The organism is Thermoplasmata archaeon (genome assembly GCA_035532555.1).
Classification (GTDB): domain Archaea; phylum Thermoplasmatota; class Thermoplasmata; order Lutacidiplasmatales; family UBA184; genus Lutacidiplasma.
Window position 1 is genome coordinate 166,860 of record DATKQS010000009.1, and the last position, 41,452, is coordinate 208,311.

At 67.1% G+C, this 41,452-nt stretch carries 45 protein-coding genes and 1 tRNA gene (1 of these 46 running past the window's edge); 17 read left to right on the forward strand and 29 right to left on the reverse strand.

From position 1 onward, the window contains the following. Positions 1 to 322, reverse strand: partial view of a CPBP family intramembrane glutamic endopeptidase gene (locus VMV28_02725; protein HUZ79518.1) — the start only. 740 nt of this gene lie to the left of the window's left edge; only the first 322 of its 1,062 coding nucleotides appear in the window; the start codon lies at positions 320 to 322; the stop codon falls past the left edge of the window. Between the two features lie 94 nt (positions 323 to 416). Here VMV28_02725 and VMV28_02730 point away from each other — a divergent pair, with 94 nt between their 5' ends. Further along, entirely contained in the window at positions 417 to 2,216 is a 1,800-nt protein-coding gene (locus tag VMV28_02730; protein ID HUZ79519.1) for an FAD-binding protein, read from the forward strand. Here the strand turns inward: VMV28_02730 and VMV28_02735 are convergent. Genes VMV28_02735 through VMV28_02760 form a run of 6 tightly spaced genes read right to left on the reverse strand, consistent with a single transcriptional unit; the run spans position 2,213 to position 5,910 of the window. After that, complete coding sequence (locus VMV28_02735; GenBank protein ID HUZ79520.1) at positions 2,213 to 2,437, reverse strand: KEOPS complex subunit Pcc1; 225 nt, start codon at positions 2,435 to 2,437, stop codon at positions 2,213 to 2,215. The genes VMV28_02730 and VMV28_02735 overlap by 4 nt on opposite strands. Further along, positions 2,434 to 3,429: a DUF1028 domain-containing protein gene (locus VMV28_02740; protein ID HUZ79521.1), complete on the reverse strand. Its 996-nt coding sequence runs from the start codon at positions 3,427 to 3,429 to the stop codon at positions 2,434 to 2,436. The genes VMV28_02735 and VMV28_02740 overlap by 4 nt, the downstream gene beginning before the upstream one ends. 31 nt (positions 3,430 to 3,460) lie before the next feature. Next, positions 3,461 to 3,826: a hypothetical protein gene (locus VMV28_02745; protein ID HUZ79522.1), complete on the reverse strand. Its 366-nt coding sequence runs from the start codon at positions 3,824 to 3,826 to the stop codon at positions 3,461 to 3,463. Positions 3,827 to 3,841: 15 nt separating this feature from the next. Beyond that, positions 3,842 to 4,480, reverse strand: a complete 639-nt coding sequence (locus VMV28_02750) for a hypothetical protein (protein ID HUZ79523.1) — start codon at positions 4,478 to 4,480, stop codon at positions 3,842 to 3,844. Positions 4,481 to 4,502: 22 nt separating this feature from the next. Beyond that, positions 4,503 to 5,681 (reverse strand): NAD(P)/FAD-dependent oxidoreductase, encoded by a 1,179-nt coding sequence (locus tag VMV28_02755; GenBank protein ID HUZ79524.1) that lies wholly within the window; start codon positions 5,679 to 5,681, stop codon positions 4,503 to 4,505. Between the two features lie 37 nt (positions 5,682 to 5,718). Then, positions 5,719 to 5,910, reverse strand: coding sequence for a 4Fe-4S binding protein (locus tag VMV28_02760; GenBank protein HUZ79525.1), 192 nt, complete (start codon positions 5,908 to 5,910; stop codon positions 5,719 to 5,721). 186 nt (positions 5,911 to 6,096) lie between these two features. Between VMV28_02760 and VMV28_02765 the strand changes: the two genes are divergently transcribed. Further along, positions 6,097 to 7,128, forward strand: a complete 1,032-nt coding sequence (locus VMV28_02765) for a hypothetical protein (protein ID HUZ79526.1) — start codon at positions 6,097 to 6,099, stop codon at positions 7,126 to 7,128. Positions 7,129 to 7,210: 82 nt separating this feature from the next. Further along, positions 7,211 to 8,425, forward strand: a complete 1,215-nt coding sequence (locus tag VMV28_02770) for a hypothetical protein (GenBank protein ID HUZ79527.1) — start codon at positions 7,211 to 7,213, stop codon at positions 8,423 to 8,425. Here VMV28_02770 and VMV28_02775 read toward each other — a convergent pair. Both VMV28_02775 and VMV28_02780 read right to left on the reverse strand, forming a co-directional pair. After that, positions 8,340 to 9,113 (reverse strand): glycosyltransferase, encoded by a 774-nt coding sequence (locus tag VMV28_02775; protein HUZ79528.1) that lies wholly within the window; start codon positions 9,111 to 9,113, stop codon positions 8,340 to 8,342. The genes VMV28_02770 and VMV28_02775 overlap by 86 nt on opposite strands. Continuing rightward, the gene (locus VMV28_02780) at positions 9,110 to 10,060 is read right to left on the reverse strand and encodes a GDP-mannose 4,6-dehydratase (GenBank protein ID HUZ79529.1); all 951 of its coding nucleotides are present in this window, start codon (positions 10,058 to 10,060) and stop codon (positions 9,110 to 9,112) included. The genes VMV28_02775 and VMV28_02780 overlap by 4 nt, the downstream gene beginning before the upstream one ends. Before the next feature lie 164 nt (positions 10,061 to 10,224). On the opposite strand from VMV28_02780, the gene VMV28_02785 reads away from it, so the two are divergent. Beyond that, the gene (locus VMV28_02785; GenBank protein ID HUZ79530.1) at positions 10,225 to 10,749 is read left to right on the forward strand and encodes a GtrA family protein; all 525 of its coding nucleotides are present in this window, start codon (positions 10,225 to 10,227) and stop codon (positions 10,747 to 10,749) included. Here VMV28_02785 and trxB read toward each other — a convergent pair. The 6 genes from trxB to VMV28_02815 form a co-directional block, all read right to left on the reverse strand. Further along, complete coding sequence (gene trxB, locus VMV28_02790; GenBank protein HUZ79531.1) at positions 10,746 to 11,690, reverse strand: thioredoxin-disulfide reductase; 945 nt, start codon at positions 11,688 to 11,690, stop codon at positions 10,746 to 10,748. The two genes, VMV28_02785 and trxB, sit on opposite strands and share 4 nt — an antisense overlap. 50 nt (positions 11,691 to 11,740) lie before the next feature. After that, complete coding sequence (locus VMV28_02795) at positions 11,741 to 12,229, reverse strand: flavin reductase family protein (protein HUZ79532.1); 489 nt, start codon at positions 12,227 to 12,229, stop codon at positions 11,741 to 11,743. Beyond that, on the reverse strand, positions 12,226 to 13,344 hold the full coding sequence (locus VMV28_02800) for an ABC transporter permease (GenBank protein HUZ79533.1): 1,119 nt from the start codon (positions 13,342 to 13,344) through the stop codon (positions 12,226 to 12,228). Before VMV28_02800 ends, VMV28_02795 begins: the two co-directional genes overlap by 4 nt. After that, complete coding sequence (locus VMV28_02805) at positions 13,341 to 14,288, reverse strand: ABC transporter ATP-binding protein (protein ID HUZ79534.1); 948 nt, start codon at positions 14,286 to 14,288, stop codon at positions 13,341 to 13,343. Before VMV28_02805 ends, VMV28_02800 begins: the two co-directional genes overlap by 4 nt. A 120-nt stretch (positions 14,289 to 14,408) precedes the next feature. Beyond that, positions 14,409 to 14,543 (reverse strand): hypothetical protein, encoded by a 135-nt coding sequence (locus VMV28_02810; GenBank protein ID HUZ79535.1) that lies wholly within the window; start codon positions 14,541 to 14,543, stop codon positions 14,409 to 14,411. Between the two features lie 50 nt (positions 14,544 to 14,593). Then, entirely contained in the window at positions 14,594 to 15,418 is an 825-nt protein-coding gene (locus VMV28_02815) for a DUF6293 family protein (protein ID HUZ79536.1), read from the reverse strand. Between the two features lie 153 nt (positions 15,419 to 15,571). On the opposite strand from VMV28_02815, the gene VMV28_02820 reads away from it, so the two are divergent. Beyond that, the gene (locus tag VMV28_02820) at positions 15,572 to 16,534 is read left to right on the forward strand and encodes a hypothetical protein (GenBank protein HUZ79537.1); all 963 of its coding nucleotides are present in this window, start codon (positions 15,572 to 15,574) and stop codon (positions 16,532 to 16,534) included. On the opposite strand, the gene VMV28_02825 is transcribed toward VMV28_02820, so the two are convergent. Further along, the gene (locus tag VMV28_02825; GenBank protein ID HUZ79538.1) at positions 16,531 to 17,181 is read right to left on the reverse strand and encodes an ACT domain-containing protein; all 651 of its coding nucleotides are present in this window, start codon (positions 17,179 to 17,181) and stop codon (positions 16,531 to 16,533) included. The genes VMV28_02820 and VMV28_02825 overlap by 4 nt on opposite strands. Before the next feature lie 81 nt (positions 17,182 to 17,262). On the opposite strand from VMV28_02825, the gene VMV28_02830 reads away from it, so the two are divergent. From VMV28_02830 to VMV28_02865, 8 genes are read left to right on the forward strand one after another with little or no spacing between them, the layout of a single operon-like run. After that, positions 17,263 to 18,519 carry an argininosuccinate synthase gene (locus VMV28_02830; protein HUZ79539.1) on the forward strand — a complete coding sequence of 419 codons (1,257 nt, stop codon included), beginning with the start codon at positions 17,263 to 17,265 and terminating at the stop codon, positions 18,517 to 18,519. Between the two features lie 17 nt (positions 18,520 to 18,536). Then, the gene (gene argH, locus VMV28_02835) at positions 18,537 to 19,961 is read left to right on the forward strand and encodes an argininosuccinate lyase (protein ID HUZ79540.1); all 1,425 of its coding nucleotides are present in this window, start codon (positions 18,537 to 18,539) and stop codon (positions 19,959 to 19,961) included. Next, on the forward strand, positions 19,958 to 20,119 hold the full coding sequence (locus tag VMV28_02840) for a lysine biosynthesis protein LysW (GenBank protein ID HUZ79541.1): 162 nt from the start codon (positions 19,958 to 19,960) through the stop codon (positions 20,117 to 20,119). The genes argH and VMV28_02840 overlap by 4 nt, the downstream gene beginning before the upstream one ends. After that, positions 20,112 to 20,963: a lysine biosynthesis protein LysX gene (lysX, locus tag VMV28_02845; GenBank protein ID HUZ79542.1), complete on the forward strand. Its 852-nt coding sequence runs from the start codon at positions 20,112 to 20,114 to the stop codon at positions 20,961 to 20,963. The genes VMV28_02840 and lysX overlap by 8 nt, the downstream gene beginning before the upstream one ends. Further along, on the forward strand, positions 20,960 to 21,988 hold the full coding sequence (gene argC, locus VMV28_02850) for an N-acetyl-gamma-glutamyl-phosphate reductase (GenBank protein HUZ79543.1): 1,029 nt from the start codon (positions 20,960 to 20,962) through the stop codon (positions 21,986 to 21,988). Before lysX ends, argC begins: the two co-directional genes overlap by 4 nt. A gap of 4 nt (positions 21,989 to 21,992) precedes the next feature. After that, positions 21,993 to 22,787, forward strand: coding sequence for a [LysW]-aminoadipate kinase (locus VMV28_02855; GenBank protein ID HUZ79544.1), 795 nt, complete (start codon positions 21,993 to 21,995; stop codon positions 22,785 to 22,787). After that, positions 22,784 to 23,941, forward strand: a complete 1,158-nt coding sequence (locus VMV28_02860) for an aspartate aminotransferase family protein (GenBank protein HUZ79545.1) — start codon at positions 22,784 to 22,786, stop codon at positions 23,939 to 23,941. Before VMV28_02855 ends, VMV28_02860 begins: the two co-directional genes overlap by 4 nt. Next, positions 23,934 to 25,001, forward strand: coding sequence for a M20/M25/M40 family metallo-hydrolase (locus VMV28_02865; GenBank protein ID HUZ79546.1), 1,068 nt, complete (start codon positions 23,934 to 23,936; stop codon positions 24,999 to 25,001). Before VMV28_02860 ends, VMV28_02865 begins: the two co-directional genes overlap by 8 nt. Here the strand turns inward: VMV28_02865 and VMV28_02870 are convergent. Continuing rightward, on the reverse strand, positions 24,970 to 25,779 hold the full coding sequence (locus VMV28_02870) for a pirin family protein (protein HUZ79547.1): 810 nt from the start codon (positions 25,777 to 25,779) through the stop codon (positions 24,970 to 24,972). The genes VMV28_02865 and VMV28_02870 overlap by 32 nt on opposite strands. Positions 25,780 to 26,096: 317 nt before the next feature. Between VMV28_02870 and VMV28_02875 the strand changes: the two genes are divergently transcribed. The 4 genes from VMV28_02875 (at position 26,097) to VMV28_02890 (ending at position 28,169) form a co-directional block, all read left to right on the forward strand. Beyond that, on the forward strand, positions 26,097 to 26,645 hold the full coding sequence (locus VMV28_02875) for a PadR family transcriptional regulator (GenBank protein ID HUZ79548.1): 549 nt from the start codon (positions 26,097 to 26,099) through the stop codon (positions 26,643 to 26,645). Between the two features lie 76 nt (positions 26,646 to 26,721). Continuing rightward, positions 26,722 to 26,795, forward strand: a tRNA-Lys gene (locus VMV28_02880). 132 nt (positions 26,796 to 26,927) lie between these two features. Next, positions 26,928 to 27,611, forward strand: a complete 684-nt coding sequence (gene ribA / locus VMV28_02885; protein HUZ79549.1) for a GTP cyclohydrolase II — start codon at positions 26,928 to 26,930, stop codon at positions 27,609 to 27,611. A 45-nt stretch (positions 27,612 to 27,656) separates the two neighbouring features. Next, positions 27,657 to 28,169, forward strand: a complete 513-nt coding sequence (locus VMV28_02890) for a GNAT family N-acetyltransferase (protein HUZ79550.1) — start codon at positions 27,657 to 27,659, stop codon at positions 28,167 to 28,169. A gap of 9 nt (positions 28,170 to 28,178) precedes the next feature. Here VMV28_02890 and VMV28_02895 read toward each other — a convergent pair whose 3' ends face one another. The 12 genes from VMV28_02895 to thsB all read right to left on the reverse strand — a co-directional run bounded on the left by VMV28_02895 (position 28,179) and on the right by thsB (position 41,258). Continuing rightward, positions 28,179 to 29,165 (reverse strand): aldo/keto reductase, encoded by a 987-nt coding sequence (locus tag VMV28_02895; protein ID HUZ79551.1) that lies wholly within the window; start codon positions 29,163 to 29,165, stop codon positions 28,179 to 28,181. Then, the gene (locus tag VMV28_02900) at positions 29,162 to 30,283 is read right to left on the reverse strand and encodes a methyltransferase domain-containing protein (protein ID HUZ79552.1); all 1,122 of its coding nucleotides are present in this window, start codon (positions 30,281 to 30,283) and stop codon (positions 29,162 to 29,164) included. The genes VMV28_02895 and VMV28_02900 overlap by 4 nt, the downstream gene beginning before the upstream one ends. Before the next feature lie 86 nt (positions 30,284 to 30,369). Beyond that, complete coding sequence (locus tag VMV28_02905) at positions 30,370 to 30,537, reverse strand: C2H2-type zinc finger protein (protein ID HUZ79553.1); 168 nt, start codon at positions 30,535 to 30,537, stop codon at positions 30,370 to 30,372. Between the two features lie 67 nt (positions 30,538 to 30,604). Next, positions 30,605 to 31,549, reverse strand: a complete 945-nt coding sequence (locus VMV28_02910; GenBank protein HUZ79554.1) for a deoxyhypusine synthase — start codon at positions 31,547 to 31,549, stop codon at positions 30,605 to 30,607. 25 nt (positions 31,550 to 31,574) lie between these two features. Further along, positions 31,575 to 32,543 carry a presenilin family intramembrane aspartyl protease PSH gene (locus VMV28_02915; GenBank protein ID HUZ79555.1) on the reverse strand — a complete coding sequence of 323 codons (969 nt, stop codon included), beginning with the start codon at positions 32,541 to 32,543 and terminating at the stop codon, positions 31,575 to 31,577. Between the two features lie 7 nt (positions 32,544 to 32,550). After that, complete coding sequence (locus VMV28_02920) at positions 32,551 to 33,168, reverse strand: translation initiation factor IF-2 subunit beta (protein ID HUZ79556.1); 618 nt, start codon at positions 33,166 to 33,168, stop codon at positions 32,551 to 32,553. A 61-nt stretch (positions 33,169 to 33,229) separates the two neighbouring features. Next, positions 33,230 to 33,889, reverse strand: coding sequence for an HAD-IB family phosphatase (locus tag VMV28_02925; protein HUZ79557.1), 660 nt, complete (start codon positions 33,887 to 33,889; stop codon positions 33,230 to 33,232). Then, a complete protein-coding gene (locus VMV28_02930; GenBank protein HUZ79558.1) occupies positions 33,882 to 34,862 on the reverse strand; it encodes an aldo/keto reductase in 981 nt (326 codons plus the stop codon). The genes VMV28_02925 and VMV28_02930 overlap by 8 nt, the downstream gene beginning before the upstream one ends. After that, positions 34,859 to 37,546 (reverse strand): valine--tRNA ligase, encoded by a 2,688-nt coding sequence (locus VMV28_02935; protein HUZ79559.1) that lies wholly within the window; start codon positions 37,544 to 37,546, stop codon positions 34,859 to 34,861. The genes VMV28_02930 and VMV28_02935 overlap by 4 nt, the downstream gene beginning before the upstream one ends. 93 nt (positions 37,547 to 37,639) lie before the next feature. Beyond that, positions 37,640 to 39,115 carry a lysine--tRNA ligase gene (gene lysS / locus VMV28_02940; GenBank protein ID HUZ79560.1) on the reverse strand — a complete coding sequence of 492 codons (1,476 nt, stop codon included), beginning with the start codon at positions 39,113 to 39,115 and terminating at the stop codon, positions 37,640 to 37,642. 46 nt (positions 39,116 to 39,161) lie between these two features. Then, positions 39,162 to 39,563 carry a hypothetical protein gene (locus tag VMV28_02945; protein ID HUZ79561.1) on the reverse strand — a complete coding sequence of 134 codons (402 nt, stop codon included), beginning with the start codon at positions 39,561 to 39,563 and terminating at the stop codon, positions 39,162 to 39,164. A 72-nt stretch (positions 39,564 to 39,635) separates the two neighbouring features. Continuing rightward, positions 39,636 to 41,258 carry a thermosome subunit beta gene (gene thsB / locus VMV28_02950; protein HUZ79562.1) on the reverse strand — a complete coding sequence of 541 codons (1,623 nt, stop codon included), beginning with the start codon at positions 41,256 to 41,258 and terminating at the stop codon, positions 39,636 to 39,638. Positions 41,259 to 41,452 lie beyond the last annotated feature (194 nt).

Sequence of the window (41,452 nt, forward strand, 5' to 3'; positions counted from 1 at the left end):
CCAGCGCCACGGCGGCCATCGACCCGTACCAGCGGAATCCCTCCCAGACCGCCGAATGGATCCGGTCGGTCGCATGGCGCAGGGGTCCCGTGCCCACCAGGACCAGGAAGGCGACGATCGGAATCCCATAGACTACGGAGAGGTCGCCCGGCAGGTTGTCGTAGATCGCTTGCAAGGCAGGAACTAGCTGCGGGACGAAATACTGGCTCGCGATGGCAACGACGGTGATCGCGACCGCCACGGCGTAGCGAGCGACCTCCCGTGACACGCCGCCCGGGGGGGAGACCGATAGCGCGGACGTCGCGAGTTCCGCCCGATCCACGTACGCGCCATCGGGGCACGCTACATATCCGTTCGGCGGACCCGCGGTTCCGGGTTAAGTCCCGCGGTGGTTGCTAGAGGAGGGTCGCACGACCATGGACCTCACCGTACTCGTCAAGGCGACGCCCGATCGCGACGCGTTGCGGTTCGATCCGCAGGAGCGAACGGTCGTCCGGGTAGGTGCAACGGCATTCTTCAACCCGTTCGATCAGCGCGCGTTGCGCGTGGCGCTCGATCTTCGGCGACCCGGCGAGAGAGTCCATCTCGTCTCAATGGGACCGCCCGAGATCGCACCCCTTCTTGTGGAGGCGTACGCGATCGGGGTCGATCGGGTCATCCTGATCTCCGACGACGCGCTGATCGGCTCGGACGCGCTCGTGACCGCGCGGGTGCTCGCACGTGCGGTGCAGCGGCTCGGCCGCTCGCTCGTATTGATGGGGGATCGCTCGACGGACGGGGAGAGCGGGATCCTCCCTGGAGCCCTCGCGCCGCTGCTGTGGGCGGCGCCGATCGTGCGGGCCCGATCGATCGCCCGTTCCGAGTCCGGCTTCGAGTTCGATGTCACGGCCGATACCGAGGACGGCTGGGCTCGCTACCGGGTGACCGCGCCCTGCCTCATCGCGGTCGGAGAGAAGATCGCAAAGCCGAGAAAGGGGACGCCCGCGGAGCTCGCCGCAGCGGCGACCCGCCCGATCGAGCGGTGGACGATCTCCGATCTTGGGTTTCGACCGCGGGAGGTCGGTCGGGCGGGTTCGCAAACGACGCTCGTCGAGGTCGCATTGGACGCTCCCCTACGGATCCCACGGACCTATTCGGGTCCAACGCTCGCGGAGGGGATCCGAGAGGGTCGGAAGTGGATCGACGCGCTCGCTGGCCCTACGACGCCCGAAGGCGAGCCGTTCCCAACCCTCGCGACCGATGGATCGTACGATCGCGAAGTACTCGTCCTCGCGAGCGGGCCCGATGGGAGCTCGGATCCGCTCGCCCTCCAGGTCCTTTCGGAGATACGGCGGCGCATCCCGGATCACTGGCCATCCGCCGTCTGGGTCGGCCCTCATCCGAGTTCGGAGGATGCCGAACGGCTGCTGCGCGCGGGCGCGGTCCGAGGGTACGGATTGCACGGGCCGAGCGACCGCATCCTTTCGGTGGTCGCCACGCTCGGGCTGGAGCGGGCGATGGATCGTCGTCCGCACGCGGCCGCCGTGCTCATTCCAAGCACGCTCACCGGGCGCGAGATCGCCGGGCGCCTCGCCGGGCGACGCGCTCTGGGGATCGTGACCGACGTGGAGGACTGTCACTCGGGCCCCGCCGGTCAGCTCGTGTGGACCAAACCATCGTTCGGTGGCGCGCACCGCGCGAGCGTCGTGACCCGGAGCCGACCCAGCATCGTTACCTTCCGCCCCCGGAGGAGCGCGCATATCGGCCCCCTCGCCGGCGTCTCCCTCGACTGGATCGACATCCCGTTCGAGCCGCCCGCCACTCCCATCCAGAAGCTCGACGACGGGATCGAGCGACTTCCCGAGTTCGGTCGACCGGACCTCGCCCGAGTGGTGGTCGGCCTGGGAATGGGGATCGAAGGGCTGAAACAGGTCCGTGCTCTATTGCCGACGCTCGCCGCCCGCGGGATGGCCCTCGTGGCCTCGCGTCGCGTGGTGGATGCCGGATGGGTTCCCCCGCACCTTCAGGTCGGCCTCACGGGTCGGTCGGTCGCTCCACCGCTCGGGATCCTGATCGGGACCTCGGGCAGCGCGAACTTCATGGTCGGCTGGCGTCGCGCGCATCGCCTGATCGCGATCAATCGTGACCCGGGCGCGGCCGTCTTCCGCAGTGTCGACCTCGGGCTCGCCGGACCGTGGGAGGAGATCCTCCCGGCCCTCCTCGGCCCGGGCCCCTAGCGCTTCGTCATCGCGACGGTCTCTTCGGCGGCGTGCAGGCAGGCCAGGAGGTCATCGACGCTCGCTCGCGCGCTCGCGGCGGAGCTCGATCGCACCCGCACGATCAGCTCCGCCCCCTGCGCGAGAACCTCGACGTACTCCGGATTGTCTACGGCGACGGCCTGGGCGATGCGCGTCGCGATGTTGGCCGACGGCCAGGTGCGCCGGATCTCCACGGTCACTTCGACGCGTGGTGCTTCTCGTGCGTCGATGGGCTCCCCCCAGACGCCTTCGCTCCCGGCCCTTGGGAGAGCGCACCCGAGACGATCGGGGCCGTCTTCGTGCGACGCCGGACCTCGCTCTGCGACAGTTCGCGCAGGTGGACGATGATCGAGGGCCAGACCTTCCCATCGTCCCGCAGTTTGTTCTCGAAATTGTTCTCGTTGATGAACTTCGCGAACGCCGCTCGGCTCGTGTCGTCCCAGACCCCATGGGACCGACCGCTGTAATATCCGAGCACGCCGAGGTCGTGTTGGAGAGCCTTCGCGAGGTCCGCGTCGATCGTCTGGAGGGTTGCCGGGTCCTCCCGACTGAGCATCGTGAGATCGTAGAGCTTGAAGATCCGCTTGAGCTCCTCGATCGGCGACGGGTGATCGTCCACCCGGATATCGACCCAGCGATCGGATCCCGCGTCGTACCCGCCGCCTTTGCGAACGATGAGCATCGCCGCCGACTGCATTCCGCGGCGATCGCCCCCCTCCCGCTGCGCGGAGCTCAGGGTCGCGAGCAAGCGCTCCGGGAGGTCTCCCGGGGTCGATTCGAAGGTGCGCGCCATGGCGCGGACGACGCCCGGGCCGAAGAGGATGTTCCCCTGACAGGCAAACCCATCGCCGACCTCGTGGCCGGCCCAGTCCATGCACTTCGCTCCGGTGTAGGCCGCTGCTTCGCCCTTCGAGTCCACCACGCCAAGCTGGCGATGGTCCCTTCCCTCGTCGGCCGAAGTCAGCTTACGAACCACCTCCGAGGCCCGGAGCCCCGACTTCATGAGAGCCAGTCCTTCGGGGCCGTATCGCACGTTCGAGTAGGCTTGCGTCGCGACGGCGCCGACCTCGGCCTCCGCCCATGGAACGACCGAACCGACACTGATGAATCTCGACTGGACCGCCACTCCCCAGAGCTGCCGATCCCGATCGTAGGCGACGATCGAGAAGGTGCCGAACCGCGCGGGTGCCATCGTCGACTCCGAGAGCCGGCCGGTTCAAAACCTAGCGGTCCGCTTCGGAAGCCGGGAACTCCGTGACGGCCCGTTCACCCAGGTCGCCGATCAGATTGTCGACGAGGCGCGAAGCCTGCGGCCGGTCTCCGTCTCGATAGACGCGATCGGCGCTGCGAAGGCGTTCGACGTACGGGGCGACATCGATCCCCCGCGCTCGAAGGACGGCGATGAGGCGAGAAACGAGATGCAGTCGCTGCGCGGTGCGATCCTCGTCCTCGGATGGCACTCCCTCGTCCACCGGCCCGCGGGTGACGTACTCGACGAGGCCCCGCGGCCACTGCGAGACCTCTCCCTCGCCTCGCCGGACCGGTCGGCGACCGGTATCGAGAGAGGACCCGTCCTCGTCCGCGGCCATGTTCCGGGGCGGGGTCTACGCCTCTTTAGGGGGCGTCGGCGCGGCGACGGGGGGTGAGCCCCGTGTGCCCGGGGGTTTCGGCATCGGGACGCGCGCGCGAATCGCCTCCCAGATCGGATCGATCGATTCGTAGAAGGCCGGGTCGACGCCCGGACCGGCGAGCGCAGCCGCGGCTCGCTCGATCGGGGCGGCGAGATCCGCCGTCTCCAGGCTCTTCGCCCGGGCGAACTCGATGGACGAGCGCGCGAGGGCGAGCTGGAGCTCTGCCGTCTTCCGATCGTGCATGGCCTCCCGGTCGGCGGGCGTCATCTGGAGTTCGGGGTTCCATTGGGGAGGTTGCGGGAACGGGATCGCGACGCGCAGCGAGCGGAACGGCTCCGAGATCGTGGGCCACCGGGGTTCGTGCAGGCGCACGGCCAGGGCGTCCAATTGGCTTGTGGCCTCCCGCCAATCGCCCGCGGTGTAGGCGGCTTCCGCGCGCTCGAGCGGGGAGACGAGGTCGGAGCTCGGTGCCCCGCGCCAGATGTCCAGCGATAGGGTCACGCGCGAAGGAGCGAGTCGGCGCAGGACCTTCTTCTCCGGCGGTACCGCTACGGCGGGGACCGGGGGCGGAGGGGGCGTGTTCCCTGGAGGACGGTTGGGGGCGCCGGGCATGGAAGCGATCGTCGCGCGTTCCTTACAGGAACTCTGCGAACTCCTGGGTGATCTCGGGATGCTTGTCGCGCACGGCCTTGAGGATGTTGTGGACGCTGAGCTTCTGCAAGTGGACGGTGGACAGCGCGTCGACGAGCTTGTTGAAGATTTCGTCGGAGAGCGTGCAGAGCTTCTCCTTGGCGAGCCAGTTGCGGTAGAGCTTCTCCTCGAGGCGGGCGCGCCAGCCTCGGTCGTACTTATCGAGAAACGCTTTGGAGAAGTCGCCGGCGTGGACCGACTCGGCGGCGACGGTTCCGCAGATCTTGCCCGCGATGCATCCGTTCGCGATGCCTCCGCCGGTGAGCGGGTCGATCATCCGAGCGGCGTCCCCGACGATCATGATCCCGTCAGCAGCGCTCTGCTTCACGGGCGGGGAGATCGAGACGCCTCCACCGACCATGTCGATCTTCTTTCCCTTCGCGTAGGCCGGGTGCTTCGCGATCCAGTCGTCGAGGTACTTGCGGGCCTCGGCCATCCCCGTGATCTTGCTGAGCTGCACGCCGATCCCGACGTTCGCGAGTCCCTCGTCCTTGGGGAAGATCCAGACGTAGCCCCCCGGGGCGACCTTCCCGAGGTAGAAGTCGCAGTAGCGGGTGTCGCAGTCGACGTTGGTCATCCGGTACTGGAGGCAGGAGTCCATGTCCCGGGTGGAAATGTTGGTCGATAGGCCCGCCCAGCGGCCCACTTGACTCTCGAAACCATCGGCGGCGATCGTCACCTTCGCGCGGATCTCGAACGGCTCCCCAAACTGCTTGATCCGCGCACCTACGACCCGTCCGCCGTCCTTCAGGACCCCGACGGCGGCCGTCTTGAGGAGGAACTCCGCTCCGGCGTTCGCGGCGTCGATGGCGAGCGCTTTATCGAACCCGTCCCGCTCGACGACGTAGCCGACCTCGTTACCGGCGTTCTTCTCGTTGATCTCGAACACCGTCTCGTTGGGAGCGAAGATCCGGGCGCCTTCGACCTCGAGGTTGATCCACTTCCCGGGCTTGATGCCGACCTCGGGAAGCCAGTCCTTGCTCATCCCCTCGCCGCAGCGCACGGGACTGCCGATTTCCTGACGCTTCTCAATCACGAGCACACGGGCGCCCTGCTTGGCCGCCCACTTGGCCGTCATCGAGCCGGCGGGCCCGGCACCGATCACGAGGACATCGGTCTTCAGATCCTGGACCATGATCTTGCTCCCGAGAATCCACGCCTCAGTCGATCTCGATCGCTCCGACGGGGCACGCCTTCACGCAAATCTCGCAGCGAGTGCAGATCTTCTCATCGAACGTGATGCGGGTCTCATCGAGGTAAATGCAGTTGAGCGGGCAGACCCCGACGCAGGCGCCGCAGTAGATGCATAGCTGCCCGCTTGACTCGATATGGAGCGTCTTCTTGCTCGGCACGTCGCTCTCGAAAAATCGAATCGACCCCCTCTATTAAAGGCTCCGTCGGACCCCTCGGTGCGCGCGAGCGCCGGCCGGCGGGTTGAAACCAGTTCCCGAGCCCGGCTCCCGAGTGCAGGGCGGTTCGTGCCGCCTTCATGGGTGCGTTGCGCACGCTATAACTGCTCCCCGTTCCGTCGGGAGGCGATGCGCGAGTGGGAGCGCTACCTGCCCGAAATCACCGTGACGGTGACGATCGGGCTCGCAACGGTCGCCTCGCTTGCGGTGTACGCATCCTACGGGATCCTCACCTGGGCGTTCTCGGTCATCTGGGGCCTCTCGGTCCTGAGCTCGGTCAGCCTGTTCTTCGCGGTCCGTCGCTCGGGCGAGGATTGGCACAAGGAGCTGCGGAACCTCTTCCTCATCGGGCTCGTCGTCGGGATCGTCAGCGTCTTCACCGGCCTCGGCAACAACGGCACCGACGAACCCTATGGGATGATCGGGTACCTCTCCGAGATCCTCCACGGGCAGGACCCGTTCTGGACCCACTTGGTCCTGAACTACACGGTCCATGTCCTCAACGTCTGGTCGTCGCCCGTCAACTCCTCGAGCTACTACTCCTACCTCCCGCTCCTCATCTTCATCCAGATCCCCGGGGCGGGGGTCATCGGATACGAGTTGATGTGCCTCGGCTTCTGGGCCGGGCTCGTCTACCTCGTCCGCAACGACGAGTTCGCCGCGCTCTCGCTCGCCTCTCCCGTCGTCGCGTTGACCGCGGCCAATGGGTTCACGGATCTTCCCGTGATCTTCCTGATGACCCTGTCGTTACGTGGGTGGACCGGTCCCAAGGCGAAGCTCGTCGAGTACGCCACCTACGGGATGAAACAGTTCGCGAATGTGTTCTGGGTCGTCTACTACATCCTCAAGCGGGACATCATCCAGTGCGTCCTCGTCGTCGTCATCACGCTCGCCTTCGCGATCCCGTTCCTCCTGTGGCACCCGCTCGGTATCTGGTGCCAGGCGCTCGCGTTCAGCATCGGGTCGTCGTGCACGGGCCAGCCGAACTCCGCCCGTCAGCTCTCCGACCTCTACTCGCACTGGAACTACTATCTATGGATACTCTGGGTCTACGTGCTCTTCCGCGGTTACATCCACCAAACGGGGAGACGTGTGATGGCGCGCATGCGGGGTTCGCGCGCCTCTTCGGAGGCCGCTCTCGCGCCGGTCGAGGCACCGTGAGGCGACGGGCAAGATCCACCGGGCGAACCCGCCGCGCAAGAACCACGTGCCCCTTGGGGCAGGAAGGGGGTCGCGGAGCGTGATGGCGGAGCCGGATGCGATCGACTCGCCCGAGGCGAGGCGCCGACGCCGCCTCCAGTACGCGGGGCTATGGACGCTCGGGCTCGCGATCCCGGCGGTCGTGCTCGGACTCGGGGGCGTCTATAACCCCGGCCAGCAGGTCTCGGATTCGACACCCACCATCCTGGGACTCTGGGCGCTCGTCTACCCCCTCTTCGTCTACCGAATGCACCTGATCCGGCTGTCGTCGTTCGCCATGATCCTGGTGTTCGCGAGCGTCACGGTCGCGTTCGTCTCGATCGTGACGGGCTGGGGCAACGGCATGACGGACGAACCGTACGCGATGCCGGCGTTCATTCACCCGCTCCTCCAGGGCCAGAACCCGTACACGACCCCGATCTACGTGACGTACAACCAGTACGGCACCATCTTCTATCTCGGGCCGACGAAATACGTCTACCTGCCGCTCCTGATCTTCCTACAGCCGTTCATCGGCGCCGGTACCGTTTACGCCGGCACGGTCTACAAGATCTACGTGGTCCTCGCTTGGGCCGCGACGCTCTACCTCGTCCGGAAGAACGCGTTCGCCGTGGTGGCGATTGGCCAGCCGTACATGGCCCTGCTCGCGGCCAGCGGCTTCAACGACTTCGTCGTCCTCCTGCTGCTCACCCTCGCGTTCGTCGGAGTCAACGGACGGCGTCAGAAGTGGGCCGAGATCCTCGCCCTCGGTTGTAAGCAATTCGCGAACGCGTTCATCGTCGTCTACTGGGCGATCAAGCGCGATTGGACCAACCTGACGATCGCCCTCGCCGTGAGCATCGCCTGGGTCCTGCCGTTCCTGATATGGGACCCGTCCGCCTTCATCTGCGATGCCGTCCTCCTCTCTCCCTCCGGCTGCGGAGGTGCGAGCACCGGCGGGGTGCTCCTCCATCTGAACTATTGGGCCTGGCCCGTATGGATCCTCGGAGTGTTCTTCGCCCCACTTCGGTCGTACTACTACCGCATCCGAAACCGGATGAAACCGAGAGCCCGCGCTCCCGTACCAAGGCCATTGGAGCCGAACGCGATCCGTTCCGCGGAACCGGGGCCTCCCCGCTCGCGTCCGGGATCGGTCGGATCGGGGGCCCCCGGCTCGCCCGCGGAGACCTCGGTTATTTCGGGGTGGAACCGGGTCGTCGGCGGGCCGTCGCACCGGCCTGCCGATACCGGGCCAACTCCCGCAGAAAGCTCGGGATGAAACCGAACCCTCGGATCAGCTTGGACTCGCCGGCGAGCCGCATGCCCATCTCGTACGGGACCTCGCGGATCTCCGATCGCGGATGGATCGCGAGGACGTAGAGCAGGAGCTTGTAGCCGGGTGGTGCGGGCGGGAGCTCGGAGACCCAATTCCGACGCGCGAGGAAGAATCCGGACAACGGGTCGCGCAAGCGGCGCGCCCCGGGTAGCACGAGCCGAGAGAGCGAGCGTGCTCCGCCGCTGATCACCCCTCGACGTCGCTCCTCCCATTGGACCGTTCCCCCCGAGACGTACCGGGAAGCGACGACGAGATCCACCGACGGCTCCCAGGCCGCTACCAGTCGATCGATGGTCTCCGCCGGATGCTGTCCGTCCGCGTCCATCGTCACCACGAGCTCGGTCGAGGAGCGCTGGAATCCGGCGATCTGGGCCGAGACCGTTCCGGCCTTTTGCGCGCGCTGGACGAGCTGCACTCGAGGCGTCGTCCAGGTCCGCTCCGCCTCGCGGACGCGCTCGACGGTACCGTCGGTGCTCCCGTCGTCGACGAAGATGAGATCGGTGAGGCGTGCCGAGCGGAAGGTGCCGGACGCGGCCCGGACCCGCTCCAGGAATGGGCCGATCGTGCCGCCTTCCTGGTAGGTGGGGCAGACGACGGTCACGTCTCGGGTCGCCTGTGCCGGGGCGCTCATGGCGCGCGACGGAAGGCTTCCATGACATCGTGCAGGGTCCGAGCGAGGTCGAACTCCGGCGCCCAGTTCGTGGCCTCTTTCAAGCGTCGAGCGTCCCCCACGATGTACGCTTCGTCGGTGGGGCGTAACCGAGCGCGGTCCAGCTTCCAGGTCGCCTTCTTCCGGGAGAGGCCGATGAGCTGCTGGAGGATCTGCCGTATGGAGTACTCGCGCCCGCTCGCCATATTGTAGACCTCGCCCGGTCGGCCGCGTTCGGTGATCGCGGCGATCGCCCGGACCATGTCCCGGACGTCCGTGAAGTCGCGGATCGGCCGCATGTTGCCGATCTGGACGACGGCCGGGCGTGCCCCGCGCTCGATGGCGACCAGCTGCCGGGCGATGTCGCTCGTGACCTCCCCGGTCTTACCGGGCCCGATCGTGTTGAAGATGCGTCCCCGGATCGTCTTCACGCCGTAGTTGACAAAGTACTGGTAGGAGAGCAGGTCCTGCGCGACCTTGCTGACGCCGTAGGCGTGCAGGGGCAGGAGGGGAGCGGTCTCGGCCGTCGGCGTTGCCGGCCGATGCCCGTGGCCGTACTCCGCGCTCGAGCACGCGATGAAGACCCGGGGGTCGGTGCCGAGCCGGCGTGCAGATTCGAGGACGTTCAGGGTGCCGCGGATGTTGACCTCGAGCGTCTTCCAGGGTTCTTTCCAGGAGATCGTGGGCAGACTGATCGCCGCCAGGTGGTAGATGTAGTCCGGTCGAGCGCGACGGAGCACGGTGTCGACGCGTCGCGCATCGGTGACGTCACAATTCCGCGCGTAGTGGGCCCCGGGCACGCGTTGCGCCACGGGGATCGGTCCGAGGCTCGCCGCCGTGGTCGAGATCCCTCGGCCCTCGAGGTGGGAGAGGAGGTAGCCGCCGATGAACCCCTCGGCACCGAAGATCACTGCGGACTTCTCTGCCATCGTCGCCGACCCTCCCGGGGCTCCGTTCGGGTCCGGCCTGTGGGAGGGATCGTTCGGTATAAGGCCGAGCCGTGAGCGCCCTCACCGGGCCTCCTCGGCCCCCGGTGCGGCCCATGGAGGCTAGGTTTCAAAGGCCCGCGGACCTCCGAGCCCGGGACGATCGGATGCCGGAACCTGGTGCGGCCTTCCCCCCGCGCGAAGACACCCCACTCGGTCGGTCGCGGTTCGTCGTGAAGTACGGCAAGTTCCTCGTCGTCGGGCTGACCGGATTCGTCGTCAACCTGGTCGTCTTCACTCTGGTGCTCGATGCGATCGCCCCGGGCCCATCGTCCGGGTTCTTCGAGAGCATCACGCACTTCCTGACCCAGACCTCATCCAATCCGGTCGACAGCCTGATCGCGAGCGCGGTCGCGTTCGCCGTCGCCACTCTATGGAACTTCACCCTGAACAATGCATGGACGTTCCGCACGCGCCTGCGCCGCCGGCACTCCCTCGGCTACCGGCTCGCGCTCTACTTCGGGGTCTCCTTGGGATCGCTCGTGATCAACGAGATCGTGCTCGTGCTCTCGAGCACGACGCTCCCGCCGCTCTACGGCCAGGGCGTCGGGATCATCGCGGGAAGCCTTGTCGGGTTCCTGGGCAACGCCCGCATTACGTTCGCCGAGGCCGAAGCGGTCGAGCCGAACTAGCGCGGCGCCGACGACTCTTCCAAGAAACGCTCCGCATCGAGCGCGGCCATGCACCCGAGTCCCGCGGCCGTGACGGCCTGCCGGTACCGGTGGTCGTACACGTCGCCCGCCGCAAACACGCCCTCGACGCTCGTGCGGGTGATGTCGTGCGTGCGGATGTATCCCCGCTCGTCCAGGTCGAGCGCCTTGCGGAACACCTCGGTCGCGGGATCGTGACCGATCGCGACGAACATCCCGTCGGCCCTCAGCTCCCGCGTCTCGCCGGTCCGCACGTTGCGCGTGAGCACACCCCGGACCGTGTCATCACCCCGGAGGTCGACCACCTCGTGCTCGAGCAGGAAGCCGATCTTGGGGTGGCTCTCGGCGCGGGCCTTCATGATCCGGCTCGCCCGGAGCGCAGGGCGCCGATGGACGATCGTGACGTGGGACGCGAATTTCGTTAGGAACAGGGCTTCCTCCATGGCGGAGTCTCCGCCACCGACCACGACGAGCTCTTTGCCTCGGAAGAAGAATCCGTCGCACGTGGCGCAGGCCGAGACCCCGTGACCGCGCAGGCGCTGCTCCGCGGGGAGGCCCAGCCATCGGGCGTTCGCTCCCGTCGCGACGATCACGGCCCGGGCGCGCACGTCGCCGCGCGAGCCCGTCCGGAGCAGGAAGGGCCTCACACCGAAATCGACGGACGCGACGTGGTCGTCGATGAACTTCGTCCCGAACCGCGCCGCCTGAGCGCGGAACTTCTCGATGAGCTCGGGGCCCTGGATTCCCTCGGGGAAGCCCGGGTAGTTTTCCACGTCGGAAGTGATCATGAGCTGGCCACCGGCCGGTACTCCCGCAATGACCAGAGGTTCAAGGTTGGCCCGCGCGGCGTACAGCGCGGCGGTCAGGCCGGCCGGTCCGCTCCCGATAATGGCGATGCGGACCTCGACCGGTGGGGCAGACATGGGGATTGGTTCTAGGGAAGCGGAGGATTAAAGGGCCGCCTCTCGAGCGCTCAGAGCTCCGTGTAGCGCGACCGGTGGAACACGAGGGGGGCGGCTTCGACACCGAGCTCCTGGGCAACGACCTCCCCCGCGAACAGGCGGTGGTCCGACACGTGGAACTCGGAGACCACCCGGCATTCGAGCGCCCCCAGGGATCCATCGAGGATCGCGGCGCCGGTGACCCCGCGATGGAGGGGAAGGTCCCGAAACTTCTCCTCCGACGCGAGGGAGAGCGCGAACCGCTCGCTGATCGATCGCTGCTGCGCGCTGAGGAAATTGGCGACGAAGACGCGGCTCTTCGCGACCACCGGGCAGGTGTCGGCGTCGTCCCCGAGACTGACGAGGAGCGACGGGGGATGGAGCGAGACCGAGAGCAGGCCGTTGACCGTGAGTCCGTAATCCGTTGTGCCGTCCCGCGTGGTGACGATCGCGACCCCCGTGGGCCAGCGACCCATCAGACGCCGGAAGACGTTCGGGTCGGTGCTCGGCAATCCACTCATTCGTCTCTCCACTTGAAGAAGTAGATCGCGAGGGCGAAAACGATAACGGCCCCGATCAGGACGACCGCGAGATCCCCGATCGCCCGTGGGATGTTGTTGAACAGGAGCACTTGGTTCATTCCGTCGATCACGTAGTACAGCGGGAGGACCTTCGCCACCAGCTGGAGCCCGGGCGAGAACGAGGATACCGGGAAGAACGTCCCGGCCAGGAACATCATGGGGAACGTGATGACGTTCCCGATTACGGCCGCGGTCTCGGGCGTCTTCGACACGGTCCCGGCGAGCATACCGAGCGAAACGAAGAACAGCGGGCCCACGATCAGGAAGGGCACCAACCAGATGCTGAAGGTGACGTGGGCGCCGAAGATCTCCGATCCGATAGCGAGCATGAGCGCGGCCGAGGCGAACGTGAGCATCGTGTACCAAATGAACCGCGATGCGAGCCACTCTCCCCGCGTGAGCGGCGTGAGCGACAGCTGCCGGAACAGGCCGTCCTTGCGATAGCTGGCGGTGACATCGACCATCGAGAACATGGGGCTGGTCAGGATCGAGAATCCGATCAGCCCCGGGACGAGGTAATCGATGTACGTGTAGACCTGGCTACCCACGTTCAGGCTGCTGGCACCGATGACCGGCGTGCAGTTCCCACTCGAGTTGCCCGCGCAGGCCGCCTGGAGGTTGAACGCGCTGATGACGCCCTGGAGCGCTCCGGCGGCCGTCCCAGCCGACGAGGCGTCCTGGGGATTGGTGTAGAGGATGACCTTGACGGGGCGATGCGCGGTGAAGTTCTGGCCGAATCCTTGAGGGATCACGAGGCCGGCGGAATCTCCGTTCTGGCCGAGATACGTTGAGAGGTTGCCGACCGAGGCTCCGACGACCTGGACCTGAACCAAGTGGGTCTCGTTGAGCGCCCGGAGGAACGCCACGCTCGTAGAGCTGTGGTCGAAGTCCTGGGCGTACAACGTCACGGTCGTCGCCCCCGTACTGGCGAAGATCAACCCGAAGAGCAGGATCAGGATGATCGGGAAGATCAACGAGAAGAACAGGGCGATCGGGTTCCGTACGTAACCATGGGCGACGATGGAGAGGTCCCCACCGATCCGCCGCGGGTTCACGGAGCGCCCCCGGCGGTCGGAGCCGCGGACTTGAGGACTCCTTCATCCATCTGGCCAACGAGGTGCACGAAGACGTCCTCGAGCGTGTCCCGTTCCGTGGCAAACCCGTTCCACGGGAACCCGCTCGCATCGATGACCGACAATATTCGCAGGGCGTCCCCCTTCTCTCGGAGAGCGATTTCGAGCCGGCCGGACTCGTAGCGGACCGCGATCCCCAACTTCTGGCGCACGTATTCCGCGAGCTCGGGAGATCCCTGGACCCGCAGGCGCTCCGGGCCGCCGTAGGTCTCGATGATCTCCCGTGGGGTTCCGCGGGCCACGATCCGCCCGTGGTTGATGATCGCGACCTGGTCGGCGAGGAGCTCGGCCTCCTCCAGGTAGTGCGTCGTGAGGAAGACCGTTCGACCGTCGCGCTTCAGGTCCCGGACGACCTTCCAGATCGCACGTCGCGCATGGGGATCGAGTCCGGTGGTCGGTTCGTCCAAGAAGCACACACGAGGCTCGTCGACCAGGGAGAGCGCGAGGCCGAGCTTCTGCTTCTGACCGCCGGACAGGGTGTCGAAGCGCGAATTCGCCTTGTCCGTGAGCTGCACCTGATCCAGGAGCGCCGCGGGATCGGGCTGCTTGCCGAAGAGCCGACCGTAGTACACGATCGCTTCCTTCGGGGTGACCTTCTCGAAGAAGCGGAACTCCTGGGGGATCACCCCGATCTGGTGATGCAGCTCCCGCCCGTCGGTCCACGGATCGAGGCCCAGCACGCGGATTTCTCCGGAGGTACGGCGTCGGAGTCCTTCGAGCATCTCCGTCGTCGTGGTCTTGCCGGCCCCGTTGGGACCGAGGAAGGCGAACACAGAGCCCTCCGGAACATCGAAGTCGATGCCATCGACGGCCGCGAGGGAGTCGTAGCGTTTGACGAGCTCACGCACCTCGATCGCATTCGACATCCTCCTCGCCGTGCGACGCTCGGTTATGTAACCTGCGGACGATCCCCGAGGGAACAATCGTCAGCACGAGCGCCGGGGCTCCAGCGGCCCGGAAGGGCCGCCGGAGTGGGCAGGGCATCGTCAGCGGAGGCGGAAGACGCAGGGACAGAGCGCGGAGGGCTTCGGCCATGGCCCGAGGGCCACCTGGTGCACCTGCCTCACCGCGCCAGTCGCGGAGGCCGCGAGGGTCTCGCTCCATCCGTCCCTGGTCGTCACAAAAAAAGGAACGCATCCGGAGTAGTTAACTATTGTAACGTTAAACTCGCTTAATGAGTTAAATCAGCCCCTGTCCCTCGAGAGCCGAACAGGACGAGGGCGACCTTTCCTTGCTCGGTCAGCCGGACCCGTCCCCGCGGCCCGGTACCCTCGATTCGGACGAACCCCCATCGCTGCTCGAGCGGTTCGAGCCGGCGGCGAAGACGCCCATGCTGAGCCTGGGGGGTGAGCCCGCCGCCCTCGAGACCCGTTGCGTCGAGGCCGAGCTCCCGGAGGAGCTCGCGCTTGCGAAGTGCCCCCCCTCGCCGGTCGAGGGCGTCGAGCACCTCGACGAGTTCGGATCCCGGCGCGCGCAGCTCGTAGACCCCCACGGGATCGATGCCGCTGACGACGTCGTTGACGGGTCGCACGCGGGGGGTGCGATTGGAGTACCACGAGCGGGAGACCCGAACGTAGTACGGCTCTCCCTTCCATAACATGCATGAGAGGGTTCCCGCGATCGACGTGATCTTGGTCCCGGTCGAGACGTTCACCCGGATCGGAACGACCGACGCGTCGTGGCGGTCGAGTCGCCGCTCCGACTCAAAGATTTGCCGGAACGCCCCGAGCGCTCCGAACACGTCCCATATCTCCGTCGGCGTCACCTGGACGTCCACGGGCCACGGGGCGGCACGCAGGCGCCGCACCACGGCATCGACGAACGGTTGCGCGGCGTCGCGCTCGGAGCGCGTCAACAAGTAGACGCGATCAGCGCGATCGGAGAGGATCGGTTCGGTGATGCGCTCAACCTCGAAGCCCACGGGGGCGACGTGGATCCGTGCGCGCGGGTCACCGATGGGAGTCCGCGGGATCGAGCGCGTCGAGCGTCTCGGCACGGCGGACGGAACACGATGAGTCGGATGAACTTGCGGGGTCCGACGGGCCGGGTTGCCTTGCACGAGGGGTCCTTGCACGCGTTGCAACACGGCAGCTGGGACGAAAGGTGATATCGCCCCGGACCCCGCCCTGCCTCCCCGAGTCAGATCCCGATGGCCGTACCGCTCGCCGCCGCACTTCGCTCGACCCCGCTCTTCTTCGAGCCCGTCCCGCCCGGTGCCCGCATGAGCGCCGAGCGTGCGGCGAAGCAGCTCGCCGCGGTCGTGGACGTCATCCGAGCCGTCCCGCGCATCGATGCGGTGGACGTGCCCGAACTCGTGGACGAGAACCACGAAGGACGTCCGTACTACCGGACGGGGGATCCCCGCGAGTACGCGCGACGGATCCACGAGAACACGGGGCGCGAGGTCATCGTCAACAAGGTCGTGGCCCACCTCGCGACCCCGGAGGCCGTGGCCGAGTGGGCCCAGGAAACGGTCGCCCGGGGAATCCGACACGTGGTTCTGGTCGGCGGCACGAGTCGGTACATCCCCTACCCCGGACCGACCGTCATCGAAGCGAACCGACTTTGTTTGCCAATCTTCCAGGACGTGCGGGGGAGCCTGGGCAACATCACGATCCCTCAGAGGGTCGGCGAAGCGCATCGGATGCTTGCGAAGACGCGCGCCGGCGCTTCCTTCTTCACGACCCAGATCCTCTTCGACGCCACGGCCGCGAGCGGGATGATCGAGGAGTATGACCGTTTGTGCCGGGAGGCGAAGCTCGCTCCCGCTGCGGTCCTCCTCAGCGTCGCCCCCCTCGGGGACGATAGCGACGTGGAATTCGCCCGTTGGTTGGGCGCCGAAGTATCCGAGGCGGCCGAACAGGAGATCCTCTCGGGCCCCGAGTCGGAGGCCGGATCTCGCAGCGTGACCCAGGCGCTACGTCTCTGGTCGACGGTCGATCAGGTACGTCGAAAGCACGGTCTCTCGGTCCCGCTGGGCGTGAACGTCGAACAGATCACGACCCGGCACCTTCCGCACGCGGAGGAGATGCTTCGAGCGTTCGCCGACGTCCTCCCTCGGGAGGAATCCCCTTCGGGCGCATCGAGGACCCCGGACCCACTTCGCTCCTAGCCGAGCGCGTGCGAGAGGGCGTCGATCGCCTCGCTCATGTCGTCCCGTTCGAGCACGAAGATCGTGTCCGTGTAGCACGACATCGCCTGGACGATGTTGATTGAACGCGTGGAGAGAACGCTCGTGAGCCGGGCAAGGAGCCCTGGGGTCTCCTCGATGCTCTCCGGGCTCGTGACCGCGAGCTCGACCAGTCCTCTTCGAACGGAGATGATCTGCGACTCGCGCAGCTTCCGTGTGAAGCGCGGGACCGAGTCCTCGTCGATCACAATCACCGTCCCTCGCGAGACTTGGATCAACCGGCAGATGGAATTCTCATCGAGGATCTCTTCGACGACGTCCCCGAGACGTCGGAGCACGTCGACTCCCTGGTCGACGGTGATGGTGGCCACCTTACTCCGGGTCTCGATGCGGCTCTTGCTGAGGACGCGGCGGACCGTCTTCTCCCGAGACTCGTGGTTGGGTCCGAGCGGGAAACGGCGGCATGCCGCCACGATCGCCTCCAGGTGCTCGGTGCCGATCTCCTCCCCGATCTTTCGCGCGATCGCGGAGTGATTGGCGATCCCGAGACGGAGCGCCTCGGTCACCGCGGGCCGGGCATCGATCCATTCCCGGACCGCACGAGCGGTCGTTCGGTCGCTATTCGACATAGTGTCTGAAATCCGACATATAAGTCCGGCTTGTCCAATCACGGTCAAATGGTACTTATAGGCGTCCCTTGCTTCATCGTCTTGTCGAAGCCCCACGAAATGGAAACCCGCAAGATTATTCTCGCTTACTCCGGCGGTCTCGACACCTCTGTCGCGATCCCGTGGCTTCGAGAGAAGGGATACGAGGTGATTGCGCTGACGATGAACCTGGGTCAGCCCATCGATCTCGAAGCGGTTCGCGCGAAGGCGCTCGCCGCCGGCGCCGCGCGCGCCTATGTGGTCGACGCTCGAGAACAGTTCGCCAAGGAGTTTATCGCGCCTGCCCTCGCGGCGAACGCCCTCTACGAGGGTCAGTACCCGCTCAGCACCGCCCTCGCCCGGCCGCTGATCGGCTGGCACCTCGTGGATGTTGCGCGTCGCGAAGGGGCATCGCACGTGGCCCACGGCTGCACCGGCAAGGGGAACGACCAGGTCCGCTTCGATCTGTGCACGGCCGGACTCGCGCCAGATCTCGAGGTCATCGCTCCGGCCCGGGTCTGGAAGATGACGCGCGAAGAAGAGGTCGAGTATGCTCACGCCCACCACGTAGCCGTTCCCACCGCCAAGCGCTCCCCGTATAGCACCGATGAGAACCTCTGGGGACGCTCGGTGGAGTGTGGGGTCCTGGAGGATCCCGCGATCGAGCCGCCAGAGGAGGTGTACGCCTGGACGCGATCCCCGCTCGAAGCACCGGATCGCCCCACGTACGTGAAGATCGGATTCGAAGGGGGCCGTCCCCGGACCTTGGGCAGCGAAGCACTCTCCCTGCGTGAACTTGTCGAGCGACTGAACCGGATTGGTGGCGAGAACGGCGTCGGCCGGATCGACCACGTCGAATCGCGTCTGGTCGGAATCAAGTCGCGCGAGGTCTACGAGTGTCCGGCAGCGACGATCCTCCTCGGGGCCCACGCGGCCCTCGAGGCGCTCGTACTTCCACGCGATCTGCTCGAGGCGAAGCGCTCGCTCGAGCAGCGGTACTCCCTGCTGATCTACGACGGTCTGTGGTTCACTCCGCTGCGGGAGGCGCTCGATGCCTTCGTGACCTCCACTCAGGAGCGAGTCTCTGGCGAAGTCACGGTCAAGCTCTACAAGGGCTCCGCGCGGATCGCCGGTCGCACCTCCCCGTACTCGATGTATCGACAGGATCTCGCGACGTACTCCGGCGGCGACCGATATCGCGCCGAAATGGCGGAGGGGTTCATTTACGTCTGGGGGCTGCCCACACGGACCTGGTCGGCGATCGGATCGAAGGCAACGGCGAAGCCGCCGCTCGCCGTGGGAACAGGGACCCCGCACTGATCGCCTGGGAGCTCAGCATGACGACCTCGACCCCCGCTCCCGCGTACGTTCGCACCCCCGCCACCGGCTTCCTCAGCTCGCTCTCGGTGGACCGCGCGCTTGCGCGGTACGACCTCGCGGGAAGCATCGCGCACGCCGAGATGCTCGGGCACGCGGGGATCCTATCCGCGAGCGAGGTCGAGACTCTCCGAGGCGGTCTCCGTCGCATCGCCCGGGAGCTCGCCGAGGGATCCTTTGACTGGAGAGAGGATCTCGAGGACGTGCACACGAACATGGAGGTCCGGCTCACCGAACTGGTGGGCCCGGTCGGAGGCAAGATCCACTCGGCGCGTAGCCGGAACGATCAGATCGCCTTGGACGAGCGTCTCTTCCTGCGGGTCGCGATCTACTCCGTCGCCCAGCGCACCCACGAGCTCGCCTCGAAGCTGCTCGAACGAGCGCGCCAGGAGATCGAGACGCCGCTGGCCGGGTACACCCATCTCCAACGGGCGCAGCCCGTGACCTTGGCGCATCACTTGCTCGCACATTTCTGGCGGCTCCAGCGGGACGTCGATCGGCTCCTGGCGACCGCCGCTCGTTCGAACGTTTCCCCGCTCGGAGCCGGGGCGCTCGCCGGATCCACCCTCCCGATCGAGCCGGATCGGGTCGCCCGTCGACTCGGGTTCGATCACCCGTTCGAGAACTCCCTGGACGCGGTCAGCGATCGAGATGGGTTCGTGGAACTCGCCTTCGATCTCGCGCTGCTCTCCGTGCATCTCAGCTCGATGGGGGAGGAGCTGGTCCTCTGGGCGTCGGCGGAGTTCGGGTATCTCCGTGCGAGCCCCAGCCTCGGCTCGGGCAGCAGCCTGATGCCGCAAAAGCGCAACCCCGACGTGGCCGAGCTCGCGCGTGGGAAGGCCGGACGGACGATCGGCGATCTGCTCGCCCTGCTCGTGACACTCAAGGGGCTGCCGCTCGCCTACAACCGAGACCTTCAGGAAGACAAGGCCCCAGTTCTGGACGCCCTTTCGACTACGGAGGCCACACTGGCGGCCCTGATCGCGGTCGTTCCGGCCCTCGAGTTCGAGCGCGAGCGCATGCGAGAGACCGCGACCGATCCCGCGATGCGCGCGACGGACGCGGCCGAGCACCTCGTCCGGCACGGCGTCCCCTTCCGGGAGGCGCACGAGCGGATCGCGGCCCACGTCGCCGCGCACGGTGGGCGGTTCGACGACCCCGAGGGTGTGGCCGGCCTCGGGCCGGGCCCTTCCGCTGCGGCCTGGACGTTCGATCCGTCAGATCCGCTGGCCGGTCGGCTCTCGCCCGGGGGCCCCGCCCCGATCGCGGTCCGACGCCAGATCGACCTCGCGGACGCGCGCATGCGCGTCGCGCACTCATCCCTCTCCTCGCTCGGCCGATCGGCCGGGCTCATCGAGGAGCTACTCCAGGAGGAACCGAAATGACCGAGTGCCCAGCGTGCGATGCCCATGTCGAATGCGCCACCATGGTGGCCGGAGAGATCTTTCCGTGCACCGACTGCGGGACCGAGCTTGAGGTCGTGACGACTCTACCGACCGCGGTCCAGCTGGCCCCGAAGGAGGCGGAAGACTGGGGTGAGTGACGCCCTCCGCCTCGGGATTTTCCTGACCATCGTCCGACCCGAAGAGAAGCAGATCTTCCAGGCCGCCGAGGCTCGCGGGATCACGGTCGAGCGTCTCGACGACGAGCGCATGACCTTCGATCTAGAACGACCGGACCTGCCCGTCGACGTGATCCTGAACCGTTCGGTCAGCCACTCCCGCGGCCTGTACGCGATGCGGTTCTTCGCCCACTACGGGATTCCGACCGTCAACACGGCCGACGTCATCGAGCGGGCCGGCGACAAGATCCTCGGATCTCTGCGGCTCCGGGAGGCCGGGATTCCGACCCCCCGAACGATCGTGGCGCTTACCCCGGAGGCGGCGTTGATTGCGCTCGATCAGATCGGCTACCCCGCGGTCCTGAAGCCTCCGATCGGCTCGTGGGGTCGGCTGATGGCCCGCGTGCACAGCCGCGAGGAGGCGGAGCAGATCATCGAGCACAAGGTCGCGCTCGCCTCTCCGCAACACTCCGTGTTCTACGTACAGGAGTACGTGCCCAAGCCCGATCGCGATCTGCGCGTCTTCGTCATCGGACGGACGGTGGTGGGAGCCATGTATCGACACTCGAGCGACTGGCGGACCAATGCGGCCCGTGGGGCCGAATCCGAGGCGTTCGATCCTCCGGAGTCCGTGCGCGCACTTGCGATCCGCGCCGCCGAGGCGATGGGTGGAGGCATCCTCGCGGTGGACCTGATGGAAGCTCCCAGCGGGCTCGTGGTCCATGAGGTCAATCCCACCCCCGAATTCAAGTCCCTGCAAGCGGCGACCGGCCTCGACATCGCCGACCGCATCCTCGACTACGTCGCCGAGGTCGCCCGACGATGAGAGCCTCGGTGGTGGGCGGCAGCGGGTACGTTGGTGGCGAACTTCTGCGCCTCCTCCTCCGACACCCGCGCATCGAGCTCGAGCAGGTCTCCTCCGACTCGATGGCCGGCAAGGCGGTGACCCGGGCCCATCCCAACCTGCGCCGATCGACCGATCTGAGATTCGTCCCCCACGGCGAGCTCAAGCCCGCCGAGGTCACCTTTGTCGCGGTTCCGCACCGCGAATCGATGCATCGGATGCCCGAATGGCTTGCTCGGGGCGGGATCGTCGTCGATCTCAGCGCCGACCACCGGCTGAAGGACCCGAGCCAGTATCCTCAGTATTACGGGGTCACCCACCCGCATCCCGAGCTGCTCGTTCGCGCGGTCTATGGCCTGCCCGAGCTCCACCGCGAGGAGATCCGCGGGTCCTCGTTGATCAGCAACCCTGGATGCATCGCGGCGGCGACGATCCTCGCCCTGCGACCGCTCGTGGCCTCCGGTCTCGTGGATACGGATCGGCCCGTGGTCGTGGACGCCAAGAGCGGGTCCTCGGCCGGAGGCAGCGACAGTGGCCCCGCGTCGTCCCACCCGGAGCGTTCGGGCTCGATGCGCCTCTATGCACCCGCCGGCCATCGGCACACCGCGGAGATCGAACAGGAGACTGGAGCGAAGATCGGCATGTCGGCGCATGCGGTCGAGGCGGTCCGCGGCGTCCTATCCACGAGCCACGCGTTCCTGCGGGCGCCTGTTGACGAGAAGGAGATCTGGAGAGTCTACCGGGCCGCGTACGGCTCCGAGCCGTTCGTACGGATCGTGCACGAGGCCGATGGCATCCACCGGGAGCCGGAACCGAAGGTGCTCAGCGGGTCGAACTACTGCGATATCGGCTTCGCGCTCGATGCCCACACGGGTCGGGTCATCGCCACCTCGGCAATCGACAATCTGATGAAAGGAGCTGCCGGCAACGCCCTGCAAGCGCTGAACGTGGCGGTGGGGTTTCCCGAGACGATGGGCCTCGAGTTCCCCGGCCTGCATCCGATCTAGACCCATGACGATCGTCGTCAAGATCGGGGGCGCCGAGGGCAACGAGGTGGGCCCCGTGCTCGCCGATCTCGCGCGCCGCACCGACTACGTGCTGGTCCACGGTGGCTCGGGGGAGATCGATCGACTGGGCGAGTCGATGGGCCACCCCTCGAAGTACTACACGTCCCCGAGCGGAGTAGTATCCCGACACACCGACTCCGAGCACATGGACGTGGTGGTGCTGGCGATGGCCGGGCGGATCCAGACCGAGCTCGTCCGCGCGCTCGGTGCACTCGGCGTGCGCGCGGTGGGACTCAGTGGGGCTGACGGAGGGCTCCTGATCGCCCGGAAGAAGGAGGCAAGCCGCGCGATCGAAGACGGAAGGGTCGTTCGCGTGAAGGATGACCGCTCCGGTGTCGTTGAGGAGGTGCGCGCGGATCTGCTCCGGGTGTTGCTGGGCGCCGGGTACGTTCCGGTCATAGGGCCGCCCGCCATCTCCCGCACGGGAGAATTGCTGAACGTCGATGCGGATCGAGTGGCCGCTCAGGTCGCGGTGGCACTCGGCGCCGAAACGCTCCTCCTGCTCACGAATGTGGTCGGCGTGCTGCGGGATCGGAACGATCCGGCGAGCCGTATCGACTCGGTCTCCCGGGATGCGGTCGATTCCATGATGCCGTACGCCGAGGGGCGAATGCGCAAGAAGATCCTCGCGGCCCGAGAGGCCGCGGTCGGGGGGGTCGGCCGCATCGTGATCGCCTCGTCCATGGTCCCCGAGCCGGTCGAACACGCCCTGGCCGGTCACGGTACGGTGATCGAATGAACGATGCCGAACCCGTTCGGGGAGAGTTCGCGGCGGTGGGGCGGCGCGAGATCACGATCGTCCGAGGCGAGGGCGCCCGGCTCTGGGATGATCGGGACCGATCGTTCGTGGATCTCGGCATCTCCCTCGGAGTGGGCAATCTCGGCCACTCCAATCCAGCCATCGTACACGCCGTCGAGACGCAAGCGCGGCAGCTCATCCACGTCGGAAGCGCGTGCGACACTCCTCCCCGGCACGACTTCGTTCAGCGCCTCCTGGAACTCATGCCCCCCACGCTCGACCGGGTCTTTCTGTCGAATTCCGGGGCCGAGGGGATGGAGACGGCGTTGAAGTTCGCCCGCTCCTCGACCGCCCGGCCGGGGTTCGTTGCCGCGTTGCGCGGGTTCCATGGACGGACGCTCGGGGCGCTTTCGGCGACTTGGCGACGCGATCTGAGGGAACCGTTCGAGCCCCTCGTTCCCGGCTTTTCCCACGTGCCGTACAACGACGCCGCCCAGCTCGATCGGGCCGTGGACCAAACGACGGCCGCGGTCATCTTGGAACTGGTCCAGGGAGAAGGGGGCGTTCACGCCATCGACCCGGAGTACCTCCGCGCGGCCCGCGCGGTCTGCGATCGCAGCGGTGCGCTTCTCATCTTCGACGAGATCCAGACCGGCATGGGCCGGACCGGGCGCCGGTTCGCCTTCGAGCGGTGGGGGATCCTCCCCGACATCCTGGTCCTCGCCAAATCGCTCGCCGGTGGGGTTCCCATCGGCGCGACGATCACGACCGAGGACGTCGAGCGCCGATTCCGCGGCACGCACCACTCCACGTTCGGCGGGAATGCGCTCGCCTGCGCGGCAGGACGCGCGGCGCTCGACTACCTCGTCTCCGAGCGCCTGGACGAACGCGCCGAGCGTCTGGGGACCGAGGCGATGGCGCAGCTCCGCCGTTCGCCGAGCCCTCGCGTCCGTGAGGTCCGGGGTCTCGGTCTCCTGATCGGGATCGAGCTCAAGGAGCGGGCCGCGCCGTACCTTCAGGCCCTTCGCGAGCGGGGATTCCTCGCGATCGGAGCGGGGCCGAACGTCATCCGCTTGCTTCCTCCCCTCGTCATCTCCGAGGCGGACTGGTCCGCCGGATTGGCGGCGATCTCCGAGGTCCTTGCGGATGGATGATCCCGAGGTCCTGGTCGAGCTGCTGGAGGCCTACAGCCCCTCGGGCCATGAAGGGCCGGCCGTCGAGCGGTTCCGGGCCCTCGCCCAAAGGCTCGGCTACTCGGTCTCGAGCGATGTCGCGGGGAATGGGATTGCGAGGCGAGGCTCCGGCCGGCCCCAGATTCTCTTCCTCGGGCACATCGATACCGTCGAGGGGGCCTTGCCGGTCCGACGCGAGGGAACCCGCATCTACGGGCGGGGCGCGTGCGACGCGAAGGGACCCCTCGCCGCCGCCTTACTGGCGGGTCGGACGGCGCCCACTCGAGGAGAGGTCGTGGTCGTCGCGGCGGTCGGCGAAGAGACCGATAGCCGAGGGGCCCGCGCGCTCCTGGAAGCGTTCCGACCGGAGTACGTGATCGCGGGAGAGCCGAGCGGGTGGGATGGCCTCGCCGTCGGGTACAAGGGCGATCTACGGCTGAAGGCCATCTTCCTCGGCGATCGCGCTCACCTTTCGGCACCGACCGCGTCCACGGCCGATCGGGCGGTCGAGTGGATCCAGGGCCTGCGGCAGGAGGTTGCGCGGCGAACGGGCCCTACCCCGTTCCGTTCCCTGACCTTCAAGGTCATTTCCATTGCGACCACGACGGACGGGGGCGCGGAGCGCGTGGAGGTCGTGGTCGATCTGCGGATCCCTCCGGGATCCGGGGCCGCGGCTCTCCTCGCCCAGCTTCCGCGGGAGGGCGGGCCCGAGACCATCGAGCCGCTTGTGGAGCTCGACCCGTACGAAGGGGATCGCCTCGATCCGGTGGTCGCTGCGCTCTCACAGGGGATCCGGGCCGCCGGTGGACGACCGACCCTCTGGCGAAAGACGGGGACCTCCGATCTCAACCTCGTGGCGCCGGCCTGGAGAGTGCGAGGAGCCGCATACGGACCCGGAGATTCACGTCTCGACCACACCGACGGAGAGTTCCTGGAGGTCGAAGACCTCGACCGCGCCGTTCGCGTGCTCGCCCACGCCTTCGAGATTCTGGCCGCCGGAGAGGCGAGGCCTACTCCTCGTCGATCGGACGAGCGTGCTTGATGAACTCCCCGCTGCGCAACTCGCGCGCGGCCTGAACAAGCTCCTCTTGCGAGTTCATGACGATCGGCCCGTACCATGCCACGGGCTCGTGCAGCGGGCGACCGGAGACGAGCAGGAACCGCAGCGGCGCGTCCGCGGCATCGACCCAGATCGACTCCCCGGGACCGTAGAGCAGGGTCTCTCCCGCGCTCGCCACGACCTCGCCGTTCGCGTCGAAGCGACCCGATCCCTCGATCGTGTGCGCGAAGGCGGTGTAGCCGGGGGGCGTTGGGATATCGAACGATCCTCCCGCGGGCACCCATACATCCAAGTACGTAGGATCGACCGAGAGGCCCGACACCGGACCGTGCGCGGTACCGAACGATCCCGCTACGACCTTGATGCGATTGCCCGTGTCGGTCTCTACCTCGGGGATCTCCGACGCCCCGAGACCCCGGTACGCCGGCACGTCCATCTTCTGACGCGCGGGTAGGTTGACCCAGAGCTGGAACCCCGACATCCGGCCTTCCGCGCGCTCGGGCATCTCCTGATGGATGATCCCGCTGCCCGCGGTCATCCACTGGACATCACCGGCGTCGATCACGCCCGAGTTTCCGAGGGTGTCTCCGTGGGCGACCCGTCCCTCGAGCATGTAGGTCACGGTCTCGATGCCCCGGTGGGGATGCCAGGGGAACCCGGCCATGTAGTCCGCGGGGTTCGCAGACCCAAAATTGTCGAGCAGGAGGAACGGATCGAATAGTGGAACCTGCCCGTTCGAAAACGCCCGCCGCAGCCGCACGCCGGCGCCCTCCAGCGTGGGAACTCCTGGGAAACGGCGAGTTACAGAACGTCGTGGCTCGGTCATCGGAATCACTTTCGTATATCAGATGGCGCAAGGTAACTTATAAGGCCTCGGGGGCGCGAACGCCACTGTTCGAGGGGCACGATGGGACCGCTCGGAGGACGTTCGTCCCCAGCGAACGGATGGCGGCGCCGATCGGCCCTACACCGCATCGAACCGCGCCTCACGATCTCGGCCGGAACGCGGAGGGACGGCCCGGGATGGACGGCATGGACTCCCAGTATCGATATATCAAATCGGGCGCTCCTACCGGTGTGGCACCTTCGGCTCGACCGCTCCGGAACTGGCCCGGTGGGATGATCGGGATGTACGCGCTCCATCAGATGAGCCGCGAACCGATCTACGGCTGGCAGCTCGCGGAGCGGATCGCCGAGACGACGAAGGGGGGATGGCGGCCGGGAGCCGGTGCGGTCTATCCGATCTTGAAGAGCCTCGTCCATCAGAAGCTCGCGCGGATCGAAGTGCGGGGCGGACGCAAGGTCTACCTCGTCACCCCGAGGGGGCGCGCGCGACTCGCGTTGATGCGGACGCGGATCCGGGACGGCGGAGGGCGATACATGGAGCTGCGCCGTCTGGTCCTCGATCTCGTCGATCCGGCCGAGCGTCCCGAGTGGGCGATCGAGCACCTGCGCCGCTCCCTCACGATGTTCGTCGAGCTGTCGGATTCCGTCGACCTCATTCCTTCGGCGCGTGGGCGGGCCCTCATGTACCGGCAAGGGGCCCGTGAACTTCGCGGGACGCTCGCGCGCCTCGAGCACGCTCGGCGGTCCGGCACGGGATCGCGTCGAGCCCGGAAGCGATGAATCGGTGACGGGATCGGGGTCCCTCCGCGGCGCGGGAGTCTTTATCAAAGCGAGCCGGGTCGCCGAGTTTCGTGATGGGCCCGTAGCTCAGGCCGGCAGAGCAGGCGGCTCTTAACCGCAAGGTCAGGGGTTCAAATCCCCTCGGGCCCGTCGTACCCTCGCGTTGGCGAGAACGGGGGATCGCGCCGCGCCCCCGCCGTCTCTTTCTACTTGCCGGAGGTGAACGGCGCCGGAGGCGAGAGGGTGGCGATGGGCATTCCCCGGGAGACGGTCGCTCGGCTGGTGAAGGAAAATGAGGGGCACGACTGCCCCGAGCACCCCGAGATCTGCGTACGGCTGGAGGCGGCGGCGGATCTCCCGACCCGCTTCGGGGACTACCAGGTGGTGGCGTTCTGGAACAACCTCGATCGGAAGGAGCACGCGGCCTTCGTCCACGGGGATATCTTCGAGCAGGAGGCGGTCCCGGTGCGGATCCACTCCGAATGTCTCACCGGGGACGCCATCGGCTCGCTGCGGTGCGACTGCCGCGATCAGCTCATCGAGTCGCTGGAGCGCATCGGGAAGATGGACACGGGGGTCGTACTGTACCTCCGGCAGGAGGGTCGCGGGATCGGTTTCACCAACAAGATCCGGGCCTACGAGCTTCAGGACGCGGGGTACGACACGGTTCAGGCGAACGAACTCCTCGGCTTCAAGGCGGACGAACGCGACTATGCCATCGCGGCGCACATGCTTGCCTCGCTGCACGTGAAGTCGGTGAAGGTGATGACCAACAACCCCCAGAAACTGGCCGACCTGGAACGCCACGGGGTTCGGGTCGTGGGTCGTATCCCGATCGTGGTTCCGGCGAACCAGGTCAACGGGCCTTACCTCGACACCAAGCGCAAGCGGATGGGCCACCTGTTGGTGGTGGAACAGCCGGACGACCTGGTCGACTATCCCAACCGAGCCGGTCCGAGCGGCTGACCCCTCGGCACGAACCCGCGATCCAGAGGCGAATCGGGCAGAACCGTGTCGGACGCGCGGAGGTTCGAGCTCGTCGACCTTCCCATGGGAGCCCGCGAGGTTGCCGTTCCGGTCCTGATCGACTCGTTCGTCGGGATCTATCGCTGGCACGCGAAGCGGACGCTCCGGGACGTCCGCTGGGTGCGGGGAGCTCGACTGGGGGAGGAGATCGTGGGGGTATCGATGCTCGAGCCGCTCACACCCGAGGTGGGGTACGTCTACTATCTCGCGGTCCTCGCGGCGCGCCGCGGCGAGGGCATCGGAGCGCTCCTGCTGGACGATGCGCTCGAGCGCTTCCATCGCAGCCAGATCCGGGTCGTGTACGGTGCGGCGGAGAAGGAGAACGCCCCATCGCTGGGCCTGTTCCGCTCCCGAGGGTTCCGCGTGGTAGAGCGGCGCGAGCTCGGATACGCGGAGGGAGGGCTCGGCGCGTGGGGGTTACGCGGTCGGATGCGGCTGGTGCACGGAGAACTGCTGATGGGCAAGCGGCTGGACACCGACGCCGCTCGGAACGAGTAGCGGCCCGGGCTAGCGATCGACCAGGGACATGCCCATCGGGGAGTAGCGATCGCCCGCGACGGAGGCCGGGGAGACGGTCGCTTCGATCCGCTCCCGGTCGCCTCGAGAGAGCACGAGATCGAGCGCGGCGACGTTCTCTTCGAGATAGGTCCGATGCTTCGTACCGGGTATCGGCACGATGTCCTCCCCTTGTGCAAGAACCCAAGCGAGCGCGAGCTGCGCGGTCGTGCATCCCTTCTCCGCCGCGAGGGCGCCCAACCGGAGGGCGATCTCCTGGTTCCGGGAGAAGTTCTCCCCCTGGAACCGGGGGATGCCTCGGCGAAAGTCGTCCGGAGGCAGCTGATCGAGCGCCACCAGTCGACCGGAGAGGAACCCCCTACCGAGGGGGCTGAACGGGACGAAGCCGATTCCGAGCTCCCGACAGGTCGCGAGGATGTCCTGCTCGGGGTCCCGGGTCCACAACGAGTATTCGCTCTGGACCGTGGTGATCGGGTGGACCGCATGGGCCCGGCGCAGCGTTTGGGAACGGACCTCCGAAAGCCCGAGGAAGCGCACCTTCCCTTCGTCGACGAGCCGGGCCATCGCTCCGATGGTCTCCTCGATCGGGACGCGCGGATCGAGGCGATGGAGATAGTACAGATCGATCGTCTCGACGCCCAAACGACGGAGGCTCGCCTCGCACGCCGCTCGGACATGCTCCGGTCGCCCATCGACCCGGCGCTCTTGGGCCGATGGGCCTTGGACGAGGCCGAACTTGGTGGCGAGGACGATCTCCGTGCGGCGCTCCTGGATCTCCCGGCCGATCAGGACCTCGTTGGTGTACGGACCATAGGCATCTGCCGTGTCGAGAAAATTGATCCCGAGATCGAGCGCCCGGTGGAGCGTCGCCACCGATTCCGCATCGTTCCGTGTACCGTACGAGGCCGACATCCCCATGCACCCGAGGCCGAGGGCCGAGACGAGGGGTCCCGTGCGCCCGAGCCGCCGTAGCTTCATGCGTCCGTGCGGCCCTCCTCGTGACCCGCCCGGGCCGTCAGGAGCTGCCCTCCTTCCCCGCCCTCGAAGAACGCGAGTGCGTCGGTGGGTACGCCGGACTCGCGGGCCCATCGCCCCAGGTCGGGATGGGTGACCTCGACCTCCTGGAATCCCGCGGCTCGGGCGAGGTCCGCCAGCTCTGAATCCGTGTACCAGTGAATCCGAGAAGCTACCGGCTCCGGTGCGGCGGTCGTGCCGCAAAGCGCGACAGAACCCGTGAACATCACGAAGCGCCCGTCCCGATCCAGGACGCGGTGGATCTCGCGCAGGACCCGCTCGGGATGCTCAAAGAAGGCGAAGGCGCCGGTCGACACCGCGCAGGAGTACGCGCGGGAAGGAAAAGGCAGGCTGTCGGCTTCGGACTCCCGTACGGTGAGGCGCCCCTCGGCGATGACTTCCGCGTTGATCTCACGTGCGAGGCGGACCATCGTCGGGCTGTGGTCGATGGCCGCGGCCCGACATCCCGACCTCAGGGCCTCCTCGAGGAACGCGCCTCCACCGCAGCCGACCTCGATCAATCGGTCCTTCGCCGTCAGCCCGAGGACGGAGAGGATGGCGCGGAAGTTGGGGCGATGGTAGATCGGGTCGCGGTAGATCGAGCGGGCGTGGGGTCCCTCCGGTCGACGCGCGGTGCGGTCGGTGAGCCAGTCCCCGAGCCTCCTCGGCGCGCTTGCTTGGACCAGCGTTCCAACGACCGAACCGGCGAACCAGCCGGCGATCTCCTCCTCCGAGCCATGGAACACCGACCCCCAGCCGCGATGCTCCCACTCGAGGGTCGTCCCGCCCGCCGTCGGGAGGAAGCGCAGAACGATCTCCGTTTGTAGCTCGGGCTCCCACGGCGCGGGGTGCCACTCGATCCGAAGGTGATCGGCGGGGATCCAAGCGACCACGCGCCCGATCTCTTGAGTTCCCTCGAAGATCCGACCGTCCGGCCCCGGATGGAACGTGATGCCACGCGCGGCCAGCGAGTCGATGAGCTGCTCGGTCACGAGGTCGAACGCGCGCTTCGGGTCCATCCCGACGTCGATACGCACCACGAAAGCGTGGGGGTCGCTGCGGAGGTCCGAGTGCGGGGTCATCGAGAGTCTTCCGGGGGTCGATGTAGTCGACCGCGGATATGGGTTCGCGGGGGACCGGTGGAGTGACGGTCTCCGTGCGTCCCCGTTCAGTCGGAGGACGGGGGCCGGGGCCGTTTGGACGCGGGACGTGACCCGAGCGCCTCGAGCCCGGAGTGGCTCTCTTCCTTGTGCGCGACGAGGGCCTCTTCCGACCGGAAGACCCGTCCGCACTCCGAACAGATCGCTTCGATCTCGTCGTACTCGACGTACGGCATCGCGTACCGGTAGGGCCTAGGAGGTAATGGAGGTACCGGCGATGAATCGCCGAGCGGGGGCCGCCGCCTATCGCCGGAGGCGCTCGAGGGCGGCTCCGACCATCAGCGGGAACAGCACCGTCACGTCGCCGTCGACGCTGGTGTGCCGCGCGCCCGGCTTGACCTTGCCCCATGAGATCGCTTCGCGCGTCCGCGCGCCGGAGAGGCTCCCATCCCACTCGACCGCGCTCGTGACCTGCAGCACCGCGTCGAGTCCGTCCCGGAACTGGTTCCACCAGATCGTGTGGTGCTTGGAGATGCCGCCTCCGAGGAGGATCGCGCCGGAGCGCTTCGCCTCGTACACGATGTCGGAGAGGTGCTGTTCGTCGCGCAGGAGGTCGATGCTGAACTCCTTGTGGTCCTGCCAGAAGAGCCAGAGCTGGGAGCCGACCGCCCCGTCGGTGATCCCCGGTACGAAGATCGGGACCCGGTGGTCGAAGGCGGCTCTCAAGATGCTCGACGCGCCCGCACGCTTCGGGATCGCTTCGCCGATCGCCCAGGCGAGATCGCGGGTGGTCAGCGACCGGACGTCTCGGCGCCAGAGCGCAGCGAGGATCTTCTGCATCTTCTCCTCGATGATCGCGCCGTAGTGCGACTCGGGGATGACGAGGTTCCCGAGGCGGTAGAGGTGGCGCCGGTGCAGGTCGGCGTCGTCGAGGTTCCAGGCGCCGTGGTAGTACGGGCGGAACGACCGGGCCAGGTCGTGATCGAGCGTACCGCACGTCGTGACCACCGCATCGACGTACCCTTCTCGGACGAGCGTCGCGAGGACCCCTCGGACGCCCGTGGCCACGATGTCGGCGGGGAAGGACAGGAACAAGGTCATCTGGGGGTCGCGGAGCATCCGGGTCAGTACGTCGACGCCCTCGGCCACGGCCTTCGCGCTGAACCCTCCGGCGGCGTCCAGCCGACGGACGAGGACGTCCAGGGAGGGAGCGTCATCGATCCGGATATCCTCGACCTCACGCGGCATCGTCTCGCCCGGAGCCGGAGGGTGGTTAAAGGCCTCCCGTGAGGCCGAGCGTGGCGGAGTGATAGATGAGGAGGAAGGTGAGGATGTACCCGACCAGGGCGCCCCCGTTCAGGAAGGGGAGACCGGCCTGCGCTTCCCCGCGGCTCACGCGACGCATGAGGACGGCGTAGCCGACCAGCGATCCGACGAGCGCGCCGAGGGCCACCCACAAACTCGCGGAGAGGCCGAGGATCTTCGGGGAAGAGGGGAGCCAGACGAACGCGGAGACCACCAGGATCCCCGGTATCACGACGTCGCCGAGCCCCATGAACGTCGCGGCGCGTTCTTCCATGGGGACCTTGCGCGTCTCGCTTAGCGGAGGGGCGGCCGCGTAGTCGTAGTCGGCGGACTCGGGCATCACCATCAGGATCGGGAGCTTCATCTCGGTGACGATGTCGGCGAGGCGGATCATGTGCTTCGTGCGGTAGACGGCGATCGCGTCGTACACGGCGAGGGCGATGAGGAGGATGAACACCGGGAGGATGGCGAAGGAGATCCCGAGAATCGCGATCAGGCCACCGGCGGCGACGAACCCGGCGAGGTCCACGATGTACCACTGGGGATCCATGAGGAGGGCCAGGTAGAGTCCGGCCGCGACGATCGCGGCGAGGGGGACCGCCGGGACGAGCACGATCTCCGCGCTCATCGGAGCGAGCAGCCAGCCGGCCGGCAGGGCCACCAGAAGGGACTCGAGCACCGTGAAGTACAGCGCCGCGGCGATCGCGATCAGCAACAGGTGGCGGAGGCCGGCCAGGAGTCCCTGCCGCCGCGCCAGCAGTAGGATGATGATCGGGGCGATGATCACCGCAGCGATCAGGACCAGCGGGGTGGTCAGGCTGCTCGGGTTGGCGCCCGAGCTCAGCCCCGCGGAGCGGAACGGCACCGCGAGAGCGAGCGCTACGAGTTGGGCGCCGATGTAGAGCCCGAACAGCCCCAGCCACCGGACGCTGCGCATCGTCCGTTCAGGGCTGCACGATCGCGTAGGCGTTGTTGCCGAGCACCTTGGTGATCTTCGCGTTGACGCTCATGCCGCGCTGGTTGGCTCCCGTGACGAAGATTACGAAGCCTTCCTTCTTGGCGACGCCGTCGCCCCGGCGTCCGACATCCTCGATCGTCAGCCGGTACACCTCGCCGACCACGACCGGGGCCTTGGGCTTCTCGGGGGTGACGACCCGGCGCATCGTGACGGGGCGCTGGGCGCCGCACGCTTCGCATACGAGGATCGTGAGCCGGCCTTCCTTCGTGAGGTGGGTGTCGGGTCGCTTGCACTCCGAGCAGATCACGTACTTCTCGGTGTATTCCCGGATCCGCTGGGCGATGGCGTCCTTCGCGATGCGGGACTTGAGCACGCCTCGGGGAAGGTCGAGGACCCCGGGGCAGCCGAGTTCCTTGGCGAGGTAGCCGATGACCTGCTCCGGCTCCCGGCGCAGGACCGTCGTGATGTCCTGGAAGTTCCGGATGACCGTCGTCTTGCCGTCGGTGGCGACCACCGGCTCGGGGACCTGGAACCGTTCTCCCCCCGTGCGCACCTCGGGCAACTGCGCCCGAGCGCGTTCGAGGAGCGCTTGATATCCGTCCATGGAAGGAAACCCCGAACCGGGCCGCCCGCAAAAGGGTTGCCGGGCCGCGTGGAGCCGTCCCTCAGTCGGCCGGGAAGGCGTCCAGAAGGCGGAGGACGTGCGTGAGGTCGTGGTCGGACGCTGCGAGCACGTCGGTCGCGGAGTCCCGAACGGCCTGGTCCTCCGGCTTGAAGGCGATGCCGATGCGGCTGCGCCGGAACAGGGCGACATCGATCTCGGAGTTCCCCACGCTCGCCGTCTCATCGGGGTGGATGCCGAGCTGCTCCTGGATCCGAGCGAGCACCTGGTCCTTTTTCTTGATCGGAACGCGTAGGATCCCTTCGTCCGTCAGCTGCCCCGTGGCGTCCGTACGGATCCCATTCGCGAGCACGTAGTCCATCCGGAGCTCCCGCCCCACGCGACGAGCCAGCACGTCGATCCCTCCGCTAACGATCGCGGTGAGGATCCCGCGTTCGCGGAGCCCCCGCATCAGCTCCAGCGCTCCCGGCATGAGCGGCACCTGCGCCAGGATCTCTTCGAGGTCGAAGACCGAGATCCCTGGGCGTACGGTCTTCCAGAGTTGCACATCGGTCCGGATGAACTCGAGGTCGTCGATCGACCCTTCCATGAAGCGGCGGAGCCCCTCCGCATTGGAGAGGCCGAGATGCTCGTGGACGAAGCCCCAGGAGCTGCTGACGTTGACGAGCGTGCCGTCCATGTCGAAGGCGGCCAGTTTAAGCACGGTCGCCTCGCGCGATCGCGTCCGCCTCTTCCAGGATCTTGCTCGAAGGGCGGACCTCCCACGCCGCGAGGTTCGAGTCGATCTGCTCCGGGCGGCTCGCCCCGAACAGGGGCGCCGCACCCCGAGCCTCGAGCCAGTGGAGCGCGATCGAGGCGAGCGGGACGCCGGCCGCGTTGGCCAGCGCCTGGAGAGCGCGTGCACGCTGCTGGACCACCGCGAAGCGATCGGGCTCGAAGATGCGATGCGCGAACCGTCGAACCTCCGCAGGAACCCGCTTTCCCGTGAGATATCGACCGTGCAGGAGCCCGCGCGCGAGCGGCGTGTACGCCTCGATGACCATCCCGCGCGCCCGGCAATACTCGAGGACGGGATCCCCGTCCTCCCGATCGAAGAGGTTGTAGCGGACCTGATTGACGACGATGCGGGCTTCCGAGAGCGCGGCCTGCGCCGTTTCCATCTCTTCGACCGAGAAGTTCGACACGCCGATCGCCCCGATGCGCCCCTCCTTCCAGATCGCCTCCAGGGCGGCCATCGTCTCCTTGAGAGGTACGTGCGAATCGGGAGCATGGACGAGGTAGAGATCCACGTAGGGGCGGCCGAGGCGTTCGAGGCTGCCGACCAAGGATGCGCGGAGCTGCTCCGGTCGCAGGTGTTCCCAGGAGACCTTCGTGACCAGGAAGGAATCCTTCGCGAGCGTCGGGGTTCGGTTCAGCGCTTCCCCGAGCACTCGTTCGGATCGCCCGTTCCCGTACACCTCCGCGGTATCGAACCAACGCATCCCGGCATCGATCGCGTGCTCGAGGCAGCTGCGGGTCTGCTCCTCCTCGGAGCGCTTCCATCGGCCCATGCCCCACAGTCCGAGGCCGAGAGCCGGATGGGGTTTCTTCGAGCCGGGGAGCGGGATCGTGCCGATCGCGGTCCGTGGGGAATCGACCTTGGCGCGCGATGCGCGGGCCTTCCGAGCCGGTGTCATGGTCCCGAACCCTCCGAGGGCCCCGCGCTCTTCAGGTTCGCGTCGATGCGCGTGAGGCGCTCGTCCAGCTCCCGTGCCTTCTCCTCGGCCTCCTGGATGACCGCCGGCGGAGCGCGCTCGCGGAATCCCGGGTCGGCAAGACGCTCGCGGGTTTTCCTCAGTAACGCGGCGAGCTTGTCTCGTTCCCGACGGAGCGTCTCGGTGTCCTCGATCGACGCCGCCGGTCGGAGGATGAAGTACTCTCCCGCCGCCGAGACCCGGGTCGCCGCGCCTTCCGGGGTCGTTTCGCTCGGGCCGAGCAGCTCGAGCGGGTGTACCCGAGCGAGTTTTTCGATGGCCGCACGCTCCGCCATCAACAGAGTGCGGACCTCCTCGTTCTGAGGTCGGATCCAGGCGGAGGGGATCGTCTCGATGGCGACGTGCTCCTCGGCACGCAGGTTCCGCAAGAGCCGGATCGAATCGAGCAGGATCTCCATCCGTGCCTCCGCGAGCGCATCGCGCGGGACCTCCGCGGCCGAGGGCCACGGGGCGATGGTCACCGACTCGCCTTCATGGGGGAGCGCGTGCCACAGTTCTTCCGTCATGTGGGGAACAAAGGGGTGAAGGAGGCGAAGGGATCGCTCGATCACGAACAGGAGCGTTGCCTGCGCAGCCCGTTGACTCACCGCGTCGCCCTTGCCCGCAAGCCGGTCCTTGATGAGCTCGACGTACCGGTCGGCGAGATCGTGCCACAGAAACTGGTAGAGCGAGGTGGCCGCCTGGGTGATCTCGAACCGGGCGAGGGCCGCGTCCACGGCAGAGATCGTCGCGGCGTAGCGTGAGAGGATCCACCGATCCTCGAGCGGGGAGTGGGCGTAAATCGCGGGGGGATCCGCCGGGGGCGCGGTTCCGTTCGGCGTGTGCGACTGGGCGAATCGGGTCAGGTTCCACACCTTCGTCAGGAAGTTGCGGGCGCCCTCGAGGGGCCCGCGTCCGAACGGCCCGTCCTCGTCCGTGGGCGTCGGGAACACGAGCGCGAAGCGCGTCGCGTCGGCTCCCCGCTCGGCGATCACCGAGAGCGGATCCGGAGAGTTCCCGAGATGCTTCGACATCCTCCGGCCGCGGTCGTCGCGCAGCATCCCCGTGAGGTAGACATCGGAAAACGGCGCACGGCCCGTGAAGTACAGTCCGGCCATCATCATCCGGGCGACCCAGAAGAACATGATGTCGCGGCCGGTCACGAGTAGGTGCGTGGGGTAGTAGTGGGCGAGATCCGCCGTCTCTTCGGGCCAGCCGAGCGATAGGAACGGCCACAGCCACGAAGTGAACCACGTGTCCAGGACGTCGGGGTCCGGGATCAGCTCCCGGCACCCACACTTCGGGCAGGACTCTGGAGCGTCCACGTAGACGATCTCCTCCTTGCACTCTGCGCAGCGAGAGACCGGGATCGGATGGCCCCAAACGACCTGGCGGGAGATACACCAGTCCTGGATCGTCTCCATCCACCGGAAGAACGACAACGTCCATCGATCGGGGTGGATGCGCACAAGCCCTTCCCGCACGGCGGCCGCCGCGGGATCCGCGAGGGGGCGCATCTTCACGAACCACTGGGTGGACAGGCGGGGTTCGATCACCGCGTCCGATCGTTCCGAGCGCGCCACGCTGTGCCGATACTTCTCCGTCCGCAGCAGAAGGCGGGCCTCCTCCAGCCGCTTCACGGTCGCTTCCCGGCCCCGTTCGCAATCGAGCCCCCGGAGCTCGGGAGGGACGAGATCCCCCTCGAGCCGCCCCGAAACGTCGAGGATGCTCGCCGGAAGCGCAAGATCGGGGTGCCGCCGATAGATCTCGTAATCCACGAGGTCGTGGCGAGGGGTCACTTTCAGCGCACCGGCCCCGAACGCCGGATCGATCGCCGTATCGGTGACGACGGGAACTCGGCGGTTCACGATCGGTAGCAGGACCTCTCGACCGACGTCGGAAGCATGCCGCGCGTCGTCGGGGTGAACCGCCACCGCCACGTCTCCGAAGATCGTCTCGGGGCGGACGGTGGCGACCTCGAGGCCGCCGGGGCTTCCATCGGCCCAGGGGTAGCGAACGAAGTACAGCAGCCCGTCTTCCTCCGCGTGGATCACCTCGAGATCGGAGACGGCCGTGCGCAGCCGCGGGTCCCAGTTGACCATCCGTTCCCCCCGGTAGATCAGCCCCGCCCGGTAGAGCTGAACGAAGACCTCGCGCGTTGCTCGCGCAGCCGGCGGGTCCATCGTGTACCGGTAACGGGTCCAATCGACCGAGAACCCCCCGGCTCGGGTCTGTTCTAGGATGCGGGGCTCGTGCTCCTGGCGCCAGAGCTCGATCTGCTCGAGGATCTGCGTGCGCGGCAGATCTTCCAATCGGACGCCTTCCTTCGCGAGCCGTCGCCGAACCTCGACCTGCGTCGCAAGGCCCGCGTGATCGAGCCCCGGTACCCAGAGCGTGGCATTCCCTTTCATCCGGTGCTGGCGCACCAAGATGTCCATCACGGAGTAGCCGAGCATGTGACCCATCGTCAGGATGCCCGTGACGTTGGGCGGCGGGATCGGGACGGTGAAGTACGGGCGGTTCGGGCGATCCGGAGCCCGGAAGTAGCCGTGGGCGGTCCAATCCGCCTGCCAGCGCGCTTCGATCGTCTTCGGATCGAAGCGGGACGGGAGGGCGGGGGTGCTCACGGATTCCTCCATCCGTCCGCGGTTCGGCTCATGAACACGAGGTCGAGCGGAAACGGCACGATGAAGGTTGCCCTCGGATCGATCTGCGGCCGTTCAGCGGGACCGAACTTGCGGGAAGAGGATCACGTCCTTGATCGATTTCGCTCCGGTGAGCGCCATCACGATCCGCTCGATCCCGAAGCCGATCCCCGTCGCGGGAGGCATGCCGTGACGTAGGGCCTCCACGAACTCGGCGTCGTACGCGTAGCGGTCCTCCCCGCGTGCGGCGAGTTGTTCCTGGAAGCGTCGTTCCTGCTCGTCGGGGTCGTTGAGTTCCGTGTAGCAATTCGCGATCTCGAACCCACGGCAATGGATCTCGAACCGCTCGACCCGACCTGAAAGGCTCCGGTGGCGCTTCGCGAGGGGGGTGGTCGATGCCGGATGATCGACCACGAACGTCGGACGATCGATCGTCGGCTCGACGTAATGCTCGAAGAGCTTGTCCAGAGACACGCCCGGCGGAGAGTCGGCCGGCACGGTCGCTCCGCACCGGCGCGCGAGCTCGCCGAGCTCGAGAGTCGGTCGGGAGAGGAGATCGTGGATTCCGCTGCGCTCCTCCAGCGCCTGAACGAAGTCAAGGGTAGCGAACGGAGGACGGAACAGTTGCGCGGCGGATCGCGCCGCTTCCGAATCCGGCTGCCACTCGAGCATTCGGGCCCCCAAGCGCTCGAAGAGCCCCTCCATCAGGCGGCGCATGTCGTGGTAGTCGGCATACGCCCAATAGAGCTCGAGCATCGTGAACTCGGGCGAGTGGGTCGAATCGAGGTCCTCGTTGCGGAAGCACCGGCCGATCTCGTAGACCCGTTCCAAGCCACCGATCAGGAGTTGCTTCAAGGAGAGCTCGATGGAGATCCGCAGCTGGAGCTCGGAGTCGAGGTACCGAGAGCGGGTCACGAAGGGAGCCGCGGCGGCGCCTCCCGCGACGCGCAGGAGGATCGGGGTCTCGACCTCGAGGAAACCCGCGGCGTCGAAGTATCGGCGTATCTCGCGTGTCAGGAGCGAGCGCAGGCGGAATCGCTCTCGGCTCTCGGCGGAGGACATGAGATCGAGGTAGCGCCGGCGGATCCGCTCTTCGGGGTCCTGCAGCCCGTGGAACTTCTCCGGGGGCGGCGCAATCGCCTTGGCGAGGAGTTCGAGGGATTGAATCCGAAGCGAGGGCTCTCCTCGGCGAGAGACCGCCGGCATGCCGACCGCTCCGATAATGTCCCCCGGGTCGAGGTCGGCGAGCCAACGCGTGTAGGTCTCTTCCCCGAGCTCGTGGATCGTGAGCAGCAGCTGCAGTGTCCCCGATGCGTCCTCGAGGTCGATGAAGGAGGTGCCTCCGTGAGAGCGGATGGTGAGCAGTCGACCGGCGACGCGCGCGGTACGACCGACGACCTCCTCCCCGGGCGCGAGCGAACTCGTGAGGGCCCGGACCTCACGGACGAGGGTTCGATCCGGAAACGACCAGGGGAAGGGCTCGCGTCCCTCGGCCCGCCAGCGAGCGATCTTCCCGCGTCGCTCCCGTTCCAGATGGGACTCCTCCGGCATCGTGGCCCCTAGGCGGGAGGCGGAACGGAGGAAAAAGAGTGCGTCGCTAGGCCGCGATGCCATCGAGCGAGAATTGCTCGATGGCCCCGGGGCGCATGAGGACGAGGCGCTCGGGGAGTCCAGGCTCCTTGCCGTCGGGCCGCGCTGGCTCGTGGAGTAGCAAAAAGGTACCGAAGAAGAACTCCGCGGTCGCGTCTCCGCCTCCGATCCCGTAGCTGACGTAGTCGGAGAAGTAGACGTGGATGTGACCGGAGCGACGCTTGCGGACCGCCGACAGGAATGCCGAGAGCTGCTCGGGTCCTTTGCGCTGGAGCTCTTCGACCAGGTCGCGCAGGAGCGGGCGGAGCGACAGTCCCGAGAGGCCGTCGTACGCGAGGTAGACTGCGGGACGCGGCTCGAGAGCTACGACATCAAGCCGCAGCACTCCTTCGACCGGTTTGGTGCGCATCGATGGGCCTACCTGCTCTGGATTATGAGGCCTTCGGCCGGTGAACGAGCGCAGCCCGACCGTTCAATCGCTCTAGTGGTCGTGCCCACCGCCCCCACCGGGGGACGGGCTCGACTTCCTCGACGCGATGACGTCGTCGATCCGCAGGACCATGCTCGCGACCTCGACCGCGCTGGTCAGCGCCTGGCGCTTGACCCGCGCCGGCTCGATGACGCGCAGCTTCCACATGTCGGCCGCCTTGCCGTCCACGAGGTTCACACCGACGTTCTTGTTGGCGTGGGCACCCTCGTGGGCTCCACGGAGCTCGATGAGCGTGTTGATCGAGTCGTAGCCGCCGTTCTCGGCAAGCGCCCAGGGGATCACTTCGAGGGCTTGGGCGAACGCTTCGACCGCGAGTTGTTCCCGTCCACCGACCGTAGGGGCAAACTTGCGCAGCTTGACGGCGAGGTCGATCTCGGTCGCACCGCCGCCGGGGCAGACGACCCCGTCCTCGATGACCGAGCTGACGACCTTGAGCGCGTCCTGCAAGGATCGCTCGACTTCCTGGGTCACGTGCTCTGTTCCACCGCGGATCAGAATCGAGACCGAGCGGGGGTTCTTGCATCCCGTGACGAACGTCATGTGGTCGTCGCCGACCTTCCGCTCCTCGACCTTGGCTGCCGCGCCGAGGTCGGTGGCGGAGAGGTCCTGCAAGCTGGAGACGATCTTGCCGCCCGTCGCGCGCGCGAGCTTCTGGAGATCGGACTCCTTGACCTGCTTGACCGCGTAGATCCCTTCCTTCGCGAGGTAGTGAAGGACGACGTCGTCGATCCCCTTCTGGGCGATGACCACGGTCGCTCCGGAGGCCTTGACCTGCTGGACCATCTTGCGGAACGTCTTGTCTTCCTCGTCGAGGAAGCTCTGGATCTGGGAGGGGTTCTTGATGTTGATCTTGCTCTCGATCTCGGTCTTTTTCACCTCAAGAGCGGTGTTGAGGAGCGCGATCTTCGCGTTGGCGACCTCGCCGGGCATACGTGGGTGCCCACGCTCCTTGTCGAGGATGATCCCCTCAATGAGCTGGGTGTCCCCAATCGTGCCGCCGTGGCGCTTCTCGACCTTGATCTGGTCGACGTCGGCGACCATGTGGTCCCCGCGCTTCTCGGCGATGCGCTGGACGGCATGGACCGCGATGCGGGCGAGCACGTCGCGAGAGCCAAAGACTCCTTTCGAGCCCATCGCGGTGGTCGCACAGTCGAGGAGCATCGCTTCGTCATCGATCTTGACGGAAGTCCCGATCTCCTTCTCCAGAAGGCGGCGCGCCTCCTGCAGGGCGATCTCGAACCCCTTGGTGATGACGGTGGGGTGAATGTTCTGTTCGAGAAGGTACTCCGAGCGCTTGAGGAACTCGCCCGCCAGGACCACGGCGGTCGTCGTCCCGTCCCCGCACTGCTGATCCTGGGTCTTCGCGACCTCGACGATCATCTTCGCGGCCGGGTGCTCGACGTCGACTTCCTTCAGGATCGTCACGCCGTCGTTCGTGATGGTGATATCTCCCATCCCGTCGACGAGCATTTTGTCCATTCCGCGCGGGCCGAGCGTGGTACGGACGGCATCCGCAACGGCGCGGGCCGCTGCAATGTTGTTCTGGGTGGCGCTCTTGCCGCGGTCGCGTTCGGTACCTTCCTTCAGCACAAGGATCGGGGTTCCCTGAAGCATCTAACTCACCGATACGGGGAGAAAGCGCTTGTATATAATACAGACTAAGTGGGGGGCTTTGGGAAGCTGCTCGATTGCCCGGCCCCACCGGACCGATTATTGTTTCAGTCGCGCGCTTTTTGTTTCACGGCCGTTCTTCCTCGAGAACTCCCTGTTTCCGTTGAGCGACAACCGATCCCGACTGACATTCTGTT

Bases quoted from the DNA above. Each gene is read 5' to 3' on its own strand.
- VMV28_02730 (HUZ79519.1), top strand. From the start codon at position 417: ATGGACCTCACCGTACTCGTCAAGGCGACGCCCGATCGCGACGCGTTG.
- VMV28_02740 (HUZ79521.1), bottom strand. From the start codon at position 3,429: ATGGCACCCGCGCGGTTCGGCACCTTCTCGATCGTCGCCTACGATCGG.
- VMV28_02745 (HUZ79522.1), bottom strand. From the start codon at position 3,826: ATGGCCGCGGACGAGGACGGGTCCTCTCTCGATACCGGTCGCCGACCG.
- VMV28_02750 (HUZ79523.1), bottom strand. From the start codon at position 4,480: ATGCCCGGCGCCCCCAACCGTCCTCCAGGGAACACGCCCCCTCCGCCC.
- VMV28_02765 (HUZ79526.1), top strand. From the start codon at position 6,097: ATGCGCGAGTGGGAGCGCTACCTGCCCGAAATCACCGTGACGGTGACG.
- VMV28_02770 (HUZ79527.1), top strand. From the start codon at position 7,211: ATGGCGGAGCCGGATGCGATCGACTCGCCCGAGGCGAGGCGCCGACGC.
- VMV28_02775 (HUZ79528.1), bottom strand. From the start codon at position 9,113: ATGAGCGCCCCGGCACAGGCGACCCGAGACGTGACCGTCGTCTGCCCC.
- VMV28_02780 (HUZ79529.1), bottom strand. From the start codon at position 10,060: ATGGCAGAGAAGTCCGCAGTGATCTTCGGTGCCGAGGGGTTCATCGGC.
- VMV28_02785 (HUZ79530.1), top strand. From the start codon at position 10,225: ATGCCGGAACCTGGTGCGGCCTTCCCCCCGCGCGAAGACACCCCACTC.
- trxB (HUZ79531.1), bottom strand. From the start codon at position 11,690: ATGTCTGCCCCACCGGTCGAGGTCCGCATCGCCATTATCGGGAGCGGA.
- VMV28_02795 (HUZ79532.1), bottom strand. From the start codon at position 12,229: ATGAGTGGATTGCCGAGCACCGACCCGAACGTCTTCCGGCGTCTGATG.
- VMV28_02805 (HUZ79534.1), bottom strand. From the start codon at position 14,288: ATGTCGAATGCGATCGAGGTGCGTGAGCTCGTCAAACGCTACGACTCC.
- VMV28_02820 (HUZ79537.1), top strand. From the start codon at position 15,572: ATGGCCGTACCGCTCGCCGCCGCACTTCGCTCGACCCCGCTCTTCTTC.
- VMV28_02825 (HUZ79538.1), bottom strand. From the start codon at position 17,181: ATGTCGAATAGCGACCGAACGACCGCTCGTGCGGTCCGGGAATGGATC.
- argH (HUZ79540.1), top strand. From the start codon at position 18,537: ATGACGACCTCGACCCCCGCTCCCGCGTACGTTCGCACCCCCGCCACC.
- VMV28_02840 (HUZ79541.1), top strand. From the start codon at position 19,958: ATGACCGAGTGCCCAGCGTGCGATGCCCATGTCGAATGCGCCACCATG.
- argC (HUZ79543.1), top strand. From the start codon at position 20,960: ATGAGAGCCTCGGTGGTGGGCGGCAGCGGGTACGTTGGTGGCGAACTT.
- VMV28_02855 (HUZ79544.1), top strand. From the start codon at position 21,993: ATGACGATCGTCGTCAAGATCGGGGGCGCCGAGGGCAACGAGGTGGGC.
- VMV28_02860 (HUZ79545.1), top strand. From the start codon at position 22,784: ATGAACGATGCCGAACCCGTTCGGGGAGAGTTCGCGGCGGTGGGGCGG.
- VMV28_02865 (HUZ79546.1), top strand. From the start codon at position 23,934: ATGGATGATCCCGAGGTCCTGGTCGAGCTGCTGGAGGCCTACAGCCCC.
- VMV28_02895 (HUZ79551.1), bottom strand. From the start codon at position 29,165: ATGAAGCTACGGCGGCTCGGGCGCACGGGACCCCTCGTCTCGGCCCTC.
- VMV28_02900 (HUZ79552.1), bottom strand. From the start codon at position 30,283: ATGACCCCGCACTCGGACCTCCGCAGCGACCCCCACGCTTTCGTGGTG.
- VMV28_02905 (HUZ79553.1), bottom strand. From the start codon at position 30,537: ATGCCGTACGTCGAGTACGACGAGATCGAAGCGATCTGTTCGGAGTGC.
- VMV28_02910 (HUZ79554.1), bottom strand. From the start codon at position 31,549: ATGCCGCGTGAGGTCGAGGATATCCGGATCGATGACGCTCCCTCCCTG.
- VMV28_02915 (HUZ79555.1), bottom strand. From the start codon at position 32,543: ATGCGCAGCGTCCGGTGGCTGGGGCTGTTCGGGCTCTACATCGGCGCC.
- VMV28_02920 (HUZ79556.1), bottom strand. From the start codon at position 33,168: ATGGACGGATATCAAGCGCTCCTCGAACGCGCTCGGGCGCAGTTGCCC.
- VMV28_02930 (HUZ79558.1), bottom strand. From the start codon at position 34,862: ATGACACCGGCTCGGAAGGCCCGCGCATCGCGCGCCAAGGTCGATTCC.
- lysS (HUZ79560.1), bottom strand. From the start codon at position 39,115: ATGCCGGAGGAGTCCCATCTGGAACGGGAGCGACGCGGGAAGATCGCT.
- VMV28_02945 (HUZ79561.1), bottom strand. From the start codon at position 39,563: ATGCGCACCAAACCGGTCGAAGGAGTGCTGCGGCTTGATGTCGTAGCT.
- thsB (HUZ79562.1), bottom strand. From the start codon at position 41,258: ATGCTTCAGGGAACCCCGATCCTTGTGCTGAAGGAAGGTACCGAACGC.